The 52,812-nt window shown below is 64.1% G+C and carries 69 protein-coding genes and 2 pseudogenes (2 of these 71 only partly in view); 41 read left to right on the top strand and 30 right to left on the bottom strand.

All coding sequences use genetic code 11. The features are described from left to right. Positions 1–375: part of an energy transducer TonB coding region (locus ACOJSI_RS08155; RefSeq protein ID WP_420137768.1), annotated on the bottom strand (this coding region is incomplete at its 3' end). Its footprint begins 244 nt before the window's first position; the window shows 375 of its 619 annotated nt. 243 nt (positions 376–618) lie between these two features. On the opposite strand from ACOJSI_RS08155, the gene ACOJSI_RS08150 reads away from it, so the two are divergent. Continuing rightward, entirely contained in the window at positions 619–882 is a 264-nt protein-coding gene (locus ACOJSI_RS08150) for a DUF6894 family protein (RefSeq protein ID WP_420137767.1), read from the top strand. Between the two features lie 79 nt (positions 883–961). Further along, a complete protein-coding gene (locus ACOJSI_RS08145; RefSeq protein WP_420137766.1) occupies positions 962–1,606 on the top strand; it encodes a hypothetical protein in 645 nt (214 codons plus the stop codon). A gap of 500 nt (positions 1,607–2,106) precedes the next feature. On the opposite strand, the gene ACOJSI_RS08140 is transcribed toward ACOJSI_RS08145, so the two are convergent. The 3 genes from ACOJSI_RS08140 to ACOJSI_RS08130 all read right to left on the bottom strand — a co-directional run bounded on the left by ACOJSI_RS08140 (position 2,107) and on the right by ACOJSI_RS08130 (position 3,482). After that, a complete protein-coding gene (locus ACOJSI_RS08140) occupies positions 2,107–2,643 on the bottom strand; it encodes a DUF3617 domain-containing protein (RefSeq protein ID WP_420137765.1) in 537 nt (178 codons plus the stop codon). A gap of 279 nt (positions 2,644–2,922) precedes the next feature. Then, positions 2,923–3,123, bottom strand: a complete 201-nt coding sequence (locus tag ACOJSI_RS08135) for a hypothetical protein (RefSeq protein WP_420137764.1) — start codon at positions 3,121–3,123, stop codon at positions 2,923–2,925. After that, positions 3,123–3,482: a hypothetical protein gene (locus ACOJSI_RS08130; RefSeq protein ID WP_420137763.1), complete on the bottom strand. Its 360-nt coding sequence runs from the start codon at positions 3,480–3,482 to the stop codon at positions 3,123–3,125. The genes ACOJSI_RS08135 and ACOJSI_RS08130 overlap by 1 nt, the downstream gene beginning before the upstream one ends. Positions 3,483–3,673: 191 nt before the next feature. Between ACOJSI_RS08130 and ACOJSI_RS08125 the strand changes: the two genes are divergently transcribed. Next, the gene (locus ACOJSI_RS08125) at positions 3,674–3,859 is read left to right on the top strand and encodes a DUF6771 family protein (protein ID WP_420137762.1); all 186 of its coding nucleotides are present in this window, start codon (positions 3,674–3,676) and stop codon (positions 3,857–3,859) included. A 22-nt stretch (positions 3,860–3,881) separates the two neighbouring features. On the opposite strand, the gene ACOJSI_RS08120 is transcribed toward ACOJSI_RS08125, so the two are convergent. After that, complete coding sequence (locus ACOJSI_RS08120) at positions 3,882–4,616, bottom strand: S24 family peptidase (protein ID WP_420137761.1); 735 nt, start codon at positions 4,614–4,616, stop codon at positions 3,882–3,884. A 235-nt stretch (positions 4,617–4,851) separates the two neighbouring features. Beyond that, the gene (locus tag ACOJSI_RS08115; protein ID WP_420137760.1) at positions 4,852–5,085 is read right to left on the bottom strand and encodes a hypothetical protein; all 234 of its coding nucleotides are present in this window, start codon (positions 5,083–5,085) and stop codon (positions 4,852–4,854) included. Between the two features lie 86 nt (positions 5,086–5,171). Between ACOJSI_RS08115 and ACOJSI_RS08110 the strand changes: the two genes are divergently transcribed. Next, positions 5,172–5,924 (top strand): hypothetical protein, encoded by a 753-nt coding sequence (locus ACOJSI_RS08110; RefSeq protein ID WP_420137759.1) that lies wholly within the window; start codon positions 5,172–5,174, stop codon positions 5,922–5,924. After that, positions 5,924–6,556, top strand: a complete 633-nt coding sequence (locus tag ACOJSI_RS08105; protein ID WP_420137758.1) for a hypothetical protein — start codon at positions 5,924–5,926, stop codon at positions 6,554–6,556. Before ACOJSI_RS08110 ends, ACOJSI_RS08105 begins: the two co-directional genes overlap by 1 nt. Here ACOJSI_RS08105 and ACOJSI_RS08100 read toward each other — a convergent pair. From ACOJSI_RS08100 to ACOJSI_RS08065, 8 genes are all read right to left on the bottom strand, one after another. Then, on the bottom strand, positions 6,553–7,014 hold the full coding sequence (locus ACOJSI_RS08100) for a hypothetical protein (protein WP_420137757.1): 462 nt from the start codon (positions 7,012–7,014) through the stop codon (positions 6,553–6,555). The two genes, ACOJSI_RS08105 and ACOJSI_RS08100, sit on opposite strands and share 4 nt — an antisense overlap. 297 nt (positions 7,015–7,311) lie before the next feature. Further along, positions 7,312–7,635, bottom strand: coding sequence for a hypothetical protein (locus ACOJSI_RS08095; RefSeq protein WP_420137756.1), 324 nt, complete (start codon positions 7,633–7,635; stop codon positions 7,312–7,314). A gap of 75 nt (positions 7,636–7,710) precedes the next feature. Then, positions 7,711–8,436: a Crp/Fnr family transcriptional regulator gene (locus tag ACOJSI_RS08090; RefSeq protein ID WP_420137755.1), complete on the bottom strand. Its 726-nt coding sequence runs from the start codon at positions 8,434–8,436 to the stop codon at positions 7,711–7,713. A 289-nt stretch (positions 8,437–8,725) separates the two neighbouring features. Beyond that, on the bottom strand, positions 8,726–9,154 hold the full coding sequence (locus ACOJSI_RS08085) for a DUF2721 domain-containing protein (protein ID WP_420137754.1): 429 nt from the start codon (positions 9,152–9,154) through the stop codon (positions 8,726–8,728). Between the two features lie 177 nt (positions 9,155–9,331). Further along, entirely contained in the window at positions 9,332–10,108 is a 777-nt protein-coding gene (locus ACOJSI_RS08080) for a hypothetical protein (RefSeq protein ID WP_420137753.1), read from the bottom strand. Next, a complete protein-coding gene (locus tag ACOJSI_RS08075; RefSeq protein WP_420137752.1) occupies positions 10,105–10,962 on the bottom strand; it encodes a hypothetical protein in 858 nt (285 codons plus the stop codon). Before ACOJSI_RS08075 ends, ACOJSI_RS08080 begins: the two co-directional genes overlap by 4 nt. Before the next feature lie 100 nt (positions 10,963–11,062). Continuing rightward, positions 11,063–11,749 (bottom strand): RES family NAD+ phosphorylase, encoded by a 687-nt coding sequence (locus ACOJSI_RS08070; protein ID WP_420137751.1) that lies wholly within the window; start codon positions 11,747–11,749, stop codon positions 11,063–11,065. Between the two features lie 6 nt (positions 11,750–11,755). Beyond that, positions 11,756–12,187, bottom strand: coding sequence for an antitoxin Xre-like helix-turn-helix domain-containing protein (locus tag ACOJSI_RS08065; RefSeq protein ID WP_420137750.1), 432 nt, complete (start codon positions 12,185–12,187; stop codon positions 11,756–11,758). 385 nt (positions 12,188–12,572) lie between these two features. Here ACOJSI_RS08065 and ACOJSI_RS08060 point away from each other — a divergent pair, with 385 nt between their 5' ends. Beyond that, positions 12,573–13,538, top strand: coding sequence for a hypothetical protein (locus ACOJSI_RS08060; RefSeq protein WP_420137749.1), 966 nt, complete (start codon positions 12,573–12,575; stop codon positions 13,536–13,538). On the opposite strand, the gene ACOJSI_RS08055 is transcribed toward ACOJSI_RS08060, so the two are convergent. The 3 genes from ACOJSI_RS08055 to ACOJSI_RS08045 all read right to left on the bottom strand — a co-directional run bounded on the left by ACOJSI_RS08055 (position 13,517) and on the right by ACOJSI_RS08045 (position 15,644). Continuing rightward, a complete protein-coding gene (locus tag ACOJSI_RS08055; RefSeq protein ID WP_420137748.1) occupies positions 13,517–13,849 on the bottom strand; it encodes a hypothetical protein in 333 nt (110 codons plus the stop codon). The genes ACOJSI_RS08060 and ACOJSI_RS08055 overlap by 22 nt on opposite strands. Before the next feature lie 25 nt (positions 13,850–13,874). Continuing rightward, complete coding sequence (locus ACOJSI_RS08050) at positions 13,875–14,324, bottom strand: hypothetical protein (protein ID WP_420137747.1); 450 nt, start codon at positions 14,322–14,324, stop codon at positions 13,875–13,877. Positions 14,325–14,510: 186 nt separating this feature from the next. Next, positions 14,511–15,644: a hypothetical protein gene (locus ACOJSI_RS08045; RefSeq protein ID WP_420137746.1), complete on the bottom strand. Its 1,134-nt coding sequence runs from the start codon at positions 15,642–15,644 to the stop codon at positions 14,511–14,513. Positions 15,645–15,946: 302 nt separating this feature from the next. On the opposite strand from ACOJSI_RS08045, the gene ACOJSI_RS08040 reads away from it, so the two are divergent. From ACOJSI_RS08040 to ACOJSI_RS08010, 7 genes are all read left to right on the top strand, one after another. Beyond that, a complete protein-coding gene (locus ACOJSI_RS08040) occupies positions 15,947–16,291 on the top strand; it encodes a hypothetical protein (RefSeq protein WP_420137745.1) in 345 nt (114 codons plus the stop codon). Positions 16,292–16,792: 501 nt separating this feature from the next. Beyond that, on the top strand, positions 16,793–17,365 hold the full coding sequence (locus tag ACOJSI_RS08035) for a YadA-like family protein (RefSeq protein WP_420137744.1): 573 nt from the start codon (positions 16,793–16,795) through the stop codon (positions 17,363–17,365). A gap of 161 nt (positions 17,366–17,526) precedes the next feature. Then, the gene (locus tag ACOJSI_RS08030; protein ID WP_420137743.1) at positions 17,527–17,751 is read left to right on the top strand and encodes a hypothetical protein; all 225 of its coding nucleotides are present in this window, start codon (positions 17,527–17,529) and stop codon (positions 17,749–17,751) included. Between the two features lies 1 nt (position 17,752). Then, complete coding sequence (locus ACOJSI_RS08025; protein ID WP_420137742.1) at positions 17,753–18,007, top strand: hypothetical protein; 255 nt, start codon at positions 17,753–17,755, stop codon at positions 18,005–18,007. Between the two features lies 1 nt (position 18,008). Beyond that, positions 18,009–19,286 carry a phage terminase large subunit gene (locus ACOJSI_RS08020; protein ID WP_420137741.1) on the top strand — a complete coding sequence of 426 codons (1,278 nt, stop codon included), beginning with the start codon at positions 18,009–18,011 and terminating at the stop codon, positions 19,284–19,286. Between the two features lie 157 nt (positions 19,287–19,443). Continuing rightward, on the top strand, positions 19,444–20,178 hold the full coding sequence (locus tag ACOJSI_RS08015; RefSeq protein WP_420137740.1) for a TIGR04255 family protein: 735 nt from the start codon (positions 19,444–19,446) through the stop codon (positions 20,176–20,178). Between the two features lie 254 nt (positions 20,179–20,432). Beyond that, positions 20,433–21,029 carry a hypothetical protein gene (locus tag ACOJSI_RS08010; RefSeq protein ID WP_420137739.1) on the top strand — a complete coding sequence of 199 codons (597 nt, stop codon included), beginning with the start codon at positions 20,433–20,435 and terminating at the stop codon, positions 21,027–21,029. 62 nt (positions 21,030–21,091) lie between these two features. Here the strand turns inward: ACOJSI_RS08010 and ACOJSI_RS08005 are convergent, their stop codons facing one another. Continuing rightward, positions 21,092–21,304 (bottom strand): DUF4287 domain-containing protein, encoded by a 213-nt coding sequence (locus ACOJSI_RS08005; protein ID WP_420137738.1) that lies wholly within the window; start codon positions 21,302–21,304, stop codon positions 21,092–21,094. Positions 21,305–21,518: 214 nt separating this feature from the next. On the opposite strand from ACOJSI_RS08005, the gene ACOJSI_RS08000 reads away from it, so the two are divergent. From ACOJSI_RS08000 to ACOJSI_RS07985, 4 genes are all read left to right on the top strand, one after another. Further along, positions 21,519–23,576, top strand: coding sequence for a portal protein (locus ACOJSI_RS08000; RefSeq protein WP_420137737.1), 2,058 nt, complete (start codon positions 21,519–21,521; stop codon positions 23,574–23,576). Then, entirely contained in the window at positions 23,573–23,863 is a 291-nt protein-coding gene (locus tag ACOJSI_RS07995; protein ID WP_420137736.1) for a hypothetical protein, read from the top strand. The genes ACOJSI_RS08000 and ACOJSI_RS07995 overlap by 4 nt, the downstream gene beginning before the upstream one ends. 120 nt (positions 23,864–23,983) lie before the next feature. Further along, positions 23,984–24,583: a phosphatase PAP2 family protein gene (locus ACOJSI_RS07990; protein WP_420137735.1), complete on the top strand. Its 600-nt coding sequence runs from the start codon at positions 23,984–23,986 to the stop codon at positions 24,581–24,583. A 73-nt stretch (positions 24,584–24,656) separates the two neighbouring features. Continuing rightward, positions 24,657–25,565 carry a PEP-CTERM sorting domain-containing protein gene (locus tag ACOJSI_RS07985; protein ID WP_420137734.1) on the top strand — a complete coding sequence of 303 codons (909 nt, stop codon included), beginning with the start codon at positions 24,657–24,659 and terminating at the stop codon, positions 25,563–25,565. 21 nt (positions 25,566–25,586) lie between these two features. Here ACOJSI_RS07985 and ACOJSI_RS07980 read toward each other — a convergent pair whose 3' ends face one another. Next, positions 25,587–25,751, bottom strand: a complete 165-nt coding sequence (locus tag ACOJSI_RS07980; RefSeq protein WP_420137733.1) for a hypothetical protein — start codon at positions 25,749–25,751, stop codon at positions 25,587–25,589. Further along, on the bottom strand, positions 25,748–25,951 hold the full coding sequence (locus tag ACOJSI_RS07975; protein ID WP_420137732.1) for a hypothetical protein: 204 nt from the start codon (positions 25,949–25,951) through the stop codon (positions 25,748–25,750). Before ACOJSI_RS07975 ends, ACOJSI_RS07980 begins: the two co-directional genes overlap by 4 nt. Before the next feature lie 73 nt (positions 25,952–26,024). On the opposite strand from ACOJSI_RS07975, the gene ACOJSI_RS07970 reads away from it, so the two are divergent. The 19 genes from ACOJSI_RS07970 (at position 26,025) to ACOJSI_RS07880 (ending at position 40,788) form a co-directional block, all read left to right on the top strand. Further along, positions 26,025–27,002 (top strand): hypothetical protein, encoded by a 978-nt coding sequence (locus ACOJSI_RS07970; protein ID WP_420137731.1) that lies wholly within the window; start codon positions 26,025–26,027, stop codon positions 27,000–27,002. A gap of 51 nt (positions 27,003–27,053) precedes the next feature. Beyond that, the gene (locus ACOJSI_RS07965; protein WP_420137730.1) at positions 27,054–28,010 is read left to right on the top strand and encodes a DUF5309 domain-containing protein; all 957 of its coding nucleotides are present in this window, start codon (positions 27,054–27,056) and stop codon (positions 28,008–28,010) included. 72 nt (positions 28,011–28,082) lie between these two features. Further along, positions 28,083–28,406: a hypothetical protein gene (locus tag ACOJSI_RS07960; RefSeq protein ID WP_420137729.1), complete on the top strand. Its 324-nt coding sequence runs from the start codon at positions 28,083–28,085 to the stop codon at positions 28,404–28,406. Between the two features lie 54 nt (positions 28,407–28,460). Next, complete coding sequence (locus ACOJSI_RS07955; protein ID WP_420137728.1) at positions 28,461–29,135, top strand: phage adaptor protein; 675 nt, start codon at positions 28,461–28,463, stop codon at positions 29,133–29,135. Beyond that, positions 29,132–30,565 (top strand): hypothetical protein, encoded by a 1,434-nt coding sequence (locus ACOJSI_RS07950; RefSeq protein ID WP_420137727.1) that lies wholly within the window; start codon positions 29,132–29,134, stop codon positions 30,563–30,565. Before ACOJSI_RS07955 ends, ACOJSI_RS07950 begins: the two co-directional genes overlap by 4 nt. Next, positions 30,562–30,786, top strand: a complete 225-nt coding sequence (locus ACOJSI_RS07945; protein ID WP_420137726.1) for a hypothetical protein — start codon at positions 30,562–30,564, stop codon at positions 30,784–30,786. Before ACOJSI_RS07950 ends, ACOJSI_RS07945 begins: the two co-directional genes overlap by 4 nt. Then, positions 30,770–31,327 carry a hypothetical protein gene (locus ACOJSI_RS07940; RefSeq protein WP_420137725.1) on the top strand — a complete coding sequence of 186 codons (558 nt, stop codon included), beginning with the start codon at positions 30,770–30,772 and terminating at the stop codon, positions 31,325–31,327. The genes ACOJSI_RS07945 and ACOJSI_RS07940 overlap by 17 nt, the downstream gene beginning before the upstream one ends. A gap of 100 nt (positions 31,328–31,427) precedes the next feature. Further along, positions 31,428–32,000 carry a hypothetical protein gene (locus ACOJSI_RS07935; RefSeq protein ID WP_420137724.1) on the top strand — a complete coding sequence of 191 codons (573 nt, stop codon included), beginning with the start codon at positions 31,428–31,430 and terminating at the stop codon, positions 31,998–32,000. Between the two features lie 179 nt (positions 32,001–32,179). Next, positions 32,180–32,500, top strand: a complete 321-nt coding sequence (locus ACOJSI_RS07930; protein ID WP_420137723.1) for a hypothetical protein — start codon at positions 32,180–32,182, stop codon at positions 32,498–32,500. Between the two features lie 443 nt (positions 32,501–32,943). Further along, entirely contained in the window at positions 32,944–34,371 is a 1,428-nt protein-coding gene (locus ACOJSI_RS07925; protein ID WP_420137722.1) for a hypothetical protein, read from the top strand. 169 nt (positions 34,372–34,540) lie between these two features. Beyond that, positions 34,541–35,110, top strand: coding sequence for a hypothetical protein (locus ACOJSI_RS07920; protein WP_420137721.1), 570 nt, complete (start codon positions 34,541–34,543; stop codon positions 35,108–35,110). Continuing rightward, a complete protein-coding gene (locus tag ACOJSI_RS07915; RefSeq protein ID WP_420137720.1) occupies positions 35,107–35,493 on the top strand; it encodes a hypothetical protein in 387 nt (128 codons plus the stop codon). The genes ACOJSI_RS07920 and ACOJSI_RS07915 overlap by 4 nt, the downstream gene beginning before the upstream one ends. A gap of 1,012 nt (positions 35,494–36,505) precedes the next feature. Next, positions 36,506–36,853, top strand: coding sequence for a hypothetical protein (locus tag ACOJSI_RS07910; protein WP_420137719.1), 348 nt, complete (start codon positions 36,506–36,508; stop codon positions 36,851–36,853). A gap of 128 nt (positions 36,854–36,981) precedes the next feature. After that, complete coding sequence (locus ACOJSI_RS07905) at positions 36,982–37,461, top strand: D-Ala-D-Ala carboxypeptidase family metallohydrolase (RefSeq protein ID WP_420137718.1); 480 nt, start codon at positions 36,982–36,984, stop codon at positions 37,459–37,461. 105 nt (positions 37,462–37,566) lie between these two features. Then, positions 37,567–37,761, top strand: coding sequence for a hypothetical protein (locus ACOJSI_RS07900; protein ID WP_420137717.1), 195 nt, complete (start codon positions 37,567–37,569; stop codon positions 37,759–37,761). 19 nt (positions 37,762–37,780) lie between these two features. After that, positions 37,781–38,224, top strand: coding sequence for a hypothetical protein (locus tag ACOJSI_RS07895; protein ID WP_420137716.1), 444 nt, complete (start codon positions 37,781–37,783; stop codon positions 38,222–38,224). A 166-nt stretch (positions 38,225–38,390) separates the two neighbouring features. Further along, positions 38,391–39,608: an MFS transporter gene (locus tag ACOJSI_RS07890; RefSeq protein ID WP_420137715.1), complete on the top strand. Its 1,218-nt coding sequence runs from the start codon at positions 38,391–38,393 to the stop codon at positions 39,606–39,608. Between the two features lie 50 nt (positions 39,609–39,658). Continuing rightward, positions 39,659–40,297: a retropepsin-like aspartic protease family protein gene (locus tag ACOJSI_RS07885; protein ID WP_420137714.1), complete on the top strand. Its 639-nt coding sequence runs from the start codon at positions 39,659–39,661 to the stop codon at positions 40,295–40,297. Positions 40,298–40,590: 293 nt separating this feature from the next. Beyond that, on the top strand, positions 40,591–40,788 hold the full coding sequence (locus tag ACOJSI_RS07880; RefSeq protein WP_420137713.1) for a hypothetical protein: 198 nt from the start codon (positions 40,591–40,593) through the stop codon (positions 40,786–40,788). On the opposite strand, the gene ACOJSI_RS07875 is transcribed toward ACOJSI_RS07880, so the two are convergent. Next, the gene (locus ACOJSI_RS07875; RefSeq protein WP_420137773.1) at positions 40,785–41,849 is read right to left on the bottom strand and encodes an alanine racemase; all 1,065 of its coding nucleotides are present in this window, start codon (positions 41,847–41,849) and stop codon (positions 40,785–40,787) included. The two genes, ACOJSI_RS07880 and ACOJSI_RS07875, sit on opposite strands and share 4 nt — an antisense overlap. Before the next feature lie 163 nt (positions 41,850–42,012). Here ACOJSI_RS07875 and ACOJSI_RS07870 point away from each other — a divergent pair, with 163 nt between their 5' ends. Then, positions 42,013–42,399 carry an SET domain-containing protein gene (locus ACOJSI_RS07870; protein WP_420137712.1) on the top strand — a complete coding sequence of 129 codons (387 nt, stop codon included), beginning with the start codon at positions 42,013–42,015 and terminating at the stop codon, positions 42,397–42,399. On the opposite strand, the gene ACOJSI_RS07865 is transcribed toward ACOJSI_RS07870, so the two are convergent. After that, complete coding sequence (locus ACOJSI_RS07865) at positions 42,396–43,694, bottom strand: hypothetical protein (RefSeq protein ID WP_420137711.1); 1,299 nt, start codon at positions 43,692–43,694, stop codon at positions 42,396–42,398. The genes ACOJSI_RS07870 and ACOJSI_RS07865 overlap by 4 nt on opposite strands. A 56-nt stretch (positions 43,695–43,750) precedes the next feature. Here ACOJSI_RS07865 and ACOJSI_RS07860 point away from each other — a divergent pair, with 56 nt between their 5' ends. Next, on the top strand, positions 43,751–44,713 hold the full coding sequence (locus tag ACOJSI_RS07860; RefSeq protein ID WP_420137710.1) for a methyltransferase: 963 nt from the start codon (positions 43,751–43,753) through the stop codon (positions 44,711–44,713). Between the two features lie 7 nt (positions 44,714–44,720). On the opposite strand, the gene ACOJSI_RS07855 is transcribed toward ACOJSI_RS07860, so the two are convergent. The 7 genes and pseudogenes from ACOJSI_RS07855 to ACOJSI_RS07825 all read right to left on the bottom strand — a co-directional run bounded on the left by ACOJSI_RS07855 (position 44,721) and on the right by ACOJSI_RS07825 (position 49,597). After that, positions 44,721–45,257, bottom strand: coding sequence for a hypothetical protein (locus ACOJSI_RS07855; protein ID WP_420137709.1), 537 nt, complete (start codon positions 45,255–45,257; stop codon positions 44,721–44,723). Between the two features lie 221 nt (positions 45,258–45,478). Next, complete coding sequence (locus ACOJSI_RS07850) at positions 45,479–46,312, bottom strand: hypothetical protein (RefSeq protein ID WP_420137708.1); 834 nt, start codon at positions 46,310–46,312, stop codon at positions 45,479–45,481. 100 nt (positions 46,313–46,412) lie between these two features. Further along, positions 46,413–47,822 (bottom strand): NAD(P)(+) transhydrogenase (Re/Si-specific) subunit beta, encoded by a 1,410-nt coding sequence (locus tag ACOJSI_RS07845; RefSeq protein WP_420137707.1) that lies wholly within the window; start codon positions 47,820–47,822, stop codon positions 46,413–46,415. A 32-nt stretch (positions 47,823–47,854) separates the two neighbouring features. After that, a pseudogene (locus ACOJSI_RS07840) lies at positions 47,855–47,992 on the bottom strand (proton-translocating transhydrogenase family protein); the annotation flags it as partial. Positions 47,993–48,151: 159 nt separating this feature from the next. Next, a pseudogene (locus ACOJSI_RS07835) lies at positions 48,152–48,310 on the bottom strand (proton-translocating transhydrogenase family protein); the annotation flags it as partial. A 17-nt stretch (positions 48,311–48,327) separates the two neighbouring features. Next, positions 48,328–49,449 carry an NAD(P) transhydrogenase subunit alpha gene (locus ACOJSI_RS07830; RefSeq protein WP_420137772.1) on the bottom strand — a complete coding sequence of 374 codons (1,122 nt, stop codon included), beginning with the start codon at positions 49,447–49,449 and terminating at the stop codon, positions 48,328–48,330. A gap of 10 nt (positions 49,450–49,459) precedes the next feature. Next, positions 49,460–49,597: an aa3-type cytochrome c oxidase subunit IV gene (locus ACOJSI_RS07825; RefSeq protein ID WP_420137706.1), complete on the bottom strand. Its 138-nt coding sequence runs from the start codon at positions 49,595–49,597 to the stop codon at positions 49,460–49,462. A 286-nt stretch (positions 49,598–49,883) separates the two neighbouring features. Between ACOJSI_RS07825 and ACOJSI_RS07820 the strand changes: the two genes are divergently transcribed. Together ACOJSI_RS07820 and ACOJSI_RS07815 are read left to right on the top strand one after the other, a co-directional pair. Continuing rightward, positions 49,884–51,008, top strand: a complete 1,125-nt coding sequence (locus ACOJSI_RS07820) for a site-specific DNA-methyltransferase (protein ID WP_420137705.1) — start codon at positions 49,884–49,886, stop codon at positions 51,006–51,008. A gap of 9 nt (positions 51,009–51,017) precedes the next feature. Further along, complete coding sequence (locus tag ACOJSI_RS07815; RefSeq protein ID WP_420137704.1) at positions 51,018–51,209, top strand: hypothetical protein; 192 nt, start codon at positions 51,018–51,020, stop codon at positions 51,207–51,209. Positions 51,210–51,427: 218 nt separating this feature from the next. Here ACOJSI_RS07815 and ACOJSI_RS07810 read toward each other — a convergent pair whose 3' ends face one another. Continuing rightward, entirely contained in the window at positions 51,428–51,997 is a 570-nt protein-coding gene (locus tag ACOJSI_RS07810) for a septal ring lytic transglycosylase RlpA family protein (RefSeq protein WP_420137703.1), read from the bottom strand. Between the two features lie 137 nt (positions 51,998–52,134). Here ACOJSI_RS07810 and ACOJSI_RS07805 point away from each other — a divergent pair, with 137 nt between their 5' ends. Next, positions 52,135–52,812, top strand: the 5' portion of a protein-coding gene (locus tag ACOJSI_RS07805) for a VIT1/CCC1 transporter family protein (protein ID WP_420137702.1). It continues 24 nt past the right edge of the window; only the first 678 of its 702 coding nucleotides appear in the window; the start codon lies at positions 52,135–52,137; the stop codon falls past the right edge of the window.

The following is a 52,812-nucleotide window of genomic DNA, read 5'->3' as shown; positions in this document are numbered from 1 at the left end:
GCCGCCCGCCCCCGTTCCCGGCCCCGGCAGATCGGACGCGCCTGCCTGCGGGGCCGCACCCGTGGCGGCAACCGGTGGGGCAAGGATCGGGGGCGGCGGCGCGAGCGGGATGATCGGCGGCGGCACGACCAAAGCGGATGGGGTCGCGCGCAGATTGCGCGGGGCCGGCCGGCCGGTATGCGCCCGCGCATGCGGTCGCTCTCGCGCCGTCGGCATGGGCAACGGCGGAGGGACGTCCAGCAGGGTCGCCGGCGCCTCTGCCGGCGGCGCCAATTGCGTCGCGAGCCCCAACAGCAAGGCGAGGCCGATCGCCAGCTCGATCGCGGCGACGCCAAAACCCGCCGCGAGCCGTTCGCGCAAAGGCCGCGGCGCCATCAACGGACCTCCCTCGCGCGCTCCATCCCGGCAACGGCGATCGGCGTAGGGAGCGATTCGATGGCGCGTCCATCAAGGCATGGATCGGAAGCCAAGGCGTTGCAATCTCCCTCCCCTGCTACGCGCCGTGCGCAGGCCGGTTCCCGCTGCTGATCCTACTCTCAGGATCGTCGCTGCCACCATGCCAGGGGATGAACGGGCCGATCAGGCAGGCGAAAGCCGCGCGGCCTTAATCTGACTGGCATGTCGCGTTATTTCGTCACCCTCGGCCGCGATGCTGCCCCCGCACCCGACATGGTGGACGGCGGTATCGTCCGCAATTGCTATGCCACCGCGCGCGACGAGGCGATCCGATCGCTGGGCGAGGCGTTGCGCGACGATCCAGCGCTGCTCGATCGCGGTATGCTGCAACTCGATATGGTGGATGAGGCCGGCGCGCTGCTGTTCCGCATCACCTTGAAAGCGAACGAAACTTCGCCGGAAGGCAGCGCGGCCACGCCGCATTGAGGCGGACCGTGCGGCGGGTGCGGCAGGAACCTGCGGCTTCGGAGCACGTTTGCGCCATCCCATCTCTTCAGGAGACGATATGCGTATGTTCCCCTCCATGGTTCGCAGCCTTTGCGCCGCGTCGGCCCTGGCTTTGGTCGCCGCGCCGGCGCTTGCTGGCAAGCATGACCGGGCCGAGCAGGCCATTGCCGAAGCGCGTGGCAAGATCGACGCCGCCAACAAGGTCGGCACCGCCGGCGAAGCACCGCACTCCACCGCTGCGGCTGAGGCTTCGCTGAAGCTCGCGCGCGAATCGCTGGCCTCCGGCCACAAGGAAGAGGCGATCCAGCAGGCGATCCACGCCTCGCAGCTCGCCGATACGGCGATCGGCCAAACCCAGCAGAACCGCTCGGCTGCCGAGCAGACCCAGCGCGCCGACGCCGCCGACGCGGCCGCCGCCGCACAGCAGGAAGCCGCCGCCGCCAATGAGCGCGCGGCGACCGCCGAACAGGCCGCTGCTGCTGCCGCCGCCGACGCCCAGGCTGCCCGCAGCGCGCCCCCGATCGTCGTCGCCGCCAATACGCCCGCGCCGACCACGACCGTCACGACCGAGACGACCAAGCACAGCAGCGTCGCCCCCGCCACGCGCACCCGCGTCCGGAAGGCCCCCGTTCGCACCACCGTGCGCACCCGCCCGGTTGCGACCGAGACCACCAAAACCACGGTCACGACGACCGCCAATTGACCCCCGACGCCAACGCGCCTGCCGTGCAAGTGGCGGCGCGTTGGCAGCGGTGCGGCGGCGCGGCCAGGCGCATCCATCCTTCGGGTCGGAGGCGTCCGGCCGCAACGGCGCTGAAGCAAGCGTGTCCGCTGGATGGCGGCGCCGGACAGCAACGCGCGCCCGCATCATTATGGCGGCGACGGGCTGAAGGCTCTGCCGCCTCCTGGCGCGTATTAGCCAACCGAGCAGAGCGTGGCGAAGTCTGTGGATGCCAGCCGACGCTGGCATGACGAGTGAGTGCGGGTTGGTCATCCCCGCGCAGGGGCGTTCCTCTTCTTTCTAGATACGAGGCCATATCAGCGAACGCTGGACGCCACGCCGCTTTCCTAAATCGCACCCGTGGCGGCATGCCTGCCCACCCGCCGGTCCGGCAGACCTCCGGTTAGCGCCGCCGCTCCAGGCGCCGGGCACAAAAAAAGCGGGCGTCCCCAGCCAGGACGCCCGCTTTCTTTTGGATCAGATCAGCTGGCCTTCGGGCACTCGCCAATGCGCTTGCCGGCAGAGGTCGCGTGCACGGTGACCTTCTGATTGTTCGGCATGTTCACCGTGGAGGTGACTTCGTTGCTGAAGCTGGTCGAGGAATAGGTGCCGGTCATCGTCGTCTTGGATTCGCCCTGCGGCATCTTGCAGGTCATGGCGGCATCCATCTTGCCGCCATTCATCGTGAAATGATCGAACTTGCAGTCGCCCATGCCCTTGCCGGCGAACATGTCACCGGCCGGCTTGGCGGCCTGTTCGGGCGTCACGCAGGTGGTGGCCTTGGTCGGTTCGGCCTTCGGCGCGCTCGAACCCGCGGGCATTCCGGGAATTTCCATCTTGTCGATCGCGAAGCTCATTTCCCACTGGCCGGGCTGCATCTTCACGGCATTTTGCGCGGTGTTGGCGACCTTTTCGACCGAAGCGTCCTTGAGGGAAACGTCGTCGGGCTTCTTGTTGCAACCCGCGAGCATGGCCGCGCCGGTTAACAACACTATCGAACCCAGCTTCATCGAACCCATAATGCCTCCTGTTGGTACATATCTCTGGCAGCCGACAGACAGCCGGCTGGCCCGATAACCCTCCAATCCGGAGTTTGTTGCTTCGCCGGAACGTCCTGCTTTTACTGATCGCGCAACGGCAAGGCGTCGATGTGGATTGATTTAAGATAAGCGACGAAGAACATTGGACTTGCCTGCCAACCATATCGGCACGGCATGGGAAGAATTATTTTTGCAGGCGGCCCTCGATCCCGCAACCGCCCGACATGTGCGGGTGCTTCGGCCAAGTCGCAACCAATGTCAGCAAGACGATGGCGCTTCGGTCGGTGTCGTAATTCTCTCCCTTGCATATTGCCGGTCCCGGTTGGCCGCCCAGCGCGCCTCCAGCATCGCCACCGTCGCATCCGCCTGTTGGCGCCGATGCTCGATCTGTTCGGACGCCGCGATCAGCCGGCAGGCGGCATCCGTGACGGACAGCACGGGAAGGAAGGGTCGGCTCATCAGGCAGCATCGCGATACAGGCTGTCGATCGGGCCGATCAGCCCCTCGGCGAGCGGAGGGCGACAGCCGCGCCCTTCGAACAGGACGCGCCGCCCCGCTTCCACTTCCGCCGCCCGCGCCGCATCGGTGAGCTTACCGAGGTAGCGGCGGTAGGCACGGGGCCCCCACGCGAAATACTCCTCGCCCGCGCTGGCAGGCTCCTCCGCGGCACCAGCATCCGTGAGGTAGAGCGCGGCCGCGAGCAGGGCCGATGGCATCGAGATGTTGGGCCGCGCCTGGCGTTGCGCGACGAGCGCCGCATCATCGATCCGGTTGCACAGGACAGCACGGATCGCACCCAGGACCGAGGGCTCCAGCATCGTCATCTCCCAAATTCGCCGTCCTGCCCCCATGGCTGCGCGGCGATGTTCTGGGTATGTACTATTTAAGCGTACGTCTAGTCAAGCATTTATACGTTTTCCACGTATGTCCTGAGGCAAGGCCGCCTGCCTGAACCTCCGTGGATCACGAATCATCTTGCGAGCATGTTCTATATTTGTTCTTATGCCCTATGGAACGAATCGAAGCCCGCCGCATCTCCGATATCCTGATCGACGCCCCCTTGTGGGCGCGACTCGGTCTGGCCATTCGAGACACGCGATTGCGGGCGCGTGCCGCCGACTGCATTGCCGCGCGCATCGTCGAACGGCGCGACGAGGACGCACCGGCGGATCCCGATCAATTACGTTTGCTGTGATCTGGCTACCGCGATTGCGGATTCAGCCGATCAGATCCTCCAGCGTCAGCACGCGATCCATCCGATCGACCCGATCCATCGTGATGCGGAAGGTCTGCGGCGGATTGAACTGTTCCAGCTCGACATAGGAGGCCGTCTTGCGCACGATCGTTTTGATGAGAACCGAGCTGGTGCGTTCGCCCTCGACCTCGTCCGGCGTGCGCAGATAGATAACGGCATCGTCCCCCACTGCAGGCCGCCGGCGGCTCTCCACGAACACCGTGTCGCCGTCGCGAAAGCGCGGATGCATCGACGAGCCTTGCACATAAAGGCCGTAGACGTCGGCACGGCCGTCCAGGATCGGCGGTCGGCGCTTATATTCGATCACCTCGCCACGATTGAGCGTGGTCTGTTCGATCGCCTCGCCATCGACGATCTCATCCGCACCCAAAGCGGTGCCATAGATCGGCAGATCGCGCTGCATTCGATCCGCGCTCGCGCCTTCCATGCGAAAGGTGACGGCATTGCTGTCCGTCACCAGCCCGGTCAGCGCCAGCACTTCGCCCCGCATGATCGGCGGATCGCCCAGCCCCTGCATGGCATCGGCGAAGCGCGTCGCCACCTCCACGCCCAGCGGGCTATCGAAGGCCGGATCGGCATAACGCTGGATGCTCGACGCCGCAGCATAGCCCGCCTTGGCCGCCAATGCCCTGAGCGACAGTCCAGCGCGATCGCGTAGCCGATTGACCGCGGCTCCGGTGGTCTCCTGATTCGTCATGTACGTCCATATGGGACATATTACGTACGCAGTCTAGATTGACTATTGTACGTTTTATACATATGTCCCCGGCAGCAGATTCGAGGACCCAATGCAGATCCCCTCACCCGCATCGGCCTTGCCGGGCGCGAACGGCCTCCCATGTCCTGATAGCGAGCCACCTACGCGTGGAAGGCGCATACCGGCCATGAAGGCGGCGATCCGTCAGTCCGATAAGGCGACCGCGACAGGCCTCTCAATATTTTCGCGGCTTGGTCGGGCGGCGGCCCTGGGTGGCGGCGTCGTGGGCGGAACCAGGAGAGCTTTCGTCGGCGCCGGCCGTGTTGGACGTATTGTCCGCGATCTGATTCAGCTGCTCGGTCGTACTGGCGTTGGTGTGCTGGATCGATGCGTCGCTGCCGCAGCCACCCAATCCCCCGAGCAGGATCAGCGCGGTTGCGCATGGGATCGTTCGTCCTCGTCCGGTCATGATCGCTCGCCTTCTGCCTGGCCTTTCGACCCCAACGCACGGGAGGGGGCAGATCGGGCCAAACTTTTTCCAGCTTTTGCGGCCACATGGCACGAAGACGCGATATGATCCCCGCCGCCGTTCTGGACGCGCTGCTGGCGGCAGGCGCATCGGCCGAGATGATCGTCGAGGCGGTCAAGGCTGCGGGCCGCGAGGCCGACATGCGTAAAGCGGATGCGCGCGCCAAGGATGCCGAACGTCAGCGTCGCGTGCGCCGTACGCGCCGCACGGGCACAGGCACGGGTAGCGTGCCTACGTCGGGGGCCGTCCGCGTGACTCCGCGGGACGGCACGGACGCATCCCCCAATGAGAATATATCTAACCCCCCTTTCTCCCTCTCCTCTGACGAGGATCGGCCCCTGTCCGACAGCGGGGTGGAGGAGCAGGCGGTGGCGGCGTGGAATGCCCAGGCAGCCGCTGCCGGGGCGCTGCCGGCACGCGGGCTGACGCCCCGCCGGCGCCAGTCGCTGAAAGCCCGGCTACGCGAGCATGGGCCGCACGCCGTGCTGGAGGCGATCGCCAATCTGGCGGCGAGCCCGTTCCACTGCGGCAAGAATGATCGCGGATGGCGGGCCAGTCTTGGCTGGCTGCTGACGTCGCCCGAGAATTTCCAGAAGATGCTGGAGCTGGCGCCGCCGCCCCATGCGCTGGCCCGGCCCATGACCCTGCAGCAGCGGGCGGAAGCCGCCGAGCGACCGGCCGCAATGTTCGATCAAATGGGCCGCAGTGAGGAAGCAGCCGACATGCGGCGCACCGCCCAGCAATTGCGCGCCGCCCCAATCAGCAAAGGAGAGATGTGATGGCACTCGCACGACGGGGACGCCCCCGCAAAGCCGGCCCGCGGACCGCCAAGGGGCGGCTGATCGCGCTGCCCGATCGCGGCAACGATGTCGTGCAGGCACGCGCCGCGCGCTTCGCCCGTTTCCAGGACGGCAAGGCCGATCAGCAGGTTGGCGATCAGATCGGTCGCGCCTGGGCCGTCGGGCTGCTCGACGGACAGATGTGCGACGGCGCGATCCTGCGGGACATGGGCCGACGCTATGGCAGCCTCTATTGGCATGAATTTGCCGCGATGGCGCCCAAGATCGGCGCATTGGAACGCCGCGACCGATCAGCCGCCAATGACGGCGGGGACGATCGGCCGGGCGACTATTTCCGCCTGCTGGATGGCCTGGCCCGGCAAGTCGGGCGGCCGGCGGTGGCGTCGATGCACGGCCTGTGCGTCGACGGCTGGTGGTTTCCCGACGTGGATCAGCCGTGGGTGGCACGCTTGATCGCAACAGCCGTGGCGGATGCGGGTGGACCGGCCGCGCAGGAACGGGCCCTGCCCGCCGATCGCGCGCGGCTGAACGCCGCGATCGAAACCTTGGTCACGATGGTTGAAGGGAGACGGGACGGCGCCCGGCCGCCGGCCGGGCGCACATCCGATTAGCGACGATAGTCGCGGTAGCGGCGGCCATGATCGCGATAGCCATGGCCGCGATCACCGCGCCAGCCGTCATTGCGCCAGCCATGGTCGCGATAGCCGCGATAATGGCCGCGGTGACCATAATAGCCATAACCACGATTGTCCCAGCGACGATGGCCGCGGCCATAATAGCGCCGGTCATAGCCATAATGGGCGTAATAGAGCGGCTGATCATAGCCGTAGCCATAGCCGTAGGCGGCGGGCTGATAATAAGCCAGGCCGCTATCATAGCCGTAATAGCTACTACGATTGTAACCATTGTCCGAGGCAATGGCGGCACCGACGCCCAGGCCGACAATGCCGGCAACGAGGGCGGCGTCGCCATTACCATGGTGGTGGCGCGCCTCGGCAGGTGCGGCGGCGGCAAGACCGCTCGCTGCAAGAACAGTCGCGGCGACGATTCCTTTGAAAAGTCTACTCATGTTACTCTCCTTACCCGATCAACTGGGTTGATCCATTTGTGGAGGATAGCCGGTGAACGCGTTGCGAACGATGCTGGCAGCATTCATTCATCCAAATATTTCCGCAACTTGGTCGATTTTTTAAGGCCTCATCGGACCTTTATTATGCGGATCTTGGAACGCTGGGGCGCGAAGTCGCCCTTAGGAACCGGCACGTCCGCAACGATGCGGCGGCACTGCGCGCGGCCACATGCTGCGCTTGCGGAAGAGCGACCAAGCGGTAGCGCGGGCTTATCCCGACAGAGCCGCTCCGCCGGATCAGTTGCAATAACGATGTGTGCCGACTGTCTGGCAGATCCGTCCGTTGGAATAATAGGTCGCGTTGCCGACCTGCTGCGCGGTCGTCCCGTTCGAATAATATGTCTGGTTACCCACTTGCTGGGCCGTGGTGCCATTCGAATAATAGGTTTGGTTACCAACCTGTTGGGCGGTCGTGCCATCACTGAAATAGGTCTGGTTTCCCACCTTCGTGGCAGTGGTGCCATCGCTATAATAGGTCTGGTTGCCGACGCGCTGGGACGAGACCTGCGCCTGTGCCACACCCGCCGCAAACAGGCCGGCGATCGCTATGATCTGCTTCATCATCCAGCTCCCGAACGCCAAGGGTACATAGCATGAACATCTGGAGCGGGCGATCGATCCGTCAGGTCATCCGGATCAGCTGGCGGGGTGGAGGTAGCCGGCGTCGAAGTCGGCAATCTGCTGCAGCGTGGGCCAATCGATAATGCGTATGTCGCGCTTGTCTCGCAGGATCACATCCATCCGATCCAGTTCCTGCAGCATACGATTGACGTGGACCGAGGTGAGGCCGGTCGCGTCGGCAATGTCGCTCTGCGTCATCGGCAGGTGAATGCGATCCGGCGCCTCGCCGTTGGCGGAGGCAAGGACAGCCAGCTCGCACAACATATGGGCGATGCGCGAACGGGCGTCGCGCCGGCCGACATTCAACACCCACTCCCGAAAGATCGAAGCATCGATCAGCGTGTCGCGCCAGAAGGCGTCGCGGATGTTGGGCCGCGCACGCGCCAGGGATCGCAGCGCCGGCACCGGCACGCGCGCAATGCGCGCGTGGGCGATCGTCTGCACGTCATGATCCGCGCGCGGCAGCATCAGGGTCTGCAGCGCGATGATATCGCCCGGAAGGTGGAAGGATACGATCTGGCGCCCCCCGTCGCCGGCCGCCTTTTGCCGGCAGGCAAAACCATCCAGCAGGATCGCACAATGGGTTGCTTCTTCGCCGTCGCGCATCAGATAGGTGTTGGCGCGCACCGTGCGCAGCTCATGGGGCAGCGCACGGATGGCAGCACGATCCTGCTCGTCCAACAGGGCGAGGCGCTCAAGCTTGGTAATGGCGGCACCGAAGATGTCGTCGTCAGTCGCCATGCGACCCCTCACCCCGTTTTAGACCGAAAAGTGTGATGGCTGGATATTGGTTCTCCCCACGCGTTTGCAACTATTGGATTTCACGTGACATTATCACTGCAACCGGGAGCCCCGCGAAATTGCCCGAAACAGATACGGGATCGGCCGGTTAACGCCTGCGCCCAGATGAATGCGCGCTGCAATCGTGGTTGGGTACCGGTTCAGGCGCATGACGGCAAAAGGGACATGCGGTCGTCGGCGTGATTACAGCCCTAGGAACGTTGGCGGCCGCACCTCCCTTTCCCTGCCGCTAGCGATCCATCGCCTCGTCGACCTTGTCGCGAATCGTCCGCCCGGACAGGATCGTCTCAATGGAAAATGCCACAAGCGCGGCGATCGCGCACACCAGCGCACCACCAAACGCGCTGTAGAGCACGGCCCCCCACGCCACCTGCTTCAGCGCGCCGAGGAACATGGTCAGCGCCGCGCAACAGGTCAGCCCGCCCGAAAAGGCGGCGAACAGAACGGCCGCGTCCAGGATGCGCGAGCGCAACGTCAGGCGGCGCAGCTCGACATAGCTGCACGGCGTTTCCGACCGCAGCCGATGCGCCCGATCCGCGATCCGGCTGAGCCGCGTCGAGAAGACGTTGAGGAGCGACGCGATTCCGGCGAGCAGAAAGATCGGCGTCAGCGCGAGCTGGACGACATGAGCTGCAGTATCGAGCGTATTGCCAGCCATAGGATCAGCCTAGCCTGCCCGCGCGCCGACGCAAGCGGCCGCGCCAACGGGCGTCACATGTTTGGGGCGCTCGAAAGAGAGGGACGCCGGCACGCACAACGCCACCGTCCTGCAATCGAGGCAGGCAGCCACGCGCTTCGCGCATGACCTTAGGCAGAGATGGAGCGCGGCCGCCGCTTAGCGGCGCGGTGGAGTATCGAATGTGATCTTCACCGCGCGGCTAGGCGGCGCGGCCTGGATCGGGCCAATGGTCTTGCGCAGCGTCGGCGATACGGCGACGGCGAGGCCGAGCTGCGTGAGATTGTAGCGGCAGGAACCAAGCCCGGGTAGACCCAGTCGGACCTGCAACTGCGCCCCCTGCCAGCCGCGAATGGCGAAGCGGGATGTCCAATCCTCCGGCACGTCGAAACAGGCATCGCCCTTGCCGAAATTGGCCTGGGGCAAAGCGGTTCGGATCGCATCGAGGCTCGCGCCGGGGCGGACACCGCTGGTGCGTACAACCGGATCGGCGACGAGCGCGCGCGACAGCGGCGTCGCGCCGACGAGCGTTGCGAGATCGACCGCTTGCTCCGGCGCGATCTTGCCCGGCCCGCGCAGCCGGCGAAGATCGATCGTCCACAGCCGCGTTTCGCCACCCGGATGGGCCGAAGGCGTGATGTCGGTGTAGCTTTCGTCCTTCAGCGACAGATAGGGCCCAGCCAGCGCGACCATGCTGAAGCGGTGTTCGGTGCGGACGGCATCGCCATCTGCATCGCGCACCGCCTGGGCATGATCCGCCCGCGCCCAGGCCTTGGCGCTGAACAGCAACTTGATGCCGTAGGTGACGACGATATCCCGATCGTTCATCGACAGGTGATACCGGCCCCACTTCGCGCTCCAGTCCGGTGCCGCGGTTGCCGGCGCAGCGGACATTGTGACCGCCGCCAGCGCTGCCGCCGCGCGCCACGCGATCATAATACCGCCACCCGCAGGATCACCTCGATCGCCTCGGCCGCCGCCGAAATCTCATACGCATGGTCCATGCCGTTGATGATGCGGCGGGCATGGGGATAATCGCAGGCGGTGCCGGAAATATAATCGGACAGCTTCTTGCCCGTGAACGATCCGTTGCGCATGCCATAGCTCATGATCTTGTAGGCATTGGCGGGCTCCAGCGCCTTGGCCGGATCGATGGCCAGCTGATCATCGAGGCCCAGCGCTTGACTTAGCTTCAGATAATTGGCGAGCCAGGTGATCTGCACATAGCCGCGACCATAATAGACGTTGCTGTGCTTCTTGCCGGTCTTGTCGACATAGTCGACCGCATCCCCATAGTCTTTGCCCTTGCCTTTACCCCATTCCTCGATGGGCTGGAACGTGTCACCCGTCTCGCGCTTGACCGTCGCCATCATATAGGCCGCCCAGCGGATATCGGTGATGTCGACATCGGCGATCAGGGCGCTGACGACGGTGGTCAGGCCCGCGGGCGTACTGCCGAACTGCTTCTTGTAGAGATCCTCCACCACCGCCGTGCGGGTGGTCGGCTGCAAGCTGGCGCGGCGCGAGCCGAACAGCTGATCGGCGGTGCTTTCGGCCGCATCCTTGAGCAGGCGCTTGTAGGTGCCGCCGCCGGCATCGACGCGCCCGTCCGGTTCGGGCGACTTCATTACCTCTTCCTGATATTTCTTGATGGCGTCGGTCAGCTCCTGGCTGGTCAGCCCATCGAGCTTCAGCTGCGTCATGGTGGTGGGCTGCCGGTTGAGCAGATCCTGCACAATCGCGACGTCCGCGGGCTTGTTCTTGCCGCCCTCTCCGACACTCGCCCTCATCGGTACGTCGCCCAAAGGATCCTCCACATGCGCGGTTCGGCCAACGGATCAATCGTGCCGAGAAGCGCGCCGGGCGGCAATCGGTTCCGGCCGGGGTGCGCTAAGCGAGGCGCTCGATCCGGGGCTGCGGCGCGCCCCGCCAGACCATGCGATAGACGTCGCCCTGCGCGACCGATTGCACCGCATGCGGCACCAGGGCGGCGATGCAGGTGCCGCCGGCGCGGCGCACCGACGGATAGAGCAGGCCGTTCAACCCGGCCGCGCGGACGTCCAGCGCCAGCGCGTTGCCGATCGGATATCCAATGGCCGGATCGGGGTGGAGCGCGGGATGATCCGGGTGGCCGCGCAGATCGAGAAATTCTCCCGCGAAGCTCGCATAGAGTTCGGCATAATCCACGGTCGCCTGGTAGACGCCGGTCGCGGCCAGCATGGCGGTGAGGTGGTAGGCGACTTCGGCGAGGCTGGTTTCGGTTTCGGTCGCGGCATACCAGGCGCCGCGATCGGCCCCGTTGAAGCGGTTGGGCGCGCGCGGCTTGGCATAAGCGAAAGCCGCATTGATGTGCGCGGCGTGGGGCACGCCATAGACGAGCTCGAACGGCTGTACCGCGCCGGCGCCGCGGGCCTGCGCGATCAGGCGGTTGCTGGTGGCGCCTTCCACTTCGGCGAGGGCGGCCTGATCTTCCGGATCGCCCAGGCCGAGCAGCACAGGCTCGCGCAGGCGCGCGGTGGTGACGAGCCGGACGGTGCGCGGCAGCGCCACGCGGGTGACGGGCAATCCCTGGATCACCGGCAGTTACAGGCCGCCGCGGACCGCATCGATATAACGGCGCGTATCCAGCATCACCGGGATACCGCCTTCGACCATCGCCTCGACCGGGCTGCGGCGCCCGAACATCGCCTCACTATTGGGAAGGCGGGGCCAGCGATTGGCCATGTCGTCCGCGAACAGCAGGCGCAGGCCCTTGTAGAGGCCGATCGCGGCCGAAGCGCGGGTCATCTGATCCTGCGACAGCGGCTGATCCCAGCTGCCGCGCTTGATCCTGTCCCACGTGCTTTCGGACACGCCGAGCAATGCCGCCGCCTCCGCATTGGCGAGGCCCCAATGCTGACACAGGTTGCGGAAGGCCTTCACGGTCGGCGCGGTCAAGCGCTGCCGGTCTTCGACACGGGCAAAAGTCTGCAGCTCGATCGGCGCGGCATCAGCAAGAGCGCGGGCAGCTTCCATGGCGCAGGAAATAGCCAATTACCCCATGCGCGTCAAGTGACGCGGATGCAAGCATCATCTTGGCGAACTCCCCGCACGGCCATTGGAGGAGAGACGGCGCTGCGCACTACCTGCGCATGATATATCCTTTAATATTATTGACTTCCTTTGACTCAACCTAATTCCGTATGCGCATCAATACCGCAGCTGAGATACTAGCGATGTACGGTGTTTGACTGGTCGAAGGTTGCGCTAAAGCGGGATGAATAAGATGAACGCCCTTATCTGCGCGCCAATCTGATAACAGTGCAGCTGACAGAATTAATGATTTAGTCCATGGGATTGGTTCGACGGCAACGTTTCCGGTGGTTCAAGTGTTGAGCGCACGACGATACGGGAGAGTAGCTTGGGCAATTTCACGGCTTTGCCAGTGTTTCCAGATACTACCGGGACAACGGCGACCCGGGCAATGTTTCCGACGGTGTACCATTTAAATCGATTCAGAATCTGCGTCGAACCGCCGGGCGCACAGCTCCAACGCTATCGCGCTATTGCAGCAGACCTGGCCCATGACATGCCGAAATACATGAACGCCCATACGGCAGCCGTGCAGGCAGGCACGATAAAGTGGAATGGGCAGGAGACGTTGCGTTTCCGTGGAGTCGCCAAGCTCAAACCGTTCAGCATACCGATTTGGCTCGTCGCGCCGATGCTGTTCCCTTTGCCGGACGTGCCGGTACCGGAGAAATTACGTGACTGGGCGATACCGGACATCCATACGGACTGGGTGGGCATTCAGCCGGGCAGCAAAACCGGAACCGGCTTCACCGCGCAGACGCTGAAGCGCAATTTCGACGACAGCTCCGACTTGCTCATCAAGGCGGCAGCGTTGGCGGCCCTGATCGATGCGGAAGCGAGTTCCTGGTGGAACCCGGTCGCCATGGCGACGGAATATGCGTTGGAAGAGATCGCCTCCCGTTATGCCATCTGGGTCAACCAGCACCATTTTCTGGCCGGGCGCCGATCCTTCCGTTTTCTGCCCGCGGCGGAGCTGGGCGGCTACCCCAAGGGCGATGAGCGCTGGGTGTTCGAAACCGCGGCGATGGAGCGCTTCTCGCTCCTGCCCTATGCCGCGTCACAGCTGGCAATGGGCAAGGCCGAAGATATCGTCCGTCCGGTATGGCTGGAGATGATCCAGCAATTCTGCAAACGCAATAATTTGACGCCCATCGACGACACGGCCCCACACAGTCATTGGTCGCGCAGTGACAAGGCCACCTATATCCAGCAGCGTTTCCCCAGTTATACGGCGATGGTGAACAGCGGCGAAGGCCAATCGCTGGCGAAGCATCATCTGAAGATACACCCCTGACCTGACGGGCGCCGGCGGCGCGACCAGAATATGGCCGGGCCGCACCAGAGCGCGGTGCGGACGAGATGCAGGCGGGGGCAATGCGGCGGCAAGGGCAGCGTCATGCCGGGCCGCCAGACGCCCAGCCGGCGCCGGATATTGGGCATTTCGGAATCGATCACCCCCAGCCCATTGCCGTCGCCATACAGGGTGGCGCTGCGATAGCGCGGGATCTGGCGACAGGCCTGCGCCGGTGCGAGCGCGTAGACCGTCACCCAATAAGCGCAGCTCCGCGATACGGCACGTCGATGACGGCTAGCGAATTGCCGCATTGGGCGGCAGGGTCAGGCGGTCGGTTCATGCCGCGTCTGTTCGTGATAAGACAAGATAGCGGCGCGCAAGCAGGCCACCCCGGCGGCGCGCCCCGGACGGCAGGCCGCTCCGCTTGTAGGTGCCGGCCGCCTCGCAGGTTAACGTCCAGACGCCCTCGCCCCCAAAGCTGAAGTTCAGCCGTTCGCCTTCGATGCGGATTTCCCGATAAGACCCGGTTTCATACATCCCGCCAATGACAATGTGATCGGCCACCGCGACGTTGCGGACCAGAACGATATGAAGCTGCTCTTCATAAGGGCAGTCTTCCTCCAGAATGAGCAATATATCACCCGATGGAAGCGCATATTGCGCAAGCAAGAGCGCGGCATCGATCGACAGAGAAGAGGTCCTGTTCGGCGCGCGCAAAGTAATACGGGGTTTCGGTTCCCGCTGTTGCCATTCCACCGTGAAATATGCGGCCTTCTGCATTTTCATATGTTCGCGAGATGACATCCAGGCAACGAGCCATGGCAGGCAAAGTTTCTCCCCGCGCGTGGGGGAATATCGCCCATGGTGCCTGAAGCAATCATGCTTGACAAATCTGTTCTCTTTATGTACCGGGATATTTGAGTAGTAGGACTGCGCCAGAAAGCCCGCCTACCCGGCGGGCTTTCTGCATTTTCAGGACTTCGAATTCGGGCCGCTGCACGCATGGGGCGGTGCGACGGTGACCTGCGCGATCCAGGGGCGGCCGGCGCGGGTGGTGATGTGGAAGATGCGGGGGCGATCGAAGGCGATCGCGTCGAGACAGAGGCGACGGCCGGTTTGGCCCGTTTCCAGCATCCGCCAGGGCCCGACCCCGCTAGCCTCCAGATCCTTGATGTGCGCGACGACGGCGGGGGATGCGAGATCGGCGGTCGGCCGGTGGGTGGACAGGCGCGCGAACAGCTGATCGATAAGGTCGAGATCCGGATTCAGGCTGCGGACGCGCGGCGGGGCGGCGCCGACGGGCGGCATATCGAACCGCATTTCCATCTGCCGGCCGATGCAGGGGCCGCCGCAGCCAAGGCCGGCGAACTCATCCCGCCTGCGCAGGGTGAGGCCGCTTTTGTCGGCGCGCACGATCAGCGGCTCCTCGATCGATTGCGAGAGCGTGCGCACCAGCAGCGGCGCGGCGGCATGGCCGTCCCACCGCCAGATCGAGAGCTGATAGGCCTCGGTACCGCCCAGGGAGCTTAGATAATCGCCGATGACGGCGAAACGCCGCGCCCCGGTCGTTTCCTGCGGCAGCGGGATTACGCGGGTGAGCCCCTGAGGGCCGCACCGGCTCCACGCGTCCGCGCCGGGCATGGTCCGGCATTGGTCCCCAGCCCGATCGGGTCTCCACGCGGCGAGCGCGGGATGCGCACGAAGTATGGCCGGGGGGAGATCGTCAAAGGCGAGCACCACGCGCCAGGGCGCGCCCGCGGCCCGGTGCAGGACGAACATGGTGGCGAACGCGCCGCTGCGGGCGCTGACGAGCAGGGTGTCGCGATCGAGCGGCGTGATGTCGAGGGCGAGGCCGGCCGGCTTCGCGAACCGGGCGAGTGCGGCCGATGATCCGGCCGGCCGCCGGTTAAGCCAATCCAGCGCCACGGCCCGCGCCGCCGCCCATTGCGCGCGCAGGGCCGCGGTTGCCGCCGAACTATTGTCGACGCCAAGACCGTCGGCGGTGATGTGCGGCGCCAGAGCAGCCTGGGCGCGGCGGAGGTGATCGAGAGCGCCGTTGGAGGCGGCATGCAATAGCGTTGGCATTGCGCCAAGCAGAACGAGCATGACCGACGCAATCAGCTGATGATGCCAGCGCGGACGGCGGTGAGAGGCGCGGAGATACAAGATCACCGACAATAGCCGGGAACAGAGCGATATATGCGGCACCGTTCGTAACCCCCTGTCGCCCAAACGCAGAGATGGGCTTGCCCTATCTGTTCTTGTTTTGTACTTCAATTCCCCGAGCGCGAAATCTTCCTGGCGGCGGTGCCATATCTGCCAGGGGGATCGGAAGTTGAAGAGCCGGTGGCGTGGAAATGGGTGGACTGATGCGGATGAGGTCAAAGCACTTTTATACCGCCATTCTGTTGGCGCTGACCGGCTGTAGCGACCTTTGCTCCTCGGATCCTGTTCAATCCGTCTCGGGGCCGGACGGGGTCACCGCGCGACTGGAAAAGAAGAATTGCGACGCGACGGTCGGCTATGTGTACGAGGTCAAAGCGATTGATCATGACGGCAGCAGCCAGGTCGTTTTGAGATTCGATGCCAACCATGCGGTCGATTGGCCCGATGATGCGCATCTCGTGACGATGCATTGGCAGACGCACCAGCTGAAGCTGGACCTGCTCGCGCCGGTTCGTGTTTTCAGGCAGCAGAGCAAGCTGAATGGCGTGCCGGTGGTCTATCAATTTGCGCCGGGCAGCGAATTATAGGCACCGCAGCCCGGCCGCGAGCGTGCGGCATATGCGACACTCCTTTGCGCGGCATCGGGCGCCAAGGGATCAGGCGTGGATTGGCACGCATTCGCGACGCCCCACCCACCCTCCGGCGGCCAATCCATGGCGCGCTGACATTCAGTCGTTGACAAATACGTTCCTGTTATGTACCGCAATATTTGAGCAGAAGGACTGCCAGAAAGCCCGCCCACCCGGTGGGCTTTTTGCGTTTTCGGAAAGGGCGCGCGACGGCGAAGGCTCGTCGCGGCGCGGCCCGAGTGGTGGGCCGTTGCGCCCCGACATACCACGCCTGACCGCAGCAAAGCCGGCCTGGACGGCCCCTAGAGACTACGTAGCGGATTGCCGGGGGCAAGCAGGCGACCATTATCATCCCCGTCGGTAGCGCCTGCGCCCTGTCGCGCTGCCCCACGTAGTGAGGGGCGTGCCGCTCCCCATCGACAATTTCGTCTCGAAACAACCACTCAACAGGAGGATGATATGCGACAGCCAAATTTCCGTTTTCATCTGCGCGCCGGGCTTTTGACGAGCGTCCTTGCGGCTGGGCTATTCTGCTCTGCGGCAGCGTCTGCGCAGTCGAGCTTTGACTGCCCGGACCCGCGCGCGCCGCACTTCGAAGGTTTTATACAGGGCGCAACGGAATGCAGGGGGGTCGCTGGCGCCTATGGCTCGACCAACGCCTTTTATACCGGCTATCTTGATGGGCAGCCCGGCTATGTTCTGAACGTGGCGCCCGGATCGATATCCCCCAATTCTACCGATGCGGTGAACGGCGGCCAATTACATGCGCTCGGCGTATCGATCATCGATGGCCTGAAACCTATTCAGGAGGCCGGCGAGGCGCGCAGCGCAGCGCTGGCCGGGCTCGCCCAGGCGATGACGCCGGGTGCCGGGATGATCGGCATGAGCATGGGCGGCGCGGGCGATGCGACCGCCTTCGCGTTCGGCGCATCGAAGTCGTTCGACACGCATGTGATCGCACGGGCTGCGGGCAGCTTTGCCACACAGACGAAGCGCGTCACGTGGAATGTCGGGATTGGCTATCAGTTCTGACGCTAGTGCGCGGCCGGGCGCTTATCCTTGCGCCACGCGCGGCGTGCATAACGAGCTTGACAAATTCGTTCTTGTTATGTACCGCGATATTTGAGCAGTAGGACTGCGCCAGAAAGCCCGCCCACCCGGCGGGCTTTCTGCGTTTTGGGAAAGGGCGCGCGATGGCGGAGGTTCGATCCGACACGTCCGGGCGGCTGGGGCCGTTGAGCCGCGACCTCCATCGCCTGATCGCGCGCTGCGCGGAGCCGGCGCGGACGGCCGAGGAGGCCGAGCGGCGGATTGCCGAGGGCGAGCGCGTGGCGGCGGCGATCCGCGCCGTGTTTCGCGGCGCCAGACCGGCGGCTGACGGGCCGATCAGGCGGCACTATCCACAGCATGGGGGATAAGATGGCACAGACGAAACGTATCTCTCCGGCTTTAGCGCACGCCAAGCTGCGCGGGGCGCTGACCAAGCACCTGATCAGCGATTTCGATGCCCATGGCGCCCAGGTGATCGCCAAGATGCGGACGGACAAGCCGGTCGATTATCTGAAGATGATCACCGCGATGCTGCAGCAGGAGGACCCGAATGACGCCGCTGCCGGCCCCACCTATCACGTTATCGAGCGACAGATTGTCCAAGCTCCCGATCAGGACGGCTAATGTGTTTCGGCCGCTGCTGGCGCCGGCGCGCGACAAGGCGGCGTGGGGTGGGCGCGGATCGGGCAAATCCCACTTCTTCGCCGGCCTGCTGATCGAGGACAGTATGGCGCATCCCGGCGAAAATGGCGGCGAGGGGCTGCGCAGCGTGTGCATCCGCGAAACGCAGAAGGATCTGGCGCAATCGTCCAAGGCGTTGATCGAGGCCAAGCTGGCCGCGTTCGGGCTGCTGGGCGAGCGGGACGGGTTCAAAGTGTATCGCGAGTCGATCCGCACGCCGGGCGACGGGCTGATCATCTTTCAGGGCATGCAGGATGCGACGGCGGACAGCGTGAAATCGCTGGAAGGCTTCAAGCGCAGCTGGTGGGAGGAAGCGCAGGGCGCGACCCAGCACAGCATCAACCTGTTGCGGCCGACCATGCGCGCGAGCGGCGCGCAAATGTGGTGGAGCTGGAACCCGCGGCGCAAGGCGGATCCGGTGGACGTGATGCTGCGCGGGGCGGAGCTGCCGACCGGGGCCTGCGTGGTGGAGGCCAATTGGCGGCACAACCCCTGGTTCACACCCGAGCTTGAGCAGGAGCGGCAGGATTGCCTGCGCATCCAGCCCGACCAATATGACCATATCTGGGAAGGCGCCTATGTGAGCGCGTCGGCCGGTGCCTATCTGGCGCGGGCGCTGGCGGAGGCCAAGGCGGAACGGCGGATCGGCGCGGTGGCGTTCGACCCGCTGCTGACGGTGCGGCTGTTCTGCGACATTGGCGGCACGGGCGCGCGGGCGGATGCCTTTGCCTGCTGGCCGGCGCAGTTCGTGGGCCGCGAGATCCGCGTGCGCGATTATTATGAGGCGGTGGGGCAGCCGCTGAGCGCGCACATCAACTGGCTGCGCGCGCACGGTTATGGGCCGGAGCGCGCGCAATTCTGGCTGCCGCATGACGGGGCGACGCAGGACAAGGTGTATGACGTGTCCTACGAAAGCGCGCTGCGGGCCGCCGGCTATCAGGTGACGGTGGTGCCCAACCAGGGCAAGGGCGCGGCGGCGGCCCGGATCGAGGCGGCGCGGCGGCTGATGCCGAGCGTGTGGTTCGACGCGGAGACGACCAGCGGCGGGCGCGATGCGCTGGGCTGGTACCATGAGCGCAAGGACGATGTGCGCGGCATCGGCCTGGGGCCGGCGCATGACTGGTCCAGCCATGGCGCGGACGCGTTCGGGCTGATGTGCGTGGCGTATGAGGCGCCGGTGGCGAAGCGGCGGATTAGTTATTCGAATAGGGGGATTTTTTAAGGGGCCGCCGCCGCCCCCCCGGAGATGAGCCGTTCTATTTTAGCAACTTAAAGGGTTCGCTATGCTGACTACTTGGCCAAGGCGAAAATCAACGGTTTTCGATAGAATTGGATTTCACTAGACGGCGCCAAGTTAGTATGATTCAAGGCCAACCGCGATGCCCACGCCACCAGCAAAGTTATCCCGCGACGCCATCGTTGAAGCGTTGTGCGAGGTGCGTTTTGAAAGCCAAGGCATTGCCGAGGTAATCGTCGGACAGCTTGCAGGTGCTCCTGCGTGGGCCGGCGCTCGGGCGGAACGCCTTCCGCTCGCTGATTTCCCCGCCTCCGCGCGGGAAAGCAACGCCGAGATGCGCTTTGCCCCAATTATGCAAGTGCTTGGCCCCGACGCAGGCCGAACAGTACGTATCGGTTCGCACGTTCTGTCGATGCACCTCATGGCACCATATGTTGGCTGGGCCGCCTTTAAGCCGATGCTAGATCAGATGCTCGCCGCCCTGTTTGACGTGTGCAAGGATCCTTCGATCGCCCGCATTGGTTTGCGCTATATCAACGCGCTGACGCCGGATCATGGTTTCGACGGTCTACAAGATTTGAACTTCGAGCTCGTTGCTGGCGGGCGACCTGTGCGCGATTTAACGGCCGCGTACCGCTACGATGTCGCAAGTGATGCGGTTGCGCAGGTTACCCTAGCAACGCCCGCCTTCGTGCAGGGAGCGATCGACAGCCGCGTATGCGCAGTGGTGGATGTTGACGTTTTTACTCCAGACAGCTTGGGCCAGGTTAGTCTGCACGAAGCTTCCGCTTGGATCGAGCGGGCTCACGACGAAGAGAAGAAAGCGTTTTTCTCTTTGTGGCCCGACGCCATTCTAAACTCCATGACGGAGCAATGAAATGAGCTTGCTTTCGGTTGGGATAACTGCGGCGATTGCCACTGGTCAGCCGGCAATCTACGCGAAGCCTCCGCTCGACCATACGCCGGCGCTTCGACAGGCAGGTCGACTGCTGTCCGACAGCATGTCTTTTGGACGCGCCCCGATTAAATTGCACACAGCGCACTACGACATCGGACCTGAACTAAGGGGCGTAATTCGTTCCGCCTTTCGACGTTCATTCGAGCTAAAGTACCAGCTTTGAGAGTTCGCAAGTGGGGCCGGATGCAGCGCACGAGATACTAACACATTCCGCGCGAGACGGTGCCAACGTCTTTTACGGTTCGGTCGAAGGCCTTGCCACCGGCGTCGGCTTGCTGATCGACAGCGTTGATTTTGCCCGGTTCGATGAGGTGGATGACCGGTTTCGCGTCGAGAGCGGTCTTGTCTACGTGCTCTCTCACGAATGCGATCTAGAGCCAGCAAACGATAGGCTTCTTAATGAGCTCGCGCTCGTTTGTCCTGTCCTTGACCTCGAATCTTTTCTTGCAGAAGCATCGGAACAGGGCGTTGCTGACACGACGCTAAAGTCCTTCCTCTCGAACCTGAGCGCTCGGAACGTATCGCGAGCCATTTACCTGCCCCCGATTGAAGGGCGGCTGCCACTCGGCGGCTTATTATACCTGAACCTTATGTCATCGACTGCTACCCAGCACCTTGCGACAAGACCTAAGGTTTGCGCCGTGACTGCTTACGGGCATCGTGTAATCGACATGGCCTTAGAGAACCATTTCCGCCGAGAAAAATCGGAACCTCTACCATTGACTGGCGCAACGGTACGACAATCAATCGAAATTCGAGGAAAGCGGTAAGAGGTGACGTTGCCAGCTATGCCCGCAGATGGGTAAGCGACTTTACTTGCTGTAGTACTCAGTTACTCACCTTTGCCCGCCAGCGTGTGGGCGACGAGTGCGTTAGCGTGGCCGTGGCCCATGGCATAATCGGTCTTTAGCATCGCGACCAGATCCATGTGCTTGGCGGGCAGGTGGGCACGGACGATATCTTGCCATTCGGCGATGGGGCGGCCGTATTTCTGTTCGATCGAGGGGAAGTAGGAGGCGGGGCCTTTTGCTTTTTCTTCGGGCATCGGGTTGGGCTCCGTTGTCGATCGTGCGGGTGCAATAGTGCCGTGCACGGCGCCGGGTGCAAGGGCTGTCTTCAGGGCATATGCGGCGTTGCCTGGCCGCTGAATGGATCCCAGCCTGCGCTGGAGTGACGGTTTGGAGCGTGGGGCGCGAGTCGCGCCGGCTCTTGCGGCCCCGGCCTCCGCCGGGGCGACGATATTTTTGAAAGGATGACGCATGGCGGCTTTGGACGCGGCGATGACGCATGCCGAATTGGCGGCGATGCTGGCGGAGGATGAGCGGCTGGCCTTGTCCTTCCGCGACAGCACGCTGGCGGACGAGCAGGCGGTGGCGATCGATTATTATGAGGCACGGCCGTTCGGCGACGAGGAAGAGGGCCTGAGCCAGGTGGTGACGCCGGACGTGGCCGAGGTGGTCGATTATATGACGATCAGCACGTCGCGCACGATCGTCGCGGGGGACCGCGTGGTCGAGTTCGAGAGCGCGGTGGCCGAGGGCGAGGCGGCGGCGGACGAGGCGACGGCGGCCGTGACGTACAGCTTCATGAAGGGGCAGGACGGCTATCGCGTGATCCATGACTGGATCCAATCCGGCCTGATCGAGAAGATCGGCATCGCCAAGACCTGTGCCGAGACGCACGAGACGGTGACGAAGCGGCGCGGCGCGGTAAGCGAGGACCAGCTGGCGGCGCTGCATGCCGGCGGGGCGGAGATTGCGGCGGCGACCGACCATGGCGACGGCAGCTTCACGATCGAGGCGATCGAGCGGACGAAGGAAGTCCGCTTCGTCGATTACCCGATCCCGTCCGAGGAATTCCTGTTCGCCAGCCGCACGCGGCACGAGGATGACAGCGATTATCTGTGCCACCGATCGTCCAAGAGCATCAGCGACCTAATCGCGATGGGCTTTGACCGGGACGTGGTGGAGAGTTTGCCGGCGGACGACCGTGCGACCTGGTTGGACATGCGCGGCAATGCGCGCTGGCTGGACGAGACGCAGATCGCGCCGACCGGCACGCGCAAGGTGTGGCTGCGCGAGGAGTATAAGCGCGTCGACCTGGACGGCGACGGCGTGGACGAGCTGGTGAAGATCTTTCGCGTCGACGACGTGATCCTGGACGTGGAGGAAGTGGACGAAAATCCGTTCGTGGTGTGGTGCCCCTTCCCGCGCGCGCACCGGATGGTGGGGCATAGCCTGGCCGACAAGGTGATGGACCTGCAGCGGATCAAATCGGTGATCCTGCGCCAGCAGCTGAACGGCCTGTATCTGACCAACAATCCGCGCATGTACGTACCGCAGGAATGCCTGACCGAGGACACGATCGACGACCTGCTGATGGTGCGGCCGGGTGGGCTCGTGCGTGGGCGCGGCGGCGCCAAGCCCGAGCCTTTGTACGAGGCGTTCGACATGGCCAAGGGCATGACGATGCTGGAGTATATCACCGGCGAGCGGGAGAGCCGCACCGGCATCACCCGGCTGAACCAGGGGCTGGATGCGGATGCGCTGAACAAGACCGCGACCGGCACCGCGCTGATGCAGGCGCAGGGCCAGCAGATGGAAGAATATGTCGCGCGCAACTTCGCCGAAGCCCTGGCGCGATTGTTCGCCAAGAAATTGCGGCTGATGATAGCGGTGGGCAAGCCCTTCCCGATCCGGGTGGACGGGCAGGCGCGGATGGTGGACCCGGCGCAGTGGCCGGCGGGCCTTTCCGCCAGCGCGCGCGTGGGGCTGGGTTCGGGCCGCAAGGAGCAAAGGCTGGCCTATCGCGCGCAGATGCTGGACATGCAGAAGGAGGCGCTGCCGGTGGGGCTGGCGACACCGCGCAATATCTTCAAGAATCTGGCGGCGATGGTGCGCGATGCGGGCCTGGGCATTCCGACCGATTATTTCCAGGATCCGGCCGCGCAGGGGCAGCAGCCCCCTGCCCCGCCCGCGCCCGACGCGGCGGTGCTGAAGGCGCAGGCGGAGGCCGAGGCACAACGCCAGCGGCTGATGCTGGACCGGCAGAAGGCCGAGGCCGACCTGATGCTGGAGCGCCAGCAAGGGCAGGCCAAGCTGGATGCGCTGCGTGAGGAGAATGCGCTGAAGCTGCAGCTGGAACGGGAGAAAGCGGCGGCGGAAGCGGCGCTGGCGCGCGAGCGGATGGAGCTGGAATATGGCCTGGCCGAGCGCCGCTTTCAGGCGGAGCAGGCGGTGCCGCGCCGGCGCGGCCGCGGGCGCCGGGCGGAAGCGCGCATCACGCCGATGCGTAATGGCGGAGCGCTGGACCAATGAGCGAGGATGCGATCCACCGCGCCGCGCGCTGGCAGGCCTTTTACGAGGAGGATGGCGGGCTACGCGACGTGCTGGCCACGCTGCGCCGCGCTTATTTCGATCGCGCGGCGGACCTGATGCCGAACGACACGGCGGCTTTGTTGAAGCTGGGCATGGCGGCCAAGATCGTCGACCAGATCGACGCGCATGTGACGCATATCGTGACCGCCGGCAAAGTGGAGCAGGCGGCGCAGGACCATGCCGATCGGATCGCGCGGTTGCCGGAGGCGCGGCGGCGGTTTCTTTAGCGGGGCGTTACGGATGCGTCCTTCGACGCAGTTTATCCTGAGCGCCGCCGCAGGCGGCGTCGAAGGGCTCAGGACGAACGGAGGAAGGGCACGGATGACCGCTCAAAGCATTAAGAGCAGATGAGGAAGCGGACCAAGGCCGAGAATGCGGACATTGCTGTCGGGGATGCGGTCGCGCCGCGGCAGGACAGCCTGATCGTGCGCGCGGCCGGCCAGGTGAGCGAGCTGGCGGATCAGCCGCCGCTGATCACGATCTGCGCCGCCACCTTCGCGATCGGGCTGATCCTGGGCAAGGAAAGGATCGCGCGCGCGGGCGGGCGCATGCTGGCGGCGGAGCTGCTGGCGACGCAGATGAAGAGCATGATCAAGCACCGGATCGACCGGACCCGGCCGCACGTCCGCGCGGATGGCGGGCGTTACAAGGCGGGCAAGGGCAGCGGTACCCAGGATAGTGCGCTCAACAGCTTCCCGTCCGGCCATACGGCGGGCGCGGTGGCGGTGGCGCGGGCCTTCGTGCGCGATTATCCCGACCATGCCGCCGAAGCCTATCTGACGGCAGGGGCCGTCGGCGCGATCCAGATTCCGCGCGGTTCGCATTATCCGAGCGACGTTGCGGCGGGACTGATGGTGGGACTGGCGGCCGAGGCGGGCGTGTTCCTGGCGGAGCGGCTAATCGGCCGGATCGCCGGCGGCGGCCGTGACCGGTTTGGCGCCGGCTGACCGCGGCAGACGCGCCGCAGCCTTGCCGTGCGCCTGTCATTGCTCCGCCCGACGAAACGGATAGAGGGATAGAATGTCGATCCTGTCCCGCCCGACCCTGTTGCGCACGCTGACGGCCTTGTTCGCCATTACATGGCTGGCGGCCATGGCCGGGCCGGCGCTGGCCGAACGGATCTTGTTCGTCGGCAACAGCTTTACCTTTGGCGCGGGATCGCCGGTCAGGACCTATCGGCCCGATCTGGTGCGCGACTTGAACCGCGAAGGGATTGGTGGCGTACCGGCCTTGTTCAAGCGCTTCGCCGAACAGGCCGGGCAGAATTGGGATGTGAGCCTGGAGACGGCGAGCGGGCAGGATTTCGCTTATCATCTGGCCAACAAACGCGCCCAGCTGACCGGGGTATGGGACGTGGTGGTGCTGCAGGATTACAGCACGCTGGACAAGCTGCGCCCGGGCGACCCGGCGGCGCATGTGCGCGATGCCGAGCGGCTGGCGATGCTGTTCAAGGCGGCCAATCCGCGCGTGCGCGTGCTGCTGGAAACGACCTGGTCGCGCGCCGACCTGACCTATCCGCCAGGCGCGCCCTATCGCGGCAAATCGATCCGCGCGATGACCGAGGATATTGCGCGCGGAAATGCGCTGGCGATCGGCAGCACCCGCGATCTGTTCGCCGGCACGGTGCCGGTGGGGGAAGCGTGGCTGCGCGCGATGAGCCAGGGGGTGGCCGATCCCAACCCGTATGACGGCATCGCCTTCGGCAAGGTCAATCTGTGGACGTGGGACCATTATCATGCGAGCGCGGCGGGCTATTATCTGGCGGCGCTGGTGATCTTTGGCCGGGTGACCGGAGTGGACCCGCGGACGTTGGGGATACGCGAACGCGCGGCCGAGGATCTGGGCCTGCAGCCGCAGACGGCGGTGGCGCTGCAGCGGATCGCCGCAGAGGAACTGGCCAATCCCGGCGGGCCCCGCCCGGCGCGGTGAGCGCGCCTTAGCGAAGACGGGTCAATCGAGGCGCAGGCCGTGCCGGATTACGCTTAGGCCGATCGCGAAGGCGGTGATCCCGCCTGCATAGCGTAACAAGGGGTTGGGCGCGGCCAGCAGGAGGCCCGCGCCGACGATCAGCAGGGTGATGCCGAGCGTCAGCGACCGCCCGTCGAAACGCTTCACGCCGCACCTCCGCCGCCGTCGACCGGCCGGATCGCGCGGCGCCAGCGCAGCAGCGCCGCCAGGAAGGCCGCGATCGCGACGACCAGACGGAATGCCTTCTCGGAATCATTAGTCGCGGGCGGCAGCAGGAACAGTACGCCGAACGCCACCACCAGCATCAACGCCGCGACGAGCGCCGCCTGCCTGTCCCTGATGCGCACTGCCGCCTCCGTCGTCCGAGCCCAAGTCGACAGCCTTTACTCTTTTCCCAATCGCAACCAACAGGAGATGCGCATGGCCGAGCTGCACAGTGCGGAGGCCGCCGCGCCGGCATCCGCCGACGACCGGGTCGAGGCATTCGCCGACTTCCTCGACCAGATGGAGGAAGATCAGGCGGACGAGTTTCACCAGAACGAGACCGGGGCCGAACCCGGCGAGGACTATCAGGAGCAAGCGGCCGAACCGGAAGATCCGGCCATCGTGCCACCTATTTCCTGGGACAGCGAGGCCAAGGCGCTGTTCGAGCAGCTGCCGCTCGACCTGCAAAGCCAGGTCGCCGCGCGGGAAGCCCAGCGCGAACGCGCCCTGCAGTCGGCATCGATGGAAGCGGCCGAAGTGAAGCGCCACGCGCTGATCGAAGCCAATGCCGCGGTGGCTGAACAGCAGCGGGCCTATGCCGCGCAGCTGGAAGAGATTGCCGGCTACTATGCGCCCCAACCCCCCGACCCTGCCCTGCTGGCCGAAGATCCCCAGGCCTTTTACCAGCTGCAGGCGATGTTCGAGAGCCAGGCGGCCGACCATCAGGCGCTGACGCAGCGGGCGCTGGAGGTGCAGGCGGAGGCCGCCCAGCGCGAGGCGATCAACCATCATTATGCCCTAGCCCAGGATCATGCGTTGCTGGGCGCGCATCTGGGCGACGACTGGACCGACGTTTCGCGGCGCCAGGCTTTGCTCACCGACCTGGAACAGGTTGGAGCGACGCTGGGCTATTCGATGGAGCTGATGGGCCAGGCCAATGCCACCGACATATTGGCATTGAAGGCGGCGGCGGAATGGAAGGCTAAGGCCGACCGTTACGACGCGCTGCAATCCGGCAAGCCGGCGGCGATGCGCGCCGCCCGCGCCGCACCGCGCGTGGCCCGGCCGGGGGTGACCCCGACCCGGGCCGAACACTCCGCCCGCAGCCGCGACGCCGCCTGGGCGCGCGCCAAGGCCGAACGATCCGGCGACGCCTATGCCGCCGTCCTCGACAGCATGGGCATCATTCTTTGACCCCACGGCTTCCGACCGGGAGCCGGCTTTTCCTGCAAGGATATTCCGAACATGGCTGTACCCACGAATGTGATCCAGAACGTCAATCGCGTCGGCGTACGCGAAGATCTGAGCAACAAGATCGCCGAACTTTTCCCGGATGATACGCCGTTCCTGAACGCGATCGGCACCGGCAAATGTTCCGCGACGAAGACGGAATGGCAGACCGACGGGCTGGCCGCCGCCAACCCCGCCAATGCCCGCATCCAGGGCGACGACCTGGCCAATGACGTGCGCACCGACACGGCGCGGGTGAGCGCCTATACGCAGATCTCCACCAAGGTGGTGGGCGTATCCTCCACCGTCGAGGCGACCAACAAGGCCGGCCGCAAATCCGAACTGGCACGCGAGATCATGAAGGCCGGGCGCGAGCTGCGGACCGACATGGAAATGCGGGCATCGGGCAATTACGCCTCGGTCGCGCCGACCGTGGGTGTGGCGGGGCAGACGGCGGGTGCGCTCGCCTGGCTGACCAGCAACGCGTCGCGCGGCGCGACGGGTGCCAGCGGCGGCTTCAATGCCGGCACGGGCATCGTCGCGGCGGCGACCAACGGCACCCAGCGCGCTTATACCGAAGCGCTGCTGAAGACGATGCTGCAGGCGATCTGGGCCAAGGGCGGCAATCCCAAGATGGTGATCACCGCGGGCGGCCAGAAGCAGACCGCCGCCGCCTTTCCGGGGCTGGCCCAGCAGCGGCGCGAGACCGGCGCCAAGAAGGCGACGATCGTCGCGGGTGCCGACATCTATGTGTCCGACTTTGGCGAGGTGCAGTTCGTGCCGTCGCGCTTCTGTTCCGCTCGTGACGCGCTGATCGTCGATCCGGAATATTGGGAGATCGGCACGCTGGACCCGCTGGCGGTGCAGGATCTGGCCAAGACCGGGCTTTCGACGCGCAAGATGCTGTCCGTCGAATGGGCGCTGAAATGCCTGAACGAGGCCGCATCGGGCGTGGTCGCCGACCTGACCTGAGCCGGCATGGGAGGGCGGCGCACGCGCTGCCCTCCCCCTTACGCCCGATCATCTTATCCAGCGGGAGCAGACATGCCGCATTGGGAATTGATCGATCACGATCCAGCGCGTGGCGTGCGGAAATATATCGCCGCCGGCGACGAGCCGGACAGCGTGACGGTGCGGACCGAGATTAACGATCATGCCATCGTCGCCCGCAACAAGGCGGCGCAAACCGAGAGTTTCAACCGTCGCGCCGACATGTGGCACGCCGCCTCCATCCCGACGTCGGTCATGTATGAGTGGCTGCACAAGTTCGGCGTGAATGCGTGGGACCCCGGCCATGCCGGTGCGGTCAAGAAGCTGCTGAATTCCAGCGATTATCGCTGGTGCAAGGTGAAGCACATCATCCTGTGACGCCCCCGCCCGAACGTTCGGGCGTACCGCACATCATCAACAAGGGAGCGCCAAATGGCCGAACCGCGAACCTATGCGGAATTGCAGGCGTGCCTGCTCGCCTGGCTGGACGACAGCGCGGCGAACGTGAATCCGGCGGAATGTATCGCGCTGGCCGAGCGCCGGCTGACGCGCCTGCTCGATACGCCCGATATGGAAGGCAAGACGACGCTGGCCGCGGACAGCAGCACGATCGACCTGCCGGAAGATTTCTGGGCGATGCGCGACTGCAGCCTGGCGACAGGAGCCGGTAGCGCGCTGGAACCGACGTCGCCCGCCATGCTGCGCACCGCCTTTCCCGGTAATCGGCCGGGCTGCCCGAAAGTCTATGCGCTGAGCGGATCGTCCCTGCTGGTCGGCCCCGCCCCGGACGCGCCTTACGCGATCACGATCAGCTACAAACAGTCGATCCCGGCTTTGTCGGATCAGAACCCGACCAACTGGCTGCTGGCGAAACACCCCGATCTCTACATCGCAGCGAGCCTGGCAATGGCCGAGTTCCGCGGTTGGAACGATAGCCGACTGCCGATGCTGAAGGGTTGGTATGACGAGCTGATCGCCGAGGTGAACGATGCCGGGAAGCGCGCCCGTTATGCAGTAGGCACGATCCGGATGCGGGCCCGCGTGACGGACGGATCGGCGATGACGCCGCGCGCCCCGGGGCGCCCGGCCCCGGGGACGGCCGCATGACCCGGATCCTGTTCGGCGAATATCGCCCGGACCAGCCGGTGCATCTGAGCGAGAGCCTGGAGATCGCCGATGGGGTGGTGCCGATCGCCAATGGCTATGCGCCGATCAGCAGCTTCGTGCCGGCAGGCAACGGCACATTGCAGACACGCTGCATCGGCGCGGCCGGCTATCGCAATGCGGCCGCATCCTATCTGTTCGCGGCGACGACGACCAACATCTACAGCTATTCGACATCCGGCTATGTCAGCGTTGCCGCCGGCATGACGAGCACGCGATCGGTGGGCGTCCAATTCTGCCCCTATGGCCCGTTCATGCTGGCCACCAACGGCACCGATCCGATCAAGAAGTTCGATCCGGCATCGCCGGGCGCCATGACCAATCTGGGCGGAAGCCCGCCGACCGCGCGCTATCTGGGCGTAGTCCGCGGGTTCGTGGTGGCGGGATATGCCGGCGGCAATCCGCTGCGCATCGCCTGGTCCGACAACGGCAATCCCGCCAACTGGACCGCAGGCGGCGCGTCGGAAGCCGGGCTGTACGACATGCCGTCGGGCGGCGACATCACCGGCGTGGTCGGCGGCGAATATGGGCTGATCTTTCAGGAACGGCGTATCCTGCGGATGAGCTACACCGCCGACGATACGATCTGGCAGTTCGACGAGATCGTGACCGACGCGGGCTGTATCGCGCCCAAATCGCTGGCGAGCTGGGGCAAGGTGAGCTTCTTCTGGTCGGACCGCGGCTTCATGATGTGCGATGGCGTGAGCGTGCAGGCGATCGGCGACGAGAAGATCGATCGTACCTTCCAGTCACTGGCCGAGCGCGCGTATTTCGAGACGATGAGTGCGGTCGTCGACCCACGCCGGGCGCTCTACATCGTGGCGCTGCCCTCGGCCGATCCGACATCGACCGTGTTCCTGTACAATTATGCGCAGGGCCGGTGGACCACCGCGGCCTTGTCCAACGAGCTGATGTTCTCCGCTTTGTCGCTATCCTCCAGCCTGGAGGATCTGGACGCGGTATACGGATCGCTGGATGCGACCACCCTTTCGCTCGACAGCTTCGCGTTGCGGGGTGGCGCGCCGACTCTGCTGCTGTTCGACGGGGCACATCGTCTGGGCCAATTGTCCGGCCCCAATATCGCGGCAACCTTGGTGGATGCGCGGCGCGATTTTGCCGGCGGGGCGCGGGCGCGGATCCGCACGATCCGGCCGTTGACGGATGCCGCAACGGCGACCGTCGCGATCAGCGGATCGAACAGCCTGGCCGCGACGCCGCAGGAGACGAGCTATGACGTCGCAACGGCGAACGGCTTTTACCGCTGCCGCGAGAATTGGAGCCTGGCACAGGTGAAGCTGGCCATCCCGGCCGGCGCGCAATGGACCTATGCCCAGGGCTATGACGTCGAGGCGGTGCCGGGAGGACGGCCATGAGCCTGCTGATCAAGGACAGCGAACGCGGCCAGGCCGAGTGGAACCGCAAGGCGCGCGACAGCATCAACGCGGTCGCGCGCCGCATGCTGGGCAGCGGGCCGAGCGCCAACCGTCCGCCCAAGCCGGTGGTCGGCCAGATGTATTACGATACGACGCTGGGCAAACCGATCTGGCGACACGCAAGCGGCGTGTGGCGGGATGCGGGTGGGACAGTGGTTTAAAGCAAAGGAGATCGAAGTGGCAGGACCGCAGCAGAAGAATATTGTAAGACCGACACCGCAAAAGCCAGGCTTATTTGCTGGACAGGATCCTAATCGACGCTGCGTTGGGTCGAAATATGCTAATTTCTTTGCTCAAAATTATGAGCCTGTGGCAAAAATGGCGGATCAATACGGTAACGACGCAACCCTTCCACTCGGCTTAGCCAGTTTCGAGTCCGGATGGGGATTGAGCCGAATGGCGCAGGAGCAGAATAATCCCCACGGGACCACTCCCGACGGCAAGACAGGCAGGTCCTTCTCTTCGATCCCAACAGCTTGGGACTTTTGGGGGCGGCAATGGGGTCCGCGCGTACGCGACTTCGGTGGAGACCAAGCTCTATTCATTCGGAGGCTGTTGGAAGATAATCGGAAGAAGAAGGGCGCTATCGACCATCACGGAGCGTATAATTCCGAACATCCCCTTGAGTGGGCGAGCGGCGTGGCCGGAGGCGTAGCCAGCGTGCGCAAACGGTTGGAAGATTGGAAGAAGTATCGCTGCTGACCCGGTCGGCACAATGACTTTGTAAACCACCTCTGTTCCTGTTATGATCTTTTTCTCATAGCATGGGGGGGGTATGCCAAAAACTTTCAGATGGGGGCAAATGGTTGCAGCGGGCATCTTGACCTGCTCCTCCGCCTTGCATGCTTCGGACCGTCTTTATCGCAATGAAGAATATGGGTTCCAGATCGCGGTGCCGCGTGACCGCCCTGTCTGCGTAGGCACGACGGGCGGATCGCATGCCCACGGCCTCACCTTCAATATCGACAGGACGCCGAAGTGCGTTTCGGATACGCCTGCCGCACCAGGGGATCCTGCCGAGATTGGAATCTGGGCAGACTATAATGCCGGTTTTGCGACCAGCGTCTATCCGACGTGGGAGGGCTGCAAGCGGTCACCGCTAGGAACCTCCCTGCGGCGCGAGCTTAAAAACAGGGTCCGGTCGTGGGGAACTTGCGTCTTCCGCACCAAGGACGGCAGGATCGAATTGAATTTGCTCGCGATGACCGGCTCCTATGATCGATCCTGGGAAGACGAAGCGGGAAAGCCTTGCTTCAGCTACACCATGACCCTGCGCACTTACCGCGACAGGTTTCAGCGCGACCTGATCGAGTTTCGTAAATTCCTGCGACAGGTTAAGTTAACCCAGGGTTGTGGGACATTGAACGGCTCATAGATTGTGACATTATTATATACCTGAAAATCTATAAACTCTTTATAACGTCGAAATACTACAATTGCATTTACGCAATCGGATGCACTGAGCCCGTCAGCGACACAAATTTTCCGGGGAGCTTCGGAATGGCACGCAACAAAAGCCCATATCGGCGGTGGCGCCCGGCCTTTGCGGCAGCGATGGACTTGCGATTGTATCGACCCGAGTGGCTGGATGCGCAGCTCGCGTCCGGCCAAGCGCAATATTGGAGCAGCCCCAATGCAGCGGCGGTGACCGAGATCCGGACCTATCCGACCGGCGCCTGCGACGTGCATGGGCTGATCGCGGCGGGTGATGTGGACGAGGTGCGCGATCTGATCATCCCGCAGCTCGAGCGCTGGGGGCGCGCGATCGGCGCGGTCGGCATCGTGATCGAAAGCCGTGCGGGATGGGCGCGCGTGCTCAAGCCAAGCGGATTTGCCCCGCACCAATTGGCGATCCGCAAGGAATTGCGGGAATGAGCCGCCGGGGATTGGCTCAGCAAACGGCCATGCTACGATTCCTATGATGAAGGCCCACATGTCGCACGATAAAGTCCGTGCGACGCGGCATGGCCAAGCGGCGTGCCCCGGCTTCGGCGGCCGGCTCTAAACTATTGACCAGATGACACCTCTGCTCGGCGTACGTGCATTTGGCCGGCCAACTCGACGCCTCGCCCGAACTGCAGGTTAGACCAGCAGCACCTCATAGCGAAGCAGATCCGGGCAACGTTCGTGGATGCCAGCCTCCGCTGGCATGAGGGATTGTGGGCGCCGCGCCCATCCCCCTCTGCCCCCGCGTGATCAGAGTTCGCGGCGCGCAGTAGGCGGCTCCGGCCCCGACAGCGCCTCGCCATCGCACATCACACACGGTTTCGTTCGGTCCTGGCGTGCCAGGCCTAGCTCCCACAATAAGGATTTGGCCGATGGGCATTTCTTCCAGCAAGACCAAGAAGACGACCACCAGCAGCACCACACCGCTCGACCAATATGCCCCTTACATCAATCAGGGACTGAAGAGCGCGCAGGGGGTGTTGGACGCGAACCAGGCCAATCTGGGCCAGATGAGCCAGAACGCCTATGGCCTGTTCAACAATTTGGCAGGCACGATCAACAATCCCGGCGGGTTCGTCAGCGGCGCGCAACAGGCGGCAGCCAATATCTTCAACGGCAATGGAGCGAGCGCGGCGACGTTCGATCGGCTGCAACAGGCCGGCGCCGCGGACCCCAGCATGGGATTGCTGACGCGCTTTGCCGGCGCCAGCACCAATCCGGCGGCGGCGATGCTGAGCGGATATGCCAAGGGCGGGGCCGATCCCTCGCTCGACATTCTCGGCCAGCTCGCGCGCGGTGCTAGCACCAACCCCGGACTGGCCACGCTGCAAGGCATGATGGTGCCCGGGACCAATCCCGCCGATGCCCAAGCGACAGCGGTGGCGGGCGGCAAATATCTCAACGCCCAGCCCTCGGCCGATTTCTACAAGGACACGCTGTCGGGCAAATATCTGAACGGCAATCCCTATCTGGACGCGATGGTGCGCCAGGCCAATGAGAGCGCGACGAAGGCCGTGAACCAGCGCTTCGGCGCGGCCGGGATGGGCGCCGGTATGTCGACGCCTTATGCTGACCTGCTCAGCCGCAACCTGGCCGATAGCGAAACCAAGCTGCGTTATGGCGCCTATAATGACGAACTGGCGCGCATGGGCGCGATCGGCGCGCAATCGGATGCCGTCTGGGGCGGCGAGCGCAACCGGATGGATGCGGCCAACGGACTGGTCGCATCGAACTATAATGCCAATCAGGATCGCGCGCTGGCGGCAGCGAACGAGCTGGGCAACCAGCATAATGCCGCAGGACAATTGCAGTTGGCGGCGGCGCAGGGGCTGGGCTCGCAATATATGGCCGGACAAAATCTGGGGCTGAATGCGGCGACGACGCTCGGCAATCAGTATCTGACGCAACAGGGCCAGCAGATCGATGCCGCGCAGGCGCTGGGCAATCAATATACGGCGAATAACACGACCGCTCTGGGCGCGGCGAACGGCAGCGTTTCCTCGATCCTGCAGGCGCTGGGGCTCACGGGCGGTCTGGCCGAGGCGCAATATGCCGGCGTCAGCCCGGCGCTGCAGGCTTTGTCGTCGGCAGCCTCCATCCCCTATACTGGGGTCAACAATTATGCCGACCTGGTGAACGGGCTGACGTCCAAATATGGCAACAGCAAATCGACCGAGACCAGCACGAGCGGCGGGCTGACCAACTTCCTGAGTAGTCTGAGTGGGCTGGGCAGCGCACTGAGTGGCGCTGGTAGCGTCATGAACGGTCTCAATGGATTGGGCGTCAAGTTCGGACGCTAGAAGACCGCTCAGGCAGCCAAGGTTGATATGGTCCAAACTGGCTGCCTCCGACAACAGGTCACAGCCGCTTCATCCGTTAGCCTCGGTTTAATACCGATCGGCTGCACCGAACGAAAATCATCCAAGCCTAAACGCTTGAGATATGGCCCCCTTAATAGAAAGGTCTCTCATGGCTCGAAATGCCATTACTGAGTGGGATATCGCACCCGCCAACAATAGTGACATTGCCGGCATTAATATCGCCGAAGGCTGTCCCGCCGGCGGCATCAACGATGCTATCCGTGCCGTGATGGCGCAGTTTGCGGGCTGGCTGGCAAGCGCGGCAGGACCGCTGCTCAAATCGGGCGGTGCCGTGACCGGGGCGCTGACCGGCATCGGCAATGGATCGACCGTGCTCGATGCCAGCGGCGTGGCGCGCGGCGTCGGCTATCGCAACATTCCGCTCACGGCGAAGACTTCCGCCTATACGATCACGCTTAGCGATGTCGGCCAAGGAGTATCGACCAGCGCGACCCTGACCGTCCCGACCAACGCGACCACCGCCTTTGCAATTGGCGACGCCATCGCGGTCTATAATAATAGCAGCAGCAACAACAGCATCACCGCTGCGAGCGGTGTGACATTGCGGCTTGTCGCATCCAGCACCACCGGCACGCGGACGCTGGCTACACGCGGGCTCGCGACGCTGATCAAGGTCGGCAATGACGAGTGGGTGATCAGCGGCGCAGGTGTATCATGAGCGGGATCGGTATCGCCCTGGCAGGCGCGCGAAATCGACCAACCTCGACCCCCGATCCAGATGACGGACCTTTGACGCTAACATTCCGCTGGAACGGCGCCGTCCCGCTGAACGTGTCTAGCGTCTCCGGCGAGACTGGATATCCTAATTACTTTTACGCGCTTAGGGAGGGCGGCGTCCAGCCTACTACCGGCGGCCCCACCATCACCTATAACCCGAGCGGTAAATTCAGTTTGTTTCCATTCGGGTCGCAGATTGGGGTTGCCTGGAACGGCATGGCAATTAACGAAACTCAGATGCTGACTGTGCGGTATGACGTAACAGACGCCGCGGGGACTACTCGCAGCATTTCCGACTCAACGGTCATCAAGCGTATCGCCTGATCAAGCTGATCAGCTAGGCTGTATTATAACTTGTGTAAATTTCTTTATTCATTGATTTTTCTTCCTAAATCTCATTGATATTCTTATTAGATACAGCTAATCACTTCGTAGCTTGATTTAGCCCCCTCCATATCGGTACTCAAATTGAGGGGCGCTTCTATATCTCTCCTGTCCGGCGGAGGGCTCTATTCAGGGGCGGGCTGGGGCGGCAAAAGAGCATGATGGGCACTCGCAACATCCTCGTAATTGGACATAGCCACGTCGGAGCAATACGCTCCGCTGCTATCAGGCGACGAGAAGCAAACCCCGATCAACCGCGCACGAGAACGATATACCTCGGCGACCCAATTTTCGGGCGAGAGATGCAAGGCGGAGACTTCTCTCCGGCTATACGTGATGCTGTTAGGGATCAAATAGAGCGACACCGCCCGATTGTCGCATCGGCAATTGGCGGTAACGTTCATGCTGCGATGACCTTGATCCCACATCGTCGCTTTGACTTCGTTCTTTCGGCCGATGACGCGCTGCCAATCGACAGAGAGGCCGAGCTCCGATCAGAAAGCGACGTTCGATCAGAACTCACCCGCTTACTGGAACGTGACCTGCTTCAACTCCGTCTACTGCGAGACTTAGCGGGACCCTTTTGGCACTTGGAGCCGCCGCCACCAGTAAGAGACTCCGAGTGGGTCAAAACTCATGCTGAAGAATTCTTCACATCGCAGCCTGCGTTTGCCGAGCTTGGTGTGGCGCCCGCGGGCGTTCGATATCGCACTTGGAGGCTGCAATGCCGTATCGTGCGCGAAGCATGCGCACAACTCGGATGTGGATACGTTTCGGTCCCGAGCAGCATGTGCGGAGAGGTCGGCCTTTTACGCCCTTCTCAAGCTCGAGATGCAACTCATGCTGGACCGAATTTCGGAGAAGAAATGATAAGGGCTCTAGAAATTTGCGCCGCTGAACGCTCAACTGAATAAACATTTCTCTAATACATTGAAATACGATGGGAGGATCTATGTTCGAGATTGATTTCTCCCAGACGTGGGCAGCGCTTTTTGGCGCGGCTATTGGGGGTGGGGGGATTGGGGCTGGGTTGCGGCCGGTGCTGGACTATTGGAAGGGCCGGCGGCAGCAGACGGACGAGGTCGCAATGGGGCTGGTGGAGAAGCTTCAGGCGCGGATCGAGCGGCTGGAGGAAAGCTCTTTGGCCGAACGCGCGCTGTGCGATGCGAAGCTATCGTCGCTACGGCACGAGCTGAAGAATGTGCAGGGGAATTTCGCCGCCTTGCTGCTGGCGATCGAGGTTGCGCCGGAACGTGCGGCGGAAGTGGTCGCCAAGGTGAACGCGCGCTATGCCGTGTGACATGCGGCCCTGCCCTAACCGAGCCGGTTGACCAGCTCCAACATTGCCGCCGGGCTAGCGCCGTGTGCCAGATAGCGCTTTCCTACACGCGGGCGCGCGCCGCCGCCCCCCCAATTCAGGAGAGGCTTATGCCGGAGATGCTGAGCCCGCATTTCAGCCGCGCCGAATTCGAGCAGAGCGCTACTGCGGCGGCACGGAACATCGTGAACCGGATGCCTAGCGAGCTTCTGCCGGCGGCGCGGGCCTTGTGCGTGCAGATCCTTGAGCCGATCCGGGCTGCCCTTGGTGGGCCGGTTCTGATCAATTCGGGCTATCGCAGCCTGGCGCTGAACCGGGCAATCGGATCCAAAGATAATTCACAGCATCGACGCGGCGAAGCGGCCGATATCGCGCTGCCACTCGGGCCGAGCAATGCCGATGTGGCACGCTGGATCCTCGCCAGCGATCTTCCGTTCGATCAGCTCATCCTGGAAGCCCATCGTGCGGGTGACCCGCGATCCGGGTGGGTCCATATTTCGTACACTCTGCGCCGACCACCTCGGCGGCAGGCATTGACCATGACGATCGCATCCCACGGCGCAACCTATCGGCCGGGCATCGTCGCCTAACGCGGCAGCCACCCGCCTTCACCCTTCCTTTTCCGGTCCGACCGCTCGTCACCTTTCATCGTGGTGCCGACGGTCGGCGGCATTCACTTGCTCAAGGAGATTCCAATGACCGATACGAAAACCTGGTGGCAAAGCCGCACCCTGTGGGTCAACATGGTGGCGATGCTGTTCGCCCTACTGGGCGCGACCAAGATGCTGCCGAGCGACATCGATCAGGACATGGTGGTTACCGCCATCATGGGGATCGTCGCGCTGGTGAACGTGGCGCTGCGCCTGCTCACCAAGCACGCAATCGCATGAGCCGGGCGCGCCGTTCCTGATGGGCGGGAAGATCCTGGCGGCGCTGGCAGGACTGCTGGCGCTGGCTATCGCGGCCTTCATGATGGTGAAGATCGTGACGCTCTACGGGGCGGCGCGCTATGCCGCCGGACGGGCGGAGGCAGAGGCCACGCACGCAAACGGGCTGATCGTCGCGGAACAGGCGAGGGCGCGCGCGGGCGATACCGCACGCGATCGCATCATCGCGGCGGACGCAGCGCGGCTGGCGGAGATGACGCGGATCCTGCCGCACATCCTGACTGCCCATGAAGAGGTGAAGGCTTATGCATCGACCGTGGCTGGCGGGGCTCCTTGCCTTGCCACTGAGCGCGTGCGCGGGATCGAACGCGATCGCGCCGTCCTCTTTCCCGACATTGCCCAAGCCGGCGACGGCGATACCGGATCCCTGCCGCCCGACGCCGTTCGTGACGCGACCGGACCATAGCCTGACCAGCGCGGACGCCGAACGCGCGATCCGACAGGGCGATCAGGATTTGGCCCAATGCCGCGCCGATCGCGATCGCTATCGGGCGGCATGGCCATCGTCACCGCTGTAACCGGCGCAGCCAAGCGCCTAGGCAGCGGCCGGCCGACCCACTAACGCACGCCCGATGAACGAAGGACAGGAAGCGATGCCGGCCGGGCTGACGGCCGTGTTTGCGGTCGCCTGCGGCCTGATGGTTGCCAACCTCTATTATGCACAGGCGCTGATCGGAGAGATCGCACCGGCATTGGGCATGCACGATACGATCGCCGGGTTGATCGTGACACTGACACAGCTGGGCTATGGCGCAGGACTGTTGTTCATCGTGTCGCTGGCAGATCTGGTCGAGAACAAGAGGCTGATCCTGACCTTGTTGGGCGGCGCCACGATGGGCCTGCTGGGCATTCTGTTCGCGCGCAATGCGATGACCTTCCTCATCTTCTCGTTCCTCACCGGCTTCTGCTCGGTCGGGGCGCAGGTGCTAGTGCCGCTGGCAGCCCATCTAGCGCCCGAGCATCGGCGCGGTCGTGTGGTGGGCAATATCATGGGCGGCCTTATCGCAGGAATCATGCTGGCGAGGCCCGTCGCCAACGGGCTGGCGGTGATCGGCGGATGGCGTCTGATCTTCGGCGCATCGGCTGCGGCTTCGCTGATCCTGGCGGCGGTATTGGCGTTCGCGCTGCCACAGCGACGACCCACGCCCGGCCTGCATTATGGCCAGATCCTGCATTCGAGCCTGACTTTGCTGCTCCGCACGCCGGTGATCCGCCGTCGCACGGCCTATCAGATGAGCCTGTTTGCCGCCTTCAACCTGTTCTGGACGGCGGTGCCGCTGCTGTTGGCGCGCCAGTTTGGCCTCGGCCAGATCGGCATCGGCTTGTTTGCCCTGGCCGGCGCCGGCGGGGCGCTGGCGGCGCCGATTGCGGGGCGTGCCGCGGACCGCCATTATATTCGCAGCAGCACGCTTGCCTCTTTGGCAGCGGCAATGGCGGCATGTCTGCTGGCAGGGTGGAGCGCTGCCGCCCATGCCCTGATCGCGCTGGCGATTGCCGCGATCGCGCTGGATGCCGCCACCCAGTTCAACCAGGTGGTCGGGCAGCGCGTGCTCTATTCGATCCGTCCGGAAGCACGTGGCCGGATCAATGCAAGCTACATGACCTGCGTTTTCCTCGGTGGCGCGATCGGCTCGTCGCTGGCGGGCTGGACCTTCAGCCACGGCGGCTGGTGGATGACGGCATTGACGGGCGCGGCCTTGTTGGGTCCGGCCTTGATCCTATTCCTCACCGAAGACCAGGCGTCCGCGACGATGCCGTCCCGCCAGGGTGCGCCACCAGACGCCCATTGAACCAAAGCCCGGCCCGCTACATGTTGCCTGGGTCAGGATCATTGCCATTCATGTCTTCGTTGCCGCCCAATCTGCTGCTGTATTTCCTGTGCGGGTTCGCGGGTCTGATCCTGATCAACCTGATCACGCGGCGCATTCCGCTGATCGGGACGTTGATCCGCCTGGCATCCTGGTGCGTGCTGCTGCTGCTCTTGTTCGGCGCGGTCCAGCAGCGCCAGCGGCTCGACCCTTATTTCGCCAAGCTCACCCGCTTCTTCAATCTGCAGGGGGAGCAACAGCAGGTATCCGGGCGCGAGTTACGCGTGCCGATGGCATCCGATGGGCATTTCTGGGTAACCGCGCGGATCGGCGGCGTGAAGCGGCGCATGCTGGTGGATAGCGGAGCGACGATCACGGCGCTGTCGGCCGATACTGCCGCGGCGCTCGGTATAAAGCCTGATCCGGCGGTCTTTCCCGTCATCCTCAACACCGCCAATGGGCCGGTGACCGCACAGACGGCGACGGTGGATGAATTGCAGATCGGCAACATCGTCGCGCGCCGGCTGGCGGTGGTGGTATCCCCCGCGTTCGGCAACACCGAGGTGATCGGCATGAACTTCCTCTCGCGGCTGGAAAGCTGGCGCGTCGAGGGAGGATCGCTGATCCTGGTGCCGCACCACCCACAGCCGGCCGCAGCCGACGAATCGTAACGCCGTTCGTCGCATTTGCGATTCGTTCGCCGCTTTTGGATCGTTTCCGTCTGGCGCGCGTCTAACGCTCCCATGCGTCCGGGAGATCAGATATGCGCTGGTTATGTTGGGTGGGGCTGCATCGGTGGCGTGCACCGGCACGGCAGGATGCCAGCACGTTCGCGCGCTGCACGACATGTCGCCATCCGGTGCTGTTCCGGCGGCGGCCTGCGCCGACCATCTAACACGGCGCCATTCCGGCCGTTAAACGATGGCAACTTACATCCGCTTGGCCGGTTTGGAGATGCATGAATATGAGTGGCGATGCTTATCCGGACGAAAACCCGCAGGACGGGAAGCAGCACCGCGTCGTCGCGGTGGGCCTTTTGTCCGAATATGACCTTGCCATTCTGGGCCGCGGGTTCAAGCGCGCCTATCGCATCGATGAGGGACATGACTTTAGCGGCCTTCTCGCCGCGATCGACGAGGCGGAGCGCAACCTGCGCAACTAATCGCGAGGCACGCCGTAGCCCCGCGCATCGATTGGCCAGACGGACCCGCCCACCGCACTTCCGGTAAGATGGTAGACATCGTGCAGGTTCACGGTGGGATCGCAATGCGATGCCGTGAGGGCTATGCGATCGCCGACGGCGGGTGATGATGCCCCGTCGGCGAGGTCCAGCCGACCGAATTCGTCGCCGGTAAAACGGTACGAACTCCCCGCCGAAATCCCTGCCTGCGCGAGCGGCTGCCCGCTATCCGTGGCGAGCGCCTTGATGCCAGCGTCGATCGTCACCCAGCCGGGATGATTGGCGCTGACGACGGTCGCGTGTACGCGCAATGCCGTCTCGAACGGGCCGGCGCCGCCGAGCTCGCAGGCGCCATAATCCTGATCCATGAAAATGTAGGAGCCCGGCTGCAATTCGGTGAGCAAGCCCGCGTCCGCATCGATGCCATGCGTGCCGGTGCCGCCGCCGGTCACGATCGAAGGCGGCAGGCCAGCCTGCGTCAAAGCGCCGATCGTTGCCTGAAGCCGCAGATTGCGCGTGGCGATCGCCGCCTTGCGCGCGGCAAGCGTCGGGATATGCTGCTCGCTCCCACAATAGAATTGAATACCGTCATAGCGCAGGCCCGACCGGCCGGCGGCGACATGTGCCAGCGTAACTGCATCTTGCGGGGAGGCCACGCCGCTGCGCCCCATACCGGGATCGACATCGATAACGATGCCGAGCGACCTGCCGGCGGGAAGCTGAGCGTCTAATGCGTCCAGAAATGCCGGATGATCGACCACGATCGAGAGCGCGACGTCGCGGTTCAACAGCGCCGCGATCCGGGCAGCAGCAGACGCGCCCGCAATCGGCGAGGTCAGCAGGATCGAGGGCGCGGCTCCGGCGAGCTGCTCCGCCTCCCACAAAGTTGCGCAACAGATACCAACGGCACCTGCCGCCGCCTGGCGCGCGGCGATGGCACGGCTTTTATGCGTTTTAGCGTGCGGCCGTAGCCGCAGCCCCTGCGTCCGCGCGAAGGCGGCCATCCGGGCTATGTTGCGGTCCAGGGCGTCGCAATCGAGCATCAGACAGGGCGTAGGCGGTAACGTCATCCCAAAGGATTGGCGCGGATCGGCGCCGGGCGCAATGCGCGTCCGGCGCCAGGGAAATGACCGGATTAGCGTAGGTTAATTGACCTCTCTGCTCCGGCGGACGATGCAAGCCGCATCGGCGTGAGGGTCAAAGCCTATGATGGTCGTTGATACGGAACTGAAGCCTAGCGGCATTCATGGGATCGGCATCTTCCTGTTACAGCCGGTCCGCAAAGGCGACCTGATCTGGCAATATGATAGCCGCGTCGATCGCGTCTATACCGACGCGGAAATGGCCAGCCTGCCACGTCAGATGCAGGATTATCTCCGGACCTATTCCACCTGGCATGCGCCGACCGGCCTGTGGGTGCTGTGCGGCGACAATGGCCGCCACTTCAACCATTCGGACACGCCCAATACGATATCGGACGGGATTGCGTTCGGCCGCGATTTCGCTGCGGACGACCTACCTGCCGGTACGGAGCTGACGTCGGACTATCGTACGATCTGCGACAATGTCCGCACCAATGGACTGGCCTTTTAGCCGAACAGGCCCAACCGCTCGACTTCGGCAAGGTTTCCCCCGATCAGCCGATCGCCAATGTCGAGGCGATAGCGCGCCTGCGGCACGACGATCCGCCCGGCGCGGGCATAGGCCTCTGCCTTGGCTGCTGCGATGGTGTCGGCAACCGCGGTGACGACCAACGTCCAGCCATAAAGTCCGCTGGTAACCCATTGGCCGGCAGCGAGCCCGACTTCGCCCGGATGCAGGTGACGTTGGTCCGTCGCGTCGAAGGTTGGATCGAGCAGGATCGGCAGGCCGATCGGCGCTGCGACCTGATGGCGCGAGTAAGGAAAGGGTGGCGTCGTCATGACGATGCCGACGCAGAAGCCTGGGCGATGCGGAAAGCTCGCGCCAGACCCGTCGACCATTGATCGAAGCAGCGCGCCCCAAGAGATGGCCTGCAACGGCTCCAGCACGGCAAAGCCCGGATAACCGAAGCGGCAGGTGAATTCGAGCGGCCAGATCCCCGCATCATTCACGATCAGGTTGAGGTTGATATAGCCGATGTGGCCGCGGCCCCACAGGACAGGCTCCAGCTTGGCCAGCGTCCGATCGAACATCAGCCCGGTGCGATCATAGGTCGCGACCGTCCCCATCTCTCCCGTGAGCTCGCCCATGTCGCCGGCGAAGAAGCGCTTATGCTCCCAGTCGAGGCAGGCGGGACGGAGAAAACGGCTGCCGTCGAAATAGGCGCCCACCCCCATCTCCACACCTTCGACATGGTCCATCAGGATGAAGCGCACACCATCCCGGCTTTCGCGCTTGGCGGCGAGCATGGCCCGTACATCGCGGCCGTCGGCAGACTGCCCGACATAGGTATCGTCGGCCCCATGATCGGCGCCGCTGAACTTCAATACATAGCGTGCCGGATGGGCGAGCAGGAACGCGTCCGCCGCAGCCGCATCGGTGAATTCCCAGCTGCGGGCGGTGGAGAAGCCGAGATCGGCGAGGAGCCGCTGGGCAAAGGCGCGGTCATTTTCCAGCCGGTCGCCGAAAGCGCTGCCGCCGACGACCTGAAACCCGTCGCGCCGTAATTCATCCTGCAGCGCCCCAAACCCTTCGGACACGCTCTCGAACAGGATGATGCCGTCGCGGCCGGCGGCGCGGATCCAGGCGAGCTCTTCCCGCCAGTCATCGACCTGATCGACCATGCCTGCCAGCGTGCCCGTGGCCAGCGGTTCGCAGATGGCGACGCGCACGTCATGACCTTCCTCCCGTAGCCGCACATAAAGGGCCGAGAGGTCGCAAGTCTCCGTAACTCCCAGAAAGCGCATGATTTATCCTGCCACCGCTGCTTGCGTGATGATGCGCCGTACGGCAATCGCGCGCCATGGAAATTGAAACTGCCGTCCGCCCGGACGAAACGGACACGGCCCTGCTCGACCTGCTCCGCCAGTTGCACCAGCAAGGCTATCGATTCGTAACGCCGACCCCGGCCACCCATGCCCGGGTGATCGCGCGTGCGGATCGAACGATGGCAAGGTCGATCGAGGATGCGCTGGGCTGGAGCCTCCCGTTCGCGCGTGACACCCTGCCGCAGCCTCTGCTGACCTACCTGGACGCGGCGGGCATGATCGAACGGACGGCGGAGGGCTGGCGCAGCCGTGTGCGCGTATCCACCCTGCACGACACGCTTTATCTCCATTCGGCTTATCCCACGGACGCGCAGGATGCGGTTTTCTTTGGGCCGGACAGCTATCGTTTCGCCGATTTGATTGCGCGGGAACTGCATGCGGAGCCCGTACAGACGGATGCGCATATTGTGGATATCGGCACGGGTGCCGGGGTGGGCGCGATCGTGGCGTCACAATGCAGCCCGCAGGCGCGCGTTACGATGACGGACATCAATTCCCAAGCGCTGCGGCTCGCGCGCATCAATGCACGGGCCGCCAATGTTCGGATCGACGCCATGGAGACGCCCGGCATCGAGGGCGTGGAAGGCGACATCGACGTCGCCATGATCAATCCGCCCTATATCATCGACGAGGATGCGCGGACCTATCGCGACGGCGGCGGCATGCATGGCGCTCAGCTGTCGCTGGACCTGACCGATGCCGCCTTGGGGCGGCTTCGCCCGGGGGGCCGCGTCATCCTGTATACCGGGAGCGCGATCGTGCGAGGTCAGGATCGGCTGCAGACAGCGCTGGCGCAGCGCGCCGCCCACCGTGGCTGCCGGCTGCGCTATCGCGAGCTGGATCCGGATGTGTTCGGCGAAGAGCTGGAAAAGCCAGCCTATGCCGATGTTGATCGGATCGCGCTGGTCGCGGCGATCCTTACCGCAGCGGGCAGATGATCGCCGATCAATCCTGGAGGAAAGCGAATCCCATCCGGCCAATCTGCTGGATATAGGCGGACATATTCTCGGCGGCAGAATCGGACAGATCGATGAAGATCCGCCGGCCGTCCAGCGGATCGGCGGTGCGGACGAAAATACCTTCGTCGGTCAGCCGCTTAATCCAGCGCAGCGCGGTCGTGGGCGGAACAGCCGCGGCGATGCACAGGCTGGACACGGCAACCGGCCGTTGTTCCAACCGGGCGTGCAATAGATCGATCAGCATATCCCAGGCAGGATCGGCGAAGAGATCGGCGTTGAAGAATTGCTCCCGCATGCGGCGGGCCCGGATGATGCCACGAATCGTGGACAACATTTCCGCACGTGCAGTATCGCGACGATCGGGCTGGGCACGACGATCCGGCTGATGCCGCCGTTCGAGAATATTGGGGGGCGGTTCGCTCGCCTTCGGCGCCGACAGCTTGGCCAGCGCCCGTGCGATCCGATCGACCTCTGCGCTCAGTTGACGCAGCTGAGGCGAACCTTCGTCCGTCGGCTCGCTCATCGGCGATTGTCGTTCGATGCGACCGGCGATGGTCGCGCTATCACGCCCCCTAGCAACATAAGGACCGCTTAGCGGCACTTTTGGCCGGCGCGCTAGCCATTATCGCCAAAGCGGACATATCCGATGCGTTCCTGGCTAAGGAGGATCAGACCGGATCATCCGCTTTGGTTCGATATCGCTAATTCAGCACTGTTCTTTTTGACATCGATAACAGTGTCAAGTCATTCATAGACCGCACGCAGATCGTTCGGCGCGCCGCCGCCGCCCACCAGACGATCGGCCGCGATCGCGGTTGAACCTGCCTGCAGCGCCAAAGCCGCGCCGCCGATGATCGCTTGCAGGATGACGCTGAAAAATCCCCATGCCGAGAAGGGGCTGCCATATTGGGCCGCTTGCCATTCAGCGATGCGCAACGCGGCCGCCGGATCGTTCGGGTTCGCCATGTCGCTGAACAGCGACCCCATCTGCACGGTGAAGACCAGGCCATAGACGAAGCAGAGGATCAGACCGATGATCACATAGGCGCCGAACAGCGGCCAGAAGGCGCCCCGGGTAAGCGACCAAGCCGATCCGATCGCGATCTTGCGACGCAGGATGGTCAGCGGGCCAAATACGGACAGGCGAACGCCGACCCAGATGCTTGCCACCAGCAGCGCCAATCCCAGCAACACACCGATCGCAAGACCTGCAGAGAGGCCGGCGGCCTGCCCGACAATTCCGCCAATGAAGCCGATGATCACGGCCAGGATCAGGAACACCAGATACCCGCCGACCATGATGATCAGGACGGCCGCCAGAAGCCGCAGTTCGTCCATGCCGAGACGCAGATAGGCGAAGCTACGCTCCTCGGGACGCATCACTGCGCGAAACACGGCCGCCCACAGGACGGTGATCAGGAGTATGAACAGCAGGCCGATCAGCACGAACGATCCGATCGCAGGCGCCGGCGAGATCCCGTTCTGCAGGGCCTGCAATCGTGCTACGTAGATGGGCCCCATGAAAAGGGCGCCGGAGAGGAGCGAGGCCACAAACAGGATGGCCGTCCAGATCGCCACCGCTTTCCATTCCCTTCGAACAAAGGCGAAGGTGCCATTTAAAATCGCGCCTGCTGATACCATTCATGCCTCCTGTAAGGACCCGTTCCCCTGGGCCGTTTCAATGTGCCAACGCCTTCACGATCTCCTCGACCATCTTCTTGGCGTCGGCGAGCAGCATCATAGTGTTGTCGCGGTAAAAAAGTTCATTATCGACCCCGGCATATCCAACGCCGCCCATGCTGCGCTTGATGAAAAGGACGGTTTTCGCCTTTTCGACATCCAGTACCGGCATGCCGTAAATGGGTGAACTACGGTCGGTTTTCGCCGCAGGATTGGTGACGTCGTTGGCGCCGATGACGAAGGCGACGTCGGTCTGCGCAAATTCAGAATTGATGTCCTCCAGCTCGAATACCTCGTCATAAGGCACGTTCGCTTCGGCGAGCAGCACGTTCATATGACCTGGCATGCGCCCTGCGACCGGATGGATGGCATACTTCACGGTAACGCCCTGCGCCTTCAACTGATCCGCCATCTCCCGCAGCGCATGCTGGGCCTGGGCCACGGCCATGCCATAGCCGGGCACGATGATCACCTGTTCCGCCTGGCTCATCAGGAAGGCCGCATCTTCGGCCGAGCCGCGCTTCCACGGACGATCGATCGCCGCAGCGCCGGCCGCACCACCGGCCTCCCCACCAAAGCCCCCGGCGATGACGGAGAGGAAGCTGCGGTTCATCGCACGGCACATGATGTAGGAGAGGATTGCACCGGAGGAGCCGACCAGTGCCCCGGTGATGATCATCGCGCTGTTATGCAGCGTGAAGCCCATCGCCGCGGCGGCCCAGCCGGAATAGCTGTTCAGCATCGACACCACGACTGGCATGTCGGCACCGCCGATGGGGATGATGAGCAGGAAGCCGATAACGAAGCTGAGCAGCGTGATCGTGAAGAAGATCCATGGCGACTGGTCCGCCAGGAAATAGGCGATCAGGCCAAGGATCGCCGCCAGCACGCCCAGGTTGATGACATGGCGCGCCGGCAGCATGATCGGCTTGCCCGACAGATTGCCGTTCAGTTTCAGGAACGCGATCACCGAACCGGAAAAGGTGATCGCGCCGATCGCAACGCCCAATCCCATCTCGATGCGGCTGACATGGTGGATCAGCCCGTCGGCGTCGGCGATGCCGAACGCCTGGGGATTGAGATAGGCAGCACAGGCGACCAGCACGGCCGCAAGCCCGACCAGTGAGTGGAAGGCGGCGACCAGTTGGGGCATCGCCGTCATTGCGATCCGGCGTGCGATGAGGAAGCCGGCGCCGCCGCCGATCAGGATCGCCACGGCAATTTCCCACAGCGAACCGCCATGGTGCGTGATCAGCGTGGTGCCGACCGCCAGCGCCATGCCGAACATGCCGAAACGATTGCCGCGGCGGCTGCTGGTCGGACTGGACAGGCCCCGCAGCGCGAGGATGAAGCAGACCCCGGCCACGAGATACGCGAGCATCGCCCAGGGGTTTACCGCCTGCTCCATCTGCTTCCCTTCACTCCCCTGCCGCGCCCGCCTTATTTGGCGACCGCCGGCCGATCCTTTTTCTTGTACATGGCAAGCATGCGCGCGGTGACCGCGAAGCCCCCGAAGATGTTGACGCTCGCCAGCGCGACCGCGATCAGGCCCAACCACTTGGAGACAGCATGACCGGCGCCGGACGGCGCGGGTGCCGCTGATACGGCGACATGCCTCTGCTCGGTAAGGGTGCCCGTCGGCGCGATATCCTTGTCCTTGATCATCGCGTGGTCCGGCACGGTTCTGGCGACGGGGGCGGACGCTGGGACGGGCGCGCGGCCGATCGGCAAGATGCCGGCGGCGCTCGCGATCAGGGCGCCGACGATAATGACGGAGGAGATGGCGTTGGTAACCGCCATCAGCGGCGTGTGCAGCGCGGGCGTGACCGACCAGACAACATAATAACCGACGAAGCAGGCGAGGACGAAAATCGACAGGATCGAGATGAAGTCCATGCGGGCGCGTCCTTCGTTCAGCTCAACAGGCGGGCATTCACCACTTTGCCGCCCCGGGTCAGGCGAACGGCATCCCCGATCTCGTCATCGAGCACGGGCAGGCCGCCATCCTTGTTCCAGAAAGCGGACAGGAAATTGAACAGGTTGCGGGCGAACAGCGCGGAAGCGTCCGCCGCCAGCCGTGACGGCACGTTGCGATGGCCGACAATGCGCACACCATGGCGTTCCACGATCTCGCCAAGCTGCGCGCCTTCGACATTGCCACCTTGTTCGACCGCCAGATCGACGATCACGCTGCCCGGGCGCATAGCGGCAATCTGTGCATCGCTGATCAGGCGAGGCGCGGGCCGCCCTGGAATCAGCGCGGTGGTGATGACGATATCCTGCTTGGCGATGTGGCTGGAGACGAGTTCCGCCTGCGCCTTTTGATATTCCGGCGACATTTCGGCCGCATAGCCGCCCGACCCCTCACCCTCGATCCCCGCGACATTCTCGACGAAGACCGGTTTGGCGCCCAGCGACAGGATCTGCTCCTTCGTCGCGGAGCGCACGTCGGTCGCGGACACCTGTGCCCCGAGGCGCCGTGCGGTGGCGATGGCCTGCAGCCCGGCCACGCCCACCCCCATCACGAACAGGCGTGCGGCCGATACGGTGCCGGCGGCCGTCATCATCATCGGGAAGGCGCGACCATATTCGGATGCCGCATCGAGCACGGCCTTGTAGCCCGCGAGGTTCGACTGGGACGACAATATGTCCATCGACTGCGCCCGCGTGATGCGCGGCATGAATTCCATCGCGAGCGCTTCATAGCCCGCGGCGGCATAGACATCGATCCGGGCGCGATCGCCGAACGGGTTGAGCCCCGCCACGATCCACGCACCATCCTTCACGCCCGCCAGCGCTGCCGGATCGGGACCTTGGACGCCCAAGACGATGTCGGCGCCCGCCAGCACGGCAGCGCGATCCGCGACGGATGCGCCTGCATCGGCAAAAGCCTGATCGGACAGAGACGCGGCTTCGCCTGCCCCTCCCTCGACCGCGACTTCGGCGCCCAGCCCCAGGAATTTCTTGATCGTCTCCGGCGTGGCGGCGACGCGCTTTTCCCCGTCCGCTGTTTCTTTCAAAACCGCGAGACGGATGGCCATGCGATCAGTGGCGCGTAATCAGGAAGATGACGAAGAAAGCGACGAGGAAACAGGCGATCGCGCCGTACTTAAACAGGCCAATGAAGCGCGAATAAGCCCGCTCGTGTGCGGGAAGATCGATAGGTGCGCCGCTTTCGGCCATCTGTTCGTCCCCATGATTGACGTCTGTCCGCCGTGTTAGCGGCACGCCGTACCGGCCTCAAGCGGAGAGTATCCACCGATCACCCAGAGGGCGAGTCTTTTACGCAACACCCACAACCCGTAGAGGATCCCGGGCGCAGCGGACTCCCACATCCTGTGGATAACTTTTTACCACCCCCGCTTCCGGCGGGTCCAGCCGAGCCGACGGTGCGCCGACATGGGCTTGACCGCGGACTCCCCGCACCGCCATCAGGCAGGCTTCGTTCGAGATTCCGGGGGTTGGTTGGGTGGGTGCGCTAAGGCCGATACGAAAGGCGGAACTGCGCCCCTCCCTGGCGCTGCTGCCGCTCGACACGATCCTGACCGGGGACTGCGTGGCCGAAATGGCCAAGCTGCCCGACAAATGCATCGACATGATCTTTGCCGATCCGCCCTATAATCTGCAGCTGGGCGGTGACCTCCACCGGCCGGAAGGCGGCCGCGTCGACGCGGTGATGGATCATTGGGATCGGTTCGATAGCTTCGACGCTTATGATCGCTTCACCCGCGCCTGGCTGGAACAGGCGCGCCGCATCCTGAAGGATGACGGGACTTTGTGGGTGATCGGCAGCTATCACAACATCTTCCGCGTCGGCGCCGCGGTGCAGGATGCGGGCTTCTGGATCCTGAACGACATCATCTGGCGCAAGGCCAATCCCATGCCCAATTTCAAGGGCACGCGTTTCACCAACGCGCATGAGACGATGATCTGGTGCTCCAAGAGCGAGAAGGCGCGCTACACCTTCAATTATCGCGCGATGAAGGGGCTCAACGACGACGTCCAGATGCGGTCCGACTGGAGCCTGCCCATCTGTGGCGGCTCGGAACGGCTGAAGGACGATGACGGGCACAAGACGCATCCGACGCAAAAGCCTGAAGCTTTGCTGTATCGGGTGATGCTGGCCGCCAGCAAACCGGGTGACATCGTGCTCGATCCGTTTTTCGGCACCGGCACCACCGGCGCTGTCGCGCGTCGACTGCGCCGTCGCTGGATCGGCATCGATCGCGAAACCAAATATGTCGATGCGGCCCGCGCGCGCATCGCCTCCACCCTGCCGCTGGATGAGAGCGCGATGGTGGGCGTGCCCGAAAAGGCGGCGACTCCGCGCGTGGCGTTCGGCCTGCTGGTGGAAAGCGGCCTGATCACGCCGGGCACCGTCCTGACCGATGCCAAGCGGCGCTGGCAGGCAGAGGTAAAGGCGGACGGCTCGCTTTTATGCGGCACCCAGGGCGGGTCGATCCATCGTCTGGGATCGACGCTGCAAAATGCGCCGTCCTGCAACGGCTGGACCTTCTGGCATATCGAGCAAAGCGGCAACCTCGTGCCGATCGACGCCCTGCGCCAACAGCATCTGGCGGGGCTTTCCCTCTAAGCCAGGGCCATGGCGATGCGGACCCGGCTGAGCATCTGCCGCAGGAAGGCGCGCTTCGCATCGGAGGAAGAGGCAGTGCAGGCGGCACGCGGCGCCAGCGTGGTGCTGAGAAGCTATCGCTGCGATCGGTGCGGGCGCTATCACCTCACCAGCCGCACCAAGGGCAAGCGGCCAATCCTGCCAGATCCTAACCTGCGATAGGCAATTTCAGGGGAACAGCCAAACATTCCAATGGGTTACCCCATCTCAAGAAGAGATGGAGATGAACATGGCCCAGAAAGGCGCAGGCGGTAATCCCGGAGCGGTCACCAAGAAAGGCGGCGATGGCGCCAGCGGCAGCACCGGCACAGGCCGGGGCGGCGGCGGCAAAAGTGGAACAGCGGCAAGAAGGGCTGACACGCCCGCGCGGCGACGCGATCTCAGTAGCCGGCGGTCTTGAGCTGCTGCCGTAAGTTCTGAAGCGCGCTCTGAGACACCGGGGCGAGTTCGCGCGCAGGCTTGCCCCGGCGCAGGCGCGCGCGATCACGCTCGCTGGGCTCGACCCGGCGCACGCGCACCGCCGCGACGCCCATCCCCTTGATTCCCAGCTGCGTCGCCGCCCCCCGAGACAGATCGATGATGCGCGGCCCACGTACGAACGGCCCGCGATCATTCACGCGCACGATGATCCGCCGCCCGGTGGCCAGCGACGTCACCTCGACATAGGTCGGCAACGGCAGGGTGGTGTGGGCGGCGGTGATCCAATCAGGTCGAAAGCGCTCCCCGTTGGCGGTGTGCCGGCCGGATTCCGCGCCATACCAGCTGGCATAGCCCAGCATGTCATAGCTGGGATCGGGCGCTGGAACGAAGGTGGTGCCCCGGACCGAATAGGGCGCGCCGATCCGCACCGGCGTATCGCTGACGGGGCGGAAATTGCCGCCGGAACAGGCTGCCAGCATCAGCAGGATCAGAGCTGCGCCCCATGATCGCGCCTTGGGCCACATCCTCATGGCTTCGATCCTAGACCGGCGCGCGATCGGGATAAAGGCGCTGCACGACGACGCTCACTCCCGGCGTCGCTCTTGCCACACCCCCCATCGTGCGAGAAGGTTGGCCGAAAGCTGCCTTCGGCCGAACAGGGATCGCCATGCCATATCATGTTCGCCACCATGAAACCCACGCCATCACCCATATCGGCTGGCTGCGCGCGGCGGTGCTGGGCGCGAATGACGGCATCCTGTCCACCGCCAGCCTGATCGTCGGCGTCGCCAGCGCATCGTCCGAACCGCGCGCGATGCTGATCGCGGGCAGCGCCGGCCTGGTCGCGGGCGCGCTGTCGATGGCGGCGGGGGAATATGTCAGCGTCAGTTCGCAGGCCGATCTGGAGCAGGCGGATCTGCGGCGGGAAGCCCGCGAGCTGCATGAGGATCCGGTCGGCGAACATCGCGAGCTGACCGGCATCTACGTGAAGCGGGGCCTGGAGCCGCAGCTGGCGGGCAAGGTCGCGACCCAGCTGATGGATCATGACGCGCTGGGCGCCCATGCGCGCGATGAGCTGGGCCTGTCCAAGCATAATGCCGCCCGGCCGGTGCAGGCCGCGCTTGCCTCTGCCGCCTCCTTCGCGGTCGGTGCCGCTATTCCCCTCGGCGTAGCGGCGATTTCGCCGTTCCGCCATGTGGCGGTCGCGGTGATCCTGGTGTCGCTGGCGATGCTGGGCGCGCTCGGCGCGATTGCGGCCCGTACCGGGCGAGCGCCGATCGTGCCGGCCGTGCTGCGCGTCCTGATCCTGGGCGCGGCGGCGATGATGATCACGATCGGGCTGGGG

Origin of the sequence: Sphingomonas sp. (assembly GCF_048595155.1) — a bacterium.
GTDB lineage: Bacteria > Pseudomonadota > Alphaproteobacteria > Sphingomonadales > Sphingomonadaceae > Sphingomonas_I.
Note: the sequence above shows the minus strand (reverse complement) of the source record. Positions and strands in the feature narration are given on the sequence as shown.

Excerpts from the sequence above, each read along its gene's own strand:
- ACOJSI_RS08150 (WP_420137767.1), top strand. The coding sequence starts at position 619 with ATGTCGCGTTATTTCGTCACCCTCGGCCGCGATGCTGCCCCCGCACCC.
- ACOJSI_RS08145 (WP_420137766.1), top strand. The coding sequence starts at position 962 with ATGCGTATGTTCCCCTCCATGGTTCGCAGCCTTTGCGCCGCGTCGGCC.
- ACOJSI_RS08140 (WP_420137765.1), bottom strand. The coding sequence starts at position 2,643 with ATGGGTTCGATGAAGCTGGGTTCGATAGTGTTGTTAACCGGCGCGGCC.
- ACOJSI_RS08135 (WP_420137764.1), bottom strand. The coding sequence starts at position 3,123 with ATGAGCCGACCCTTCCTTCCCGTGCTGTCCGTCACGGATGCCGCCTGC.
- ACOJSI_RS08130 (WP_420137763.1), bottom strand. The coding sequence starts at position 3,482 with ATGCTGGAGCCCTCGGTCCTGGGTGCGATCCGTGCTGTCCTGTGCAAC.
- ACOJSI_RS08125 (WP_420137762.1), top strand. The coding sequence starts at position 3,674 with ATGGAACGAATCGAAGCCCGCCGCATCTCCGATATCCTGATCGACGCC.
- ACOJSI_RS08120 (WP_420137761.1), bottom strand. The coding sequence starts at position 4,616 with ATGACGAATCAGGAGACCACCGGAGCCGCGGTCAATCGGCTACGCGAT.
- ACOJSI_RS08115 (WP_420137760.1), bottom strand. The coding sequence starts at position 5,085 with ATGACCGGACGAGGACGAACGATCCCATGCGCAACCGCGCTGATCCTG.
- ACOJSI_RS08110 (WP_420137759.1), top strand. The coding sequence starts at position 5,172 with ATGGCACGAAGACGCGATATGATCCCCGCCGCCGTTCTGGACGCGCTG.
- ACOJSI_RS08105 (WP_420137758.1), top strand. The coding sequence starts at position 5,924 with ATGGCACTCGCACGACGGGGACGCCCCCGCAAAGCCGGCCCGCGGACC.
- ACOJSI_RS08100 (WP_420137757.1), bottom strand. The coding sequence starts at position 7,014 with ATGAGTAGACTTTTCAAAGGAATCGTCGCCGCGACTGTTCTTGCAGCG.
- ACOJSI_RS08095 (WP_420137756.1), bottom strand. The coding sequence starts at position 7,635 with ATGAAGCAGATCATAGCGATCGCCGGCCTGTTTGCGGCGGGTGTGGCA.
- ACOJSI_RS08090 (WP_420137755.1), bottom strand. The coding sequence starts at position 8,436 with ATGGCGACTGACGACGACATCTTCGGTGCCGCCATTACCAAGCTTGAG.
- ACOJSI_RS08085 (WP_420137754.1), bottom strand. The coding sequence starts at position 9,154 with ATGGCTGGCAATACGCTCGATACTGCAGCTCATGTCGTCCAGCTCGCG.
- ACOJSI_RS08080 (WP_420137753.1), bottom strand. The coding sequence starts at position 10,108 with ATGATCGCGTGGCGCGCGGCGGCAGCGCTGGCGGCGGTCACAATGTCC.
- ACOJSI_RS08075 (WP_420137752.1), bottom strand. The coding sequence starts at position 10,962 with ATGAGGGCGAGTGTCGGAGAGGGCGGCAAGAACAAGCCCGCGGACGTC.
- ACOJSI_RS08065 (WP_420137750.1), bottom strand. The coding sequence starts at position 12,187 with ATGGAAGCTGCCCGCGCTCTTGCTGATGCCGCGCCGATCGAGCTGCAG.
- ACOJSI_RS08055 (WP_420137748.1), bottom strand. The coding sequence starts at position 13,849 with ATGCGGCAATTCGCTAGCCGTCATCGACGTGCCGTATCGCGGAGCTGC.
- ACOJSI_RS08050 (WP_420137747.1), bottom strand. The coding sequence starts at position 14,324 with ATGAAAATGCAGAAGGCCGCATATTTCACGGTGGAATGGCAACAGCGG.
- ACOJSI_RS08045 (WP_420137746.1), bottom strand. The coding sequence starts at position 15,644 with ATGCTCGTTCTGCTTGGCGCAATGCCAACGCTATTGCATGCCGCCTCC.
- ACOJSI_RS08035 (WP_420137744.1), top strand. The coding sequence starts at position 16,793 with ATGCGACAGCCAAATTTCCGTTTTCATCTGCGCGCCGGGCTTTTGACG.
- ACOJSI_RS08030 (WP_420137743.1), top strand. The coding sequence starts at position 17,527 with ATGGCGGAGGTTCGATCCGACACGTCCGGGCGGCTGGGGCCGTTGAGC.
- ACOJSI_RS08025 (WP_420137742.1), top strand. The coding sequence starts at position 17,753 with ATGGCACAGACGAAACGTATCTCTCCGGCTTTAGCGCACGCCAAGCTG.
- ACOJSI_RS08015 (WP_420137740.1), top strand. The coding sequence starts at position 19,444 with ATGCCCACGCCACCAGCAAAGTTATCCCGCGACGCCATCGTTGAAGCG.
- ACOJSI_RS08005 (WP_420137738.1), bottom strand. The coding sequence starts at position 21,304 with ATGCCCGAAGAAAAAGCAAAAGGCCCCGCCTCCTACTTCCCCTCGATC.
- ACOJSI_RS08000 (WP_420137737.1), top strand. The coding sequence starts at position 21,519 with ATGGCGGCTTTGGACGCGGCGATGACGCATGCCGAATTGGCGGCGATG.
- ACOJSI_RS07995 (WP_420137736.1), top strand. The coding sequence starts at position 23,573 with ATGAGCGAGGATGCGATCCACCGCGCCGCGCGCTGGCAGGCCTTTTAC.
- ACOJSI_RS07990 (WP_420137735.1), top strand. The coding sequence starts at position 23,984 with ATGAGGAAGCGGACCAAGGCCGAGAATGCGGACATTGCTGTCGGGGAT.
- ACOJSI_RS07985 (WP_420137734.1), top strand. The coding sequence starts at position 24,657 with ATGTCGATCCTGTCCCGCCCGACCCTGTTGCGCACGCTGACGGCCTTG.
- ACOJSI_RS07970 (WP_420137731.1), top strand. The coding sequence starts at position 26,025 with ATGGCCGAGCTGCACAGTGCGGAGGCCGCCGCGCCGGCATCCGCCGAC.
- ACOJSI_RS07965 (WP_420137730.1), top strand. The coding sequence starts at position 27,054 with ATGGCTGTACCCACGAATGTGATCCAGAACGTCAATCGCGTCGGCGTA.
- ACOJSI_RS07960 (WP_420137729.1), top strand. The coding sequence starts at position 28,083 with ATGCCGCATTGGGAATTGATCGATCACGATCCAGCGCGTGGCGTGCGG.
- ACOJSI_RS07955 (WP_420137728.1), top strand. The coding sequence starts at position 28,461 with ATGGCCGAACCGCGAACCTATGCGGAATTGCAGGCGTGCCTGCTCGCC.
- ACOJSI_RS07950 (WP_420137727.1), top strand. The coding sequence starts at position 29,132 with ATGACCCGGATCCTGTTCGGCGAATATCGCCCGGACCAGCCGGTGCAT.
- ACOJSI_RS07945 (WP_420137726.1), top strand. The coding sequence starts at position 30,562 with ATGAGCCTGCTGATCAAGGACAGCGAACGCGGCCAGGCCGAGTGGAAC.
- ACOJSI_RS07935 (WP_420137724.1), top strand. The coding sequence starts at position 31,428 with ATGGTTGCAGCGGGCATCTTGACCTGCTCCTCCGCCTTGCATGCTTCG.
- ACOJSI_RS07930 (WP_420137723.1), top strand. The coding sequence starts at position 32,180 with ATGGACTTGCGATTGTATCGACCCGAGTGGCTGGATGCGCAGCTCGCG.
- ACOJSI_RS07925 (WP_420137722.1), top strand. The coding sequence starts at position 32,944 with ATGGGCATTTCTTCCAGCAAGACCAAGAAGACGACCACCAGCAGCACC.
- ACOJSI_RS07920 (WP_420137721.1), top strand. The coding sequence starts at position 34,541 with ATGGCTCGAAATGCCATTACTGAGTGGGATATCGCACCCGCCAACAAT.
- ACOJSI_RS07915 (WP_420137720.1), top strand. The coding sequence starts at position 35,107 with ATGAGCGGGATCGGTATCGCCCTGGCAGGCGCGCGAAATCGACCAACC.
- ACOJSI_RS07910 (WP_420137719.1), top strand. The coding sequence starts at position 36,506 with ATGTTCGAGATTGATTTCTCCCAGACGTGGGCAGCGCTTTTTGGCGCG.
- ACOJSI_RS07905 (WP_420137718.1), top strand. The coding sequence starts at position 36,982 with ATGCCGGAGATGCTGAGCCCGCATTTCAGCCGCGCCGAATTCGAGCAG.
- ACOJSI_RS07900 (WP_420137717.1), top strand. The coding sequence starts at position 37,567 with ATGACCGATACGAAAACCTGGTGGCAAAGCCGCACCCTGTGGGTCAAC.
- ACOJSI_RS07895 (WP_420137716.1), top strand. The coding sequence starts at position 37,781 with ATGGGCGGGAAGATCCTGGCGGCGCTGGCAGGACTGCTGGCGCTGGCT.
- ACOJSI_RS07890 (WP_420137715.1), top strand. The coding sequence starts at position 38,391 with ATGAACGAAGGACAGGAAGCGATGCCGGCCGGGCTGACGGCCGTGTTT.
- ACOJSI_RS07885 (WP_420137714.1), top strand. The coding sequence starts at position 39,659 with ATGTCTTCGTTGCCGCCCAATCTGCTGCTGTATTTCCTGTGCGGGTTC.
- ACOJSI_RS07880 (WP_420137713.1), top strand. The coding sequence starts at position 40,591 with ATGAGTGGCGATGCTTATCCGGACGAAAACCCGCAGGACGGGAAGCAG.
- ACOJSI_RS07875 (WP_420137773.1), bottom strand. The coding sequence starts at position 41,849 with ATGCTCGATTGCGACGCCCTGGACCGCAACATAGCCCGGATGGCCGCC.
- ACOJSI_RS07870 (WP_420137712.1), top strand. The coding sequence starts at position 42,013 with ATGATGGTCGTTGATACGGAACTGAAGCCTAGCGGCATTCATGGGATC.
- ACOJSI_RS07865 (WP_420137711.1), bottom strand. The coding sequence starts at position 43,694 with ATGCGCTTTCTGGGAGTTACGGAGACTTGCGACCTCTCGGCCCTTTAT.
- ACOJSI_RS07860 (WP_420137710.1), top strand. The coding sequence starts at position 43,751 with ATGGAAATTGAAACTGCCGTCCGCCCGGACGAAACGGACACGGCCCTG.
- ACOJSI_RS07855 (WP_420137709.1), bottom strand. The coding sequence starts at position 45,257 with ATGAGCGAGCCGACGGACGAAGGTTCGCCTCAGCTGCGTCAACTGAGC.
- ACOJSI_RS07845 (WP_420137707.1), bottom strand. The coding sequence starts at position 47,822 with ATGGAGCAGGCGGTAAACCCCTGGGCGATGCTCGCGTATCTCGTGGCC.
- ACOJSI_RS07825 (WP_420137706.1), bottom strand. The coding sequence starts at position 49,597 with ATGGCCGAAAGCGGCGCACCTATCGATCTTCCCGCACACGAGCGGGCT.
- ACOJSI_RS07815 (WP_420137704.1), top strand. The coding sequence starts at position 51,018 with ATGGCGATGCGGACCCGGCTGAGCATCTGCCGCAGGAAGGCGCGCTTC.
- ACOJSI_RS07810 (WP_420137703.1), bottom strand. The coding sequence starts at position 51,997 with ATGAGGATGTGGCCCAAGGCGCGATCATGGGGCGCAGCTCTGATCCTG.